This window comes from Nissabacter archeti (assembly GCF_018257325.1).
Lineage (GTDB): Bacteria > Pseudomonadota > Gammaproteobacteria > Enterobacterales > Enterobacteriaceae > Chimaeribacter > Chimaeribacter arupi.
This window is the reverse complement of record NZ_JAERKB010000003.1, coordinates 114,326-171,996: the sequence shown is the minus strand read 5'-3', so window position 1 is coordinate 171,996 and position 57,671 is coordinate 114,326. Positions and strand designations below refer to the sequence as shown.

The following is a 57,671-nucleotide window of genomic DNA, read 5'->3' as shown; positions in this document are numbered from 1 at the left end:
CTGAGTGCCTTTACCGTTATTGATGACTTCCTGAATGGAGTCGGTCATAAACATCATCTGACCATTGCTTTGGGTGATGGCTGCGCTCAGGAGCATACGCGCATCGGGTTTAATATCCCGCGGATTAAAGGGCAGCACGAAGGGGAAAGGTGACTGTTTACCCTCGGTGCGAGCCACGCTCTGGGCAACCACCCTCGACGGCGCATCCGGGATCGAGGCATCGGAAAGCGTAACCGTCAGTATCGAGTCTGGCGGCAGCGCGATGCGCTGACTGATATTAATTGTCCCGTTGACGGAAGGCTGCTGAATAGCCGCGGTCGATGGCGCACCATTACCCGGCGGCGGTGACGGAGGAGGTGCCGATTGAGACGCACATCCAGCCAGGGTCAAAGACAGCGCGGTTCCACCTACAATCTGCCAAAGTTTCATCAATTGCACTCCTTGTTATGATTACCTCTTTACCGGCATCTAACACCAGCGTCGGGATAGTGGCTTTAACCACTTCACGTGATAATTGTGGCACATAACCCTGAAAAATTCCTGCCGCCCCCTCCCCGCCGCCCTTCTTCCCCCCTGCCAAATCCACTACTATCTAAAGAAGGACTGTGGCTGCTTGGGCTATGTCTGTAAAAGGGCACGCGTGCAGGCTGAAACCGGCCCGCCTGTTTGCCCACGTTATTCCCCCTGAATGAGATCCCCCCATGAGTCAGGCATTAAAAAATTTACTGGATCTGCTCGATCTGGAAAAAATTGAAGAGGGGCTGTTCCGCGGCCAGAGTGAAGATCTTGGCCTGCGTCAGGTTTTTGGCGGCCAGGTGGTCGGTCAGGCACTGTATGCCGCCAAACAGACGGTACCGGCGGAGCGCGGCATTCACTCCTTCCACAGCTACTTTTTGCGCCCTGGTGACAGCAGCAAGCCGATTATTTATGACGTTGAAATCCTGCGTGACGGTAACAGTTTCAGCGCCCGTCGGGTGAAAGCGGTACAGAACGGCAAACCTATTTTCTACATGACCGCCTCTTTCCAGTGCCTGGAGAGCGGGTTTGAGCACCAGAACACCATGCCGGAGGTGCCGCCGCCGGAAGCGCTGATGTCGGAATCGGAGATTGCCCAGAAGTTTGCGCATCTGATCCCGGAAAAAGTGCGGGATAAATTCCTGAGCCAGCGGCCGATTGAAATGCGCCCGGTGGCGTTCCATAACCCGTTGCAGGGCGCAGTGGCGGAACCGCAACGCCATGTCTGGTTCCGCGCCAATGGTGAGATGCCGGACGACCTGCGCACCCACCAATATCTGCTGGGTTACGCGTCTGACTTCAACTTCCTGCCCACTGCGTTGCAACCCCACGGTGTAGGGTTCCTTGAACCGGGTATGCAGGTTGCGACCATCGACCATTCCATGTGGTTCCATCGCCCGTTCCGCCTGGATGACTGGTTGCTGTATGCGGTGGAAAGCACCTCCGCCTCCGGCGCGCGTGGCTTTGTGCGCGGGCAGTTCTATACCCGGGACGGCGTGCTGGTCGCGTCTACGGTACAAGAAGGCGTGATCCGCCGCCACAGCTAATCCCCGGCCGGGCGCGGCCTTCTGGCCGTGATAAAAAAAGGGCGGTGGATTACGCCACCGCCCTTCTATCATCATTATATGTTTTACGTTCTGTGTTGTTTTTGCATGTTATCCGGCGGATTATCCGGCACAGGGTGGGAATCTCACCCGATGCCGGTCACACCTGTTTTTCTTATTTTTTAGCGCACTGCTCTCTTTATTACGCCCACCATCACTGGTTATACGCATTCTCGCCGTGGCTGTTTACATCCAGGCCTTCACGCTCCTGATCTTCCGGAACGCGCAGCCCCACCACCATATCAGCAATTTTATAGCCGATAAAGGCCACAACCCCTGACCAGACCAGCGTCAGGCCCACGCTGAACAACTGAACCCAGACCTGATGCCCCATCGTGACGCCTTCGGCATAGCCTACGCCGCCCAGGGACGAGGAGGTAAACACGCCGGTCAGGATGCAGCCTGTGATACCACACACGCCATGCACGCCGAATACGTCGCAGGTATCATCCGCATGGAGCCAGCGTTTAAGCATCACCACGCCCCACAGGCCTGCCACACCGCCCACCAGCCCGATAATCAGCGCGCCGCCGACGCCCACATACCCGGCCGCCGGGGTAATGGCCACCAGCCCGGCGATGCAGCCGGAGCAGGCACCCAGCAGGGAAGGCTTACCGCGTACCATCCACTCCACCAGAATCCAGGAGAGAATCGCCCCCGCCGTTGCCATCACGGTATTAACGAATGCCAGCGCGGCAATGCCGTTGGCGGCACTGGCGGAACCGGCGTTGAAGCCAAACCAGCCGACATAAAGGATGCTGGCGCCGGTGAATACCATCGGCAGGTTGTGAGGTTTGAACGCTTCTTTACCGAAACCGGCACGTTTGCCCAGCAGGTAAGCCCCGACCAGGCCGGCAATCGCGGCGTTGATGTGCACCACGGTGCCGCCGGCGAAGTCCAGCGCGCCATCCGCCGCCAGGAAACCACCGCCCCACACCATATGCGCGATGGGCAGGTAGGAGAAAGTCAGCCAAATCACGGTGAAAATCAGTACCGCTGAGAACCGCACGCGTTCAGCAAAGCCGCCCACAATCAGCGCCACGGTGATACAGGCGAAGGAGCACTGGAAAGCCACATGGATAAACTGAGCAAAGGTGCCGCTCAGGCTGTCAACGGTGATGCCTTTCAGCAGGGCTGTCTGGAAGCCGCCAAAGAAGGCGTTCCCCTCGCTGAATGCCAGGCTGTAGCCGTACAGCATCCAGAGTACGCACACCAGCGCAAACGTCACCATGACCTGCGTCAGCATCGACAGCACGTTTTTAGAGCGCAGCAGGCCGCCGTAAAACAGCGCCACGCCCGGCACCGTCATGAACAGCACCAACGCGGTGCAAATCATCATAAAGGCGTTGTCCGCTTTATCTGCGACGACCGGCGCGGCCGCCATCGCCAGTGACGGCATCATGGCTGCCGCGCCAAGGCCCATCATGGATAAAAGTTTTTTCATTATCAATCCACCCCTAAGTCACACACCTGAGCCTGAAATTACAATGCTGCTTCGTCAGTTTCGCCGGTACGAATACGAATCACACGCTGCAACTCCGCAACGAAAATTTTGCCGTCACCAATCTTGCCGGTGTAAGCCGCTTTACTAATCACATCAATCACTTCATCCAGCTGGTCATCGGCGATAGCGATATCAATTTTGACTTTCGGCAGGAAGTTAACGCTGTACTCCGCACCGCGATAAAGCTCCGCATGTCCTTTCTGGCGACCAAAGCCTTTGACTTCCGTTACGGTCAGCCCCTGAATGCCTACAGAAGAGAGCGCTTCACGCACATCTTCCAGTTTGAATGGTTTGATCACCACGGTAACCAGCTTCATATTGCCACTCCTCGAAGTAAGAGCCCTGTCGCGTTAAACATGCGCCCGATACATCTGTTTAAAGCAAAGGGTGTGCCATAAATGATTTTGCGTGTGAATAGAGGGGATTAGGGCGTCACCAGCCATAGGCCGCAGAACCGGGCGGCGTAATTTGACTTAAGGCGTCCCAAGGAAAGAATAGACCCGCCTCCTTTTAGTGCAATGCGCCTTCAGAAAGTGCAACAGCAGCGTTTCAGGCGGAACGGTTGCCTGATCATGGTGCGAAAGCGGGCGGAACAGCAAACAGAAGAAAGCAGGGAGGGAATAACGAAGGAATAGCGAGGCCCACAAACGGGCCCCGCCAAAATACATCAGGAAGAAACCGGCACCTGCGGGGCGGTGGCGGCCGCGGGTTGCGCGGTCTCTGCGTCCAGTTGCTCCCCGACCAGTTGCATCTGGTACATCTGGGCGTAGCGGCCCTGTTGTGCCAGCAGCCGGGCATGGGTGCCCTTTTCAACCGCCTGCCCGCGGTGCAACACCAGAATGGTGTCGGCATCCACTACGGTAGAGAGCCGGTGGGCAATCACCACCAGCGTGGTGCGCTCACGGATTGCCCGCAACGCCCGCTGGATGGCCTGTTCAGTGCCGGAATCGATGTTGGCGGTCGCTTCATCCAGAATCAGGATCTGCGGGGCCTGCACCAGCACCCGCGCCATGGCCAGCAACTGTTTTTGCCCAACAGAGAGGTTATTCCCCTGCTCACCCAACCGCGTGTGGATGCCTTCCGGCATCTCACGGATCAGATCCGCCAGCTGAACGGTTTCCAGCGCCAGCCAGACTTCCTGTTCATCGATTTCACGCCCCAGCGTCACGTTGGCATAAACGGACTCAGCCAGCACCACCGGGTCTTGCTGCACCATCGCCACGCCCTGGCGCAGCGCCCGGTGGGATAATGACGAAAGCGGCCGCCCGTCCAGCCGGATCTGCCCCTCACTCAGCGGGTAATAGCCCATCAGCAAATTGGCCAGTGTGCTTTTGCCGCTGCCGGTATGGCCGACCAGCGCCACAAACCCGCGTGACGGCACCACCAGTGAGATATGTTCCAGCACCTTTTTATCATCACGGTAGGCGAAGCTGACATCATCAATCTCAATGCAACCGCTGGTCAGCGGGCGATCGTCGCCGCCATACTGCTGCTGAACCCGGTCCATCAACTCAAAGATGCGTTCACCGGCCACCACCGCCTGTTGCAGGATAGACTGCTGGGACGTGAGCTCAATCAGGGGTTCATTCAGCCGCCCCAGATAGTTGATAAAGGCATACAGCACCCCCACGCCCACACTGCCGACAGCGCTGAAGCCAAACAGCATCAGCAACCCGCACAACACCATGGTGGAGAACAGGCTCAGGAGCGGGCGCAGCAGAAAACCTTCAATACGCAGCGTCTGCATCCGGCCATGGTAATGCGCCCAGCTTGCGGCACTCAGGCGCTCGGCAAACCGCGCCTGTTGCCGGAATTGCTGGATCACGCTCATGCCGTTGATCACTTCATTAAAGCCGTCATTGATGTCCGCCAGATAACCGCGCACCCGGCGGGCAACCGGGGTGCTGTAACGCTGGTAGAGCATCATCACCACCAGCACCGCCGGGAAGATGCAGACCGCAACCGACGCCATGCGCCAGTCCAGGCTGTACATCGCCACCAGCATGGCGCTGATCAGGGCCACACTGCGCAGTACCGTGGAGACCACCGTGACATAGAGATCGCGGATCACTTCCGTGTCATTGGTGACCCGCGAGATAAGCTGGCCTACCGGCTGAATATCAAACTCACTCAGCGGCTGACGTAATGCCGCATCCATCACATCGATCCTGAGCGTCTGCACCACCCCGACCGCCGCCCGGTTAAACAGGATGGACTGGAAATAGTGCAGGGCCGCCGCCAACAGGTTGAGCAGGATATACCCGGCGGCCAGCCCGGCCACCAGCCCGAGCGGCAGGCTGCCGCGGGCGACCACATGGTCGATGAAATAGCTGATCAGCAACGGCCCGCCGACTTCAGCCGCCGCCGCCACCCACAGCATCAGGACTGCCAGCCCCAGCGGCTTGCGGTAAGGGGAGCCGTACGCCAGCAGGCGTTTCAGGGTCGGCCACATTGACTGGAATTTAGGCATCACCGGCCTCCTTCTGCTCTGCCGGCAGCGCCGGTTCATCCAGGGCTGCTTCAAGTTGTTGATAGCGGTACATATCACGGTACCAGCCCGGCTGGGCAGCCAGCGTGTCATGATCACCGCGCTGCATCACCGTGCCCTGGTTAAGCACCAGAATCTCATTGGCCTCTGTCAGGGCCGAAAGACGGTGCGCGCTGATGATCACCGTGCGGTTGCTGCCCCACTGCCGCAGGTTATTGAGGATGTCATGTTCAGTGCGGCCATCCACGGCGGAAAGCGCGTCATCCAGAATCAGGATCTCCGCCTCCAGCAGCAGTGCGCGGGCGATGGCAATACGCTGTTTCTGCCCGCCGGAGAGCATTACCCCCCGTTCGCCCACTTCCGTTTCATAGCCTTGCGGCAGACGCAGGATGTCATCATGGACGCTGGCCAGCCGCGCCGCCTGCTCAATTTGTGCCGGGGTGGCTTCCGGGCGGCCCAGCGCGATATTTTGCGCCACGCTGTCAGAGAACAGGAACGGTGTCTGGCTGACGACCGCCAGCCGCCCGCGCCAGTCGTCCAGTTTGATCGTCTGGAGCGTCAGGCCGTGATAACGGATCTCCCCTTCGCTGACGTCAAACTGGCGCTGCACCAGCCCCAACAAGGTGCTTTTTCCGGCACCGGTCGGGCCGCACAAACCAAGCATCTGCCCCGGTTGCAGGCGGAAGCTGACATCATGCAGCGCTGCATGGCTGTTTTCCGGATAGTGGAACTGCACAATGCGCACCTGCAACTCACCGCGCCCGGCCGGCAGCGGCTGGTCACCGTCCGTGACTGAAGGCGCTTCTTTCAGCAGGCTGCGGATGCGGCTGTAAGCGGCACTGCCGCGTTCAACGATGTTAAACATCCAGGCCAGCGCCAGCATCGGCCAGATCATCAGCCCCAGATACATCACAAAACTGGTCAGTTGCCCCAGCGTTAACGTGCCGTGCACCACCAGCCAGCTGCCGCCGCCGATTGCCAGCAGGTTAGCCATACCGATGGCGACATAAATCGTCGGGTCAAACCGCGCATCTACCCGCGCTACCCGCAGGTTTTTGGCCCCGGCATCGGCGGCAACGCGCGCAAACTGCCCGGACTGATGGTCCTCCAGCCCAAACGCCTTGATCATCCGGATGCTGGTCAGGCTCTCCTGCGTCTGGTCATTCAGCGAGGAAAATGCCGCCTGAGCGGATTTGAAGCGGTGATGCAGTTGATCACCATAGCGTTTAATCACCATCGCCATGATGGGCATCGGCACCAGCGACAGCAACGTCAGTTGCCAGCTGATCTGCGTACTCATCACCACCAGCACCGCACAGCCCATCACCAGCGAATCCACCAGGGTCAGCACCCCTTCCCCGGCAGCAAATACCACGCGATCCACATCGTTGGTGGCGCGCGCAATCAAATCACCGGTGCGGTGACGCAGATAAAAGGCCGGGTGCTGGCGGCTGAGCTGGCGGTAAAAACGCTCACGCAGCTCGACCGCCAGTTGGTAAGAGGCACCAAACAGCAGCACGCGCCACACATAACGCAGCAGGTACACTGCAACGGAGGTCGCCAGGATCACGCCAATCCACCCGAACACCGCCGCCGTGGAGAGGCGCTTCTGGGTGATGCCGTCCACAATCACGCCGACCAGTTTTGGCGGCAGCAGTTGCAGAATGGCGATGATAACCAGCAAGGCAATGGCGCCCAGATAGCGACGCCATTCCCGGCGAAAATACCAGCCTAGTTGTGCAAACAATCTCACAAGATTTTATTCCCAAAAAATGAAGCATCCCTGCATCGGACTCTTTCCGCTCAAGCAGCATAGAAGAAGCCGGAGAAAAAGCGATGAGGTGCCGGTTATTCCGGCAGCGGCAGGGCCGTGGTGTATTTAATCCTTTCCATCGCAAAACTGGAGGTCACCTCGATCAGGCCGGGCACCCCATTTACCAGTTTTTTATAGAAAATGTCGTAGCTTTTCATGTCAGCCACCTGAATTTGCAGCAGATAATCGTACTCCCCCGCCATCCGGTAGAAGGCCAGCACCTCGGGCATCTGCTCTGTCTGGCTGACAAAATGCTGGTACCATTCGCGGTTATGCTGCTGGGTTTTAACCAGCATAAATGCGGTGAGGCCCAGGCCCAGTTTGTCCCCGTCGAGCAGGGCCACCCGGCCGCGGATATAGCCGCTATCCTCCAGCCTTTTCAGCCGTTTCCAGCAGGGTGTCGAGGTCAGGTTGACCGACTCAGCCAGCGCCTGAAGCGATAACGTGCAGTCCTGTTGCAACAGGCGCAACAGCGTACGATCGATTTTATCCAACATACGGGCCTTCCTGAGAAAAATTTTCTCCTATGTCGCCATTTCACAGGCAAGATAGCAACCCTTTTTTCCGGCTAACCGCGTACCCTTAGCTACCCTGACTTTACTGCCCTTGCCGAGAGATGTTATGACTGCCTCCTGGGTCAGACGCGCCATCCACGAAATCGACGCTGATTTCCAGCGCTCTGCCGACACACACCTGATCCGCCTGCCGCTGCCGGAGTTTCCGGGGATCGCCCTCTACCTGAAAGATGAGAGCACCCACCCCAGCGGCAGCCTGAAACACCGTCTGGCGCGTTCACTGTTTCTCTATGCGCTGTGCAATGGCTGGCTGCGCGAAAATACCCCGGTGATTGAGGCGTCTTCCGGCAGCACTGCCATCTCGGAAGCGTACTTTTCCCGCCTGCTGGGCCTGCCGTTTATTGCCGTGATGCCGGCCAGCACCGCCCGCCGCAAAATTGAGCAGATCGAATTTTATGGCGGCCGCTGCCACTTTGTGGAACAGACCGGGCAGATCTATGCGGCGTCAGAACATCTGGCCCACGACCTGGGCGGCCACTACATGGATCAGTTTACCTACGCTGAACGGGCCACCGACTGGCGCGGAAATAACAATATTGCCGACAGCATTTATCGCCAGATGTCGCGGGAGCCGTTTCCCATCCCGCGTTATGTGGTGATGGGTGCCGGCACCGGCGGCACCTCCGCCACGCTGGGGCGTTATATCCGTTACCAGGGCCATGCGACGCAACTGGTGGTGGTTGACCCGGAGCACTCCGTGTTTTACGACTACTACCACCAGCGTAACCCGCTGCTGACCTCCGCCTGCGGCAGCCGGATCGAAGGTATCGGCCGGCCGCGCGTGGAGCCCTCATTTATTCCCGATGTCATTGACCGGATGATTCAGGTACCGGATGCCGCCAGCCTGGCCGCGTTGACCTGGCTGACGCGGGTGCTGGGGCGGCGCGCCGGTGCCTCCACCGGCACCAATATTTATGGCGCGCTGCTGCTGGCGGCCGAGATGCGCGCGCGGGGTGAACAAGGGTCGATTGTGACACTGCTGTGTGACAGCGGTGAGCGTTACCCGGACACCTACTATAACGAGAGCTGGATAAACCAGCATATTGGCGACACCTCACCCTATCTGGAGCGGCTTATGTCCGGCTTTTCCGGCAACTGAGCCGCGCCTGCCGCCGCGCAGCTGTTCAAACTGCGCCGGGGAAAGTACCCTATAGTGATTGATGCCCGGCCGGACACCGGCCGGGTTTGCACGATAACAAGGTAAGCATGACATGAAACGAGCAGTAGTGGTGTTCAGTGGCGGCCAGGATTCAACCACCTGCCTGATCCAGGCCCTGGCGCAATATGATGAAGTACACTGCATCACCTTTGATTATGGACAACGGCACCGGGCAGAGATCGAGGTGGCGCAAAAGCTCTCAGCCGGGTTGGGCGCACGGGCGCATAAAGTCCTGGACGTCGGCCTGTTGAACGAACTGGCCATCAGCAGCCTGACGCGCGATAACATCCCGGTTCCCAGCTACGGCAGTGAAGCGGCCGGTCAATTGCCGAGTACCTTCGTGCCGGGGCGCAATATCCTGTTCCTGACGCTGGCCTCGATTTACGCCTACCAGATTGAGGCGGAAGCCGTAATCACCGGCGTCTGTGAAACTGACTTCTCCGGCTACCCTGATTGCCGGGACGAATTCGTTAAGGCGCTGAACCAGGCAGTTTCCCTGGGGCTGGCGCGCGATGTCCGGTTTGAAACGCCGCTGATGTGGCTGAACAAAGCGGAAACCTGGGCGCTGGCGGACTATTACGGGCAACTGGATCGGGTACGCCGCGACACCCTGACCTGTTACAACGGCATTCAGGGGGACGGTTGCGGTGAATGTGCAGCCTGTCACCTGCGGGCAAACGGCCTGGCGGTCTATCAACAGGATCGTGCCGGGGTAATGGCAAGCCTGAAGCAAAAAAGCGGCCTGCAATAAGCAGCCGGTGTTTTCCCCTGTCATCTGATGATCATGCCCCTGCTGGGGCATGATGCGCCCGGCATCTGCCGGGTAACTGCCACGATCCCTTTACAGGCAAAACGATCGCTCCGCGGATAACCCGATCCCCCGACTCAGGAAGGCAACGCGTTATCCTGCTGTTCAAGCTGACGTAATTTTTCCAACAACTCCCCTTCCAGCGGCAGCGCTTTCTGGCTTTTTAAATCAATACAGACGAACGTCAGCGCGGCATCCGCCACGGTTTCCCCGTCCCGGTCCCGCGTGACGACCTGGCTGACCACGCCGCTGCGTCCGTTAAGGCGCTCCAGCCGGCTGTCAATCCGCAGTCTGTCGCCCAGCACTGCCGGCGTGCGGTAGTTGATATTAATGTTCACCACAATAAAGGCGATATGGCGCTCTTTCATCCAGTGGAAACCCTCTAAGGCGGACAGCCATTCCCAGCGGGCCTCTTCAAGAAACTCCAGATAACGGGCGTTATTGACGTGCTGGTAGACATCGATATGAAATCCCCGGACGTTTATAAAAGTCTGCATAGCGGTGCTTTCTCTCTTTTAGCAACAAGTGGATAGGGTTCCGGCCGATAGCTGAAGTGCGCCCGCAGGCGCACTGGTCGGATCACTTTCTGAGCGTAGCAGAATCCCTGAGGCGCTGAGAAAAAGCGTGAGGCAACGCGAAGCGGCTCACAAAACCATCCGGTCACGGTTGCGTTCAATCAGTGACGGGCCGATGCCGGGCACCTCCTGTAACTGCTCCACATCCGTAAACAGGCCTGACTCTTCGCGGTAACGGACAATCGCTTCCGCTTTCTTAAGCCCTACCCCGTTCAACCCGTCAGACAGTGCCTGCGCGTCCGCGGTGTTGATATTCACCTTCTCCACCGGTGACGTGACGTTGGCGTTAGCGTTCGGCGTCACGGGCGCTTTCTCCGCTTTTTTTGCCGGCACCGTGCTGGATGACGCCGCGTCTCCGTTTGGCGCGGCATGCAGCATTACCGGCAAGGTAGAAAGGCCTAATGCCAGAGCGAGGGAAAGTGAGGTAATACCTAATTTTTTCATGCTGTATCTCCTTATGTTGTTCAGCACGCACACAATGCCGAAAATCAAAAAGAGACACAAAGACCAGATGTTAAATGTGGAAAAGGCCGCGAAAGCGGCCTTTGTGTGTTGCAACGTATTACATTTTACTGGAAGCGTTATTCCACCTGGGCCGCGCTGCCCAGTTCAATGTCACCGGACTTGCGCAGGCTGGCAATCAGCGCATCGAAGGTGATATTGGTTGCGCCTTCTTTAATCTGGCCGGAGAAGTTCGCCACTTCATCGGCCGGCAGTTTGCCTGGGGTCACCGCATCCAGCGCGACGATCACCACATTGCCTTTCTCATCACGGGTCACGCCGTAGCTCGGTTTGCCGGATTGGGGTTGCGGCAGGGCATACACGCTCTGCTCAAAAGCAGAAGGCTGTTGAGAGCGCTGGAGTTTCTGCGTATCACCAAAGCTCAGGCCGGCGGTTTTCAGCGCCTCATCCCCTTTCCCTTCTTTCAGGGCAGTCAGGATTTTTTGCGCGTCAGCCTGCGCCTGCGCCTGGGCTTTCTGGCGTTTAACCTGGGCCAGCACCGCGTCACGCACCTCAGCAAATGGCTTCACACCCTGCGGTTTATGCGCATCCACACGGACGACGAAAGCACGGTCGCCATCTGCCGTAATGACGTTGGAGTTGCTGCCCGGCGCACCGCCCTCACCCAACAGCGAGCCATCAAACAGGGCATCGGCAACGGGTTTGGCACTCAGTGCCTGTGGGAGGGTCTGCTGGGTGAACCAGTCAGTGTGCACGGCTTTGATACCGGACACCTCTTCTGCTGACGCCAGAGATTCGTTGTCATTGGTGGCCGCTTCACTGACTTTCTGTTGCAGCGCATAGTAGGCGTCCAGCGCTTTTTCCTGCTTCAGCTTGGCCAGCACGTCATTGCGCACCTCTTCCAATGGCTTCAGCTTGGCCGGCTCCACATCGTTCAGGCGCAGCACCAGATAACCGGAAGAGGATTTGATCACGCCGGACACCTGCCCTTTTTCAGTCAGGTTGGCGCTTTTGAAATCGTCCAGGGTCGTTTCCGGCTCCATCCACTCCAGCTCACCGCCGCGTTTGCCGGTGAAGGTATCGGTGGATTTGGTTTTAGCCAGTTCAGCAAAATCCGCGCCTTTTTTCAGTTCCGCCAGCACTGCATCAGCGTCTGCCTGCGTCTTCAGCACGATGACCGCGAACTTCTTACGCTCCGGCTGACCAAAGGTATTTTTGTGTTGGTCGTAGTATGCAGCCACCTCGGCATCACTGACGGTGACTTTATCCTGCAGGGCGGCGGCATCCATCTCCAGGTAGCTGACTTTCAGCTGCTGGGGCGCAATAAACTCGTTCTGATGCTGGTCGAAATAGCCTTTCAGCTCCTCATCGGCAGCCGTCTGTTTGGCGGCCAGCGCCTCGGTATCAAAGGCGGCCACGCGCACATCACGCGCCTGCAACACCAGAGCTGCCAGGCTGTCTGCTTCAGATGGCAAGACAAATTCACTGCCGCCAAAGACCTGGTTCAGCTGTTGTGCCTGCAACTGGCGGCGAACCACCTGCGCATAGCCGTCCGGCGTGTAGCCGCTGCCGCGCACCATCGCCAGGTATTTATCATTATCGAATTGATTATTCGTCTGGAAAGCCGGCGTCTTCAGGATGCTCTGCTTAACCTGCTCGTCGCTGATGGCGATACCCAGTTTTTTGGCGTACTGGTCAATGAGGGTGACATCAATCAGCTGGTTCAGCACCTGCTGGCGCAACTGCTGCATATACTGTTCATTACCGGCCAGGACGGAAAACTGCTCGCCCAATTGCTGCTGCATACGGGCGCGTTCATTCTGGAAGGCCTGTTCAAACTGGGCGCGGTTAATCTCCTGGCCGTTCACCTTAGCGGCATAATTGCCGGAACCACCGATCAGGTAGTTGCCCACCCCGGTCAAAACGAACGAAAGAATAATGAGAGCCAGGATGATCTTGAGCACGACATGGTTAGACGCCGCGCGTAAATTGTCCATCATAGTGTGACAACACTCCGCTGTAGTAGAGATTAACAACCCTGCGCAGGCATTGGTGCCCGGCGCGTCCTGCGCCGCTGCGCGGTAGCGCGAAAGGTCAGGAAAACCGGGCGTCGGCCCGCATCCTGCCTGTGCTGTAAATAAAAAAAGCGCATCGTTTTTGATGCGCCTTGTATCTTACCTTACCAGGCAAGTGACGTCAGGTGATAGTTTGAGACAAAGGGTGCTTGTCACACAAACTGCCCAACAGTAATTAGTTTACTGAATCTTTCAATGCCTTACCTGCACGGAAACCGGGTACTTTGGCTGCCGGAATGGCAATCTCTTCACCGGTTTGCGGGTTACGGCCGGTACGGGCAGCGCGTTCACGGACGGTAAACGTCCCAAACCCGACCAATGCCACTTCCTCACCCTGTTTCAGTGTGTCAGTGACTGACTCAATAATGGCGTCCAGCACACGTCCGGCTGCGGCTTTTGAAATGTCAGCCCCTGCGGCAATGTTGTCGATCAGTTGTGATTTATTCACTTTGTCATCCCCTCTTGAAATCTTTGGCCGCGCGGCAAAAGTCCTTGGTGCGCGGCTGCGCTGCTTTTATATCAAGCCTGCCGGGCCTATGCAAGCCACCGCCGCACGCCCTGCCTGCGCGCCGGCGCTGCGATTCCGGCAAAAAAAAACCGGCAAGTCATCATTGACTTGCCGGTTTCAGCGTCCATCACCTAAGGTTCAGCGGTTATTTTGCAGCAACCGGCTGAGCACCAAAGGCCGGGTTTTGCAGCGCAAAGTTCAGCACTTCGTCGATGCGTTTAACCGGGTGGATTTCCAGATCGGCAATCACGTTGTCTGGGATCTCTTCCAGATCGCGGCGGTTCTCGTCCGGAATCAGCACCACTTTGATGCCGCCGCGATGCGCAGCCAGCAGTTTCTCTTTCAGGCCGCCGATCGGCAGCACCTGGCCACGCAGCGTGATTTCGCCGGTCATCGCCACATCAGCGCGTACCGGGTTGCCGGTCAGGCAGGACACCAGCGCTGTGCACATGGCGATACCCGCACTTGGGCCATCTTTCGGTGTCGCCCCTTCCGGCACATGCACATGGATGTCGCGTTTTTCGTAGAAGTCCGGGTTGATACCCAGCTTGTCCGCACGCGCACGTACCACTGTCAGTGCCGCCTGAATCGACTCCTGCATCACTTCACCCAGCGAACCGGTGTAGGTCAGCTTGCCTTTGCCCGGCACACAGGCGGTTTCGATGGTCAGCAGATCGCCGCCCACTTCCGTCCAGGCCAGCCCGGTCACCTGACCGATGCGGTTTTCGGTATCGGCCCGGCCATAATCGACCCGCTGCACACCGAGGTAATCTTTCAGGTTGTCACCGGAGATGGTGATGTGCTTGACGGTCTTATCCATCAGCAGCTGTTTCACCGCCTTGCGGCACAGTTTGGAGATTTCACGCTCCAGGCTGCGCACACCGGCTTCACGGGTGTAGTAACGGATAATGCCGACGATGGCACTGTCCTCTACCGTGAGTTCACCTTTTTTCAGCGCGTTACGTTCAATTTGCTTCGGCAGCAGGTGCTGTTTGGCAATATTGAGCTTCTCGTCTTCGGTATACCCGGACAGGCGGATCACTTCCATACGGTCCAGCAACGGTGCCGGAATGTTCATGGAGTTTGAGGTCGCCACGAACATCACATCGGAGAGATCGTAATCCACTTCCAGGTAGTGGTCGTTAAACGCCACGTTCTGTTCCGGGTCCAGCACTTCCAACAGGGCAGACGCCGGGTCACCGCGCATGTCAGATGACATCTTGTCGATCTCATCGAGCAGGAACAGCGGGTTACGCACCCCGACCTTGGCCATTTTCTGGATCAGTTTGCCCGGCATAGAACCGATGTAAGTACGGCGGTGACCGCGGATTTCCGCTTCATCACGCACGCCGCCCAGCGCCATACGCACATACTGGCGACCGGTCGCCCGCGCAATGGACTGCCCCAGGGAGGTTTTACCTACCCCCGGCGGCCCCACCAGGCAGAGGATCGGGCCTTTGATTTTGCTGACGCGGCTCTGTACGGCGAGGTACTCAAGAATACGATCCTTGACCCGCTCCAGGCCGTAATGATCGGTATCGAGCACTTCCTGTGCCTTCACCAGATCTTTTTTCACCTTGCTGCGGTTATTCCACGGCACCTGCAACATCCAGTCGATGTAGCTGCGCACCACGGTCGCCTCGGCAGACATCGGTGACATCATCTTCAGCTTTTGCAGTTCGGCTTCGGTTTTTTCCTTGGCCTCTTTCGGCATTTTTGCCGCGTCGATTTTACGCTTCAGCGCTTCATTTTCATCCGGCGCGTCATCCATCTCGCCAAGCTCTTTCTGAATGGCCTTCATCTGCTCATTCAGGTAGTACTCGCGCTGGCTTTTTTCCATCTGTTTTTTAACGCGGTTACGGATGCGTTTCTCAACCTGCAACAGGTCGATTTCAGATTCCATCATCGCCATCAGGTACTCCAGACGTTCGGTAATGTCGAACATCTCCAGTACGGATTGCTTATCAGCCAGCTTCAGCGGCATGTGGGCGGCGATGGTATCTGCCAGGCGCGCGGCGTCGTCAATGCTGTTCAGGGAAGTCAGCACTTCCGGTGGGATCTTTTTATTAAGCTTGATGTAGCCTTCAAACTGGTTGATGGCCGTGCGGACCAGCACTTCCTGCTCGCGCTCATCAATGGCCGGCGAGTCCAGGTATTCCGCTTCAGCGGCAAAGTGCTCACCGTTGTCGGACAGCGTGGTAATACGCGCACGCTGTAACCCTTCAACCAGCACTTTTACTGTGCCGTCCGGCAGCTTCAGCATCTGCAGAATAGACGCTACCGTACCGACAGAAAACAGATCGTTGACGCCCGGTTCATCCGTTGAGGCCTCTTTTTGCGCCACCAGCATGATCTTTTTATCGTGATCCATTGCGGCTTCAAGGCACCGTATTGATTTTTCCCGGCCAACAAACAACGGGATCACCATGTGCGGATAAACCACCACATCGCGCAGAGGCAATACGGGGATTTCTATGCGTTCGGAACGCTCAGGATTCATAGAGCTCTCTCTTAGTTTAGCTTCCGCCAGGTTAAAGAAATCTCGTGAAACACCAGATTTCCGGGTTTCAGCAAGTAGGATACTGAGTATATGGGGATGAATATCTTACATTCAACGACAAGAATGCGAGGAAAAAAAAATGGGGGATGATTTCCCCCATTTGATGTTTAACGTACTGGAATGTTTGGCTAATTATTCGCCGGATGCTTGCTGGGCTTCATGTTTGCCATAAATCAGCATCGGCTCAGACTGGCCGGCAATCACCGACTCGTCAATCACCACTTTATCCACGCTGTCCATTGACGGCAGGTCATACATGGTGTCCAGCAGCGCACCTTCCACGATAGAGCGCAGGCCGCGGGCACCGGTTTTACGGGCCATCGCTTTCTTGGCAATCGCGTTCAGGGCTTCGTCGCGGAATTCCAGCTCAACGCCTTCCAGGTTGAACAACGCCTGATACTGTTTGGTCAGGGCGTTTTTCGGCTCTTTCAGGATCTGAATCAGCGCGTCTTCGCTCAGTTCGCTCAGGGTCGCGACCACCGGCAGACGGCCAATGAACTCAGGGATCAGACCAAACTTAATCAAATCTTCTGGTTCAGCCTGCGCCAGCAACTCGCCTTCAGTGGCTTTTTCAGATTTACCCTTCACTTCCGCACCGAAGCCAATGCCGGTCCCGGTATTGATACGCTGACCGATCACCTTGTCCAGGCCAGCAAATGCGCCGCCACAGATAAACAGGATTTTCGAGGTATCAACCTGCAGGAATTCCTGCTGCGGATGTTTACGGCCGCCCTGCGGCGGAACCGCAGCCACGGTGCCTTCGATCAGTTTCAGCAGCGCCTGCTGCACACCTTCACCGGAGACGTCGCGGGTAATTGACGGGTTGTCTGACTTACGGGAGATCTTGTCAATCTCATCGATGTAGACAATGCCGCGCTGTGCTTTCTGCACGTCATAGTCGCATTTCTGCAACAGTTTTTGGATGATGTTTTCCACATCCTCACCCACATAACCGGCTTCGGTCAGTGTGGTGGCGTCCGCCATGGTGAACGGCACATCCAGGAAACGCGCCAGGGTTTCGGCCAGCAGGGTTTTACCGCTGCCGGTCGGGCCGATCAGCAGAATGTTACTTTTACCCAGCTCGATCCCATTGCTGGAATCGCCGTTGCGCAGGCGTTTGTAGTGGTTGTACACCGCCACCGCCAACACTTTCTTCGCCTGTTCCTGGCCAATGACGTAGTCATCCAGGTGGTTGCGGATTTCGTGCGGGGTCGGGAGTGCGCTGCGCTCACGGTGGGGCGCAACTTCTTTAATCTCTTCGCGAATAATGTCGTTACACAGATCAACACATTCATCGCAGATATACACTGACGGCCCGGCAATCAGCTTACGCACTTCATGCTGGCTTTTGCCGCAAAAAGAGCAGTACAGCAGCTTTCCTGAACCGTCTTTGCGCTTATCTGTCATCAGTAAACCTCTTCTCTAGTATCTGTCCTGCCGCAACACACGGCAGAAGCATGACCAGTTAACGAACCTTTCCGCTGCTGGCCGCCGATGCGTTAACTGTGAAAAACACAGTAGCTTCACCCAGTATAGCGCATCGGTCCGTACTCATTAGTGTCAGGCGCGGTGGGTCAGAACTGAATCGACCAGACCATACTCTACAGATTGTTCTGCAGACATGAAACGGTCACGCTCAGTGTCACGCTCTATCACTTCAAGAGACTGTCCCGTATGTTTCGCCATCAGCTCATTCATGCGGGCTTTGACTTTCAGGATCTCTTTCGCATGGATTTCGATGTCTGACGCCTGGCCCTGGAAACCGCCCAGTGGCTGGTGAATCATCACGCGTGAGTTCGGCAGGCAGAAACGTTTGCCCTTGGCACCGGCGGCCAGCAGGAATGAACCCATAGAGCACGCCTGGCCCATACAGATGGTGCTGACGTCGGGTTTGATAAACTGCATGGTGTCATAAATTGACATGCCGGCAGTGATCACCCCGCCTGGGGAGTTAATGTACAGGAAGATGTCTTTTTCCGGGTTTTCCGCTTCCAGGAACAGCATCTGCGCCACGATCAGGTTGGCCATGTGATCTTCCACCTGGCCGGTCAGGAAGATGACGCGCTCCTTCAACAGGCGGGAGTAGATATCGTATGAACGCTCACCGCGGGAAGTCTGCTCTACCACCATTGGTACCAGAGCCATGTTAGGTGCTAATTGATCTCGTTCGCCACTGTATGACATCACCGTCTCCTAGAATTAATTCACTTTGGCGCCATTAAAACCGATTCTACTTGAGTTGGCCGCTGAAGACCATGCTCAAGCGCCCGGCCGCCCCTGCCGAAAACGGTGGTCGTCCCCTCATGCAGATCGATGGAAACCGTACCCCTAAGCAGTGGGGGCGCCTGCTGCGCTTTTCAAGCGCGCCCGGATAATTTGCCCGCTGCCTGCCCCGCTGCCTGTTGGTGATAATCTGTACACCCACCGGGCGACTGTCTCACATACCGCACCGGCCACCAGGGTAAGCAGCGATACCAACATATTGAATATAGTGTAAATCAGGGCAAAAGAAATGGGAATTTTAGCGGCAGCCGCGAGGGCAATAAAGAAAGCCCACGGGATCCCGTGGGCCTGGCAGAGAGAACCGGGCAGAACCCGGTTCAGCAATCAACTCAGGCAGAAGCCTGGTTCATCAGGTCAGTGAAAGAGGTTTCTTTTTCAGTGACTTTCGCTTTGGCCAGCAGGGTTTCAACCGCCTGCTCTTCCAGTGCGACGTTACGCATGTTGTTCATCAGTTCTTTGTTCTTGCTGTAGAACTCAATCACTTCCTGCGGATCTTCGTACGCGGAGGCCATCTCTTCGATCAGGGCTTTCACACGATCTTCGTCAGCTTTCAGCTCGTTTTTGCTGATCACTTCGCCCAGCAGCAGGCCAACCACAACACGGCGTTTGGCTTGCTCTTCGAACAGCTCACGCGGCAGTTCCAGCGCTTGCTTCTCGTTGCCGCCGAAACGCTGAGCCGCCTGACGGCGCAGAACGTCGATTTCGCCGTCAACCAGGGCAGCCGGCACGTCGATTGGGTTGGCGTTAACCAGACCGTCGATTGCCTGGGTTTTCACACGGTTACGCACTGCGCCTTTCAGCTCGCGCTCCATGTTTTTACGGACTTCAGCACGCAGGCCTTCCAGAGAACCCTCTGCCACGCCGAAACGTTTGATGAAATCTTCGGTCAGCTCCGGCAGTTCACGCTGTTCAACTTTCTTCAGCACGATAGCGAACTGCGCGGCTTTCCCTTTCAGGTTTTCAGCGTGGTAATCTTCCGGGAAGTTCACGTCGATGGTGAATTCTTCACCCGCTTTATGACCTACCAGACCTTCTTCGAAGCCTGGGATCATGCGGCCCTGGCCCATTGCCAGCACGAAGTCAGAGGCTTTGCCGCCATCAAACTCTTCGCCGTCGATAGAGCCGTTGAAGTCAACCGTCACGCGGTCTTCTGCCTGGGCAGCGGCGTCAGTCTCTTTCCACTCAGCCTGTTGCTTGCGCAGGGTTTCCAGCATCGCATCAACGTCGCTTTCGTTTACGGAAACAACCGGCTTCTCAACTTCGATGCCTTCCAGATCTTTCAGTTCCACTTCCGGGTAGACTTCAAACTCTACCGCGAAGGTGAAATCTTCACCTTCTTTGTACTCGCCCGGCACGTAGTTCGGTGCGCCGGCCGGGTTAATTTTTTCTTTGATGATCGCGTCAACAAAATTGCGCTGCATCAGATCGCCCAGCACGTCCTGACGGACGGAGGCGCCATAGCGCTGTTCCACGATATTCATCGGCACTTTGCCTTTGCGGAAGCCGTCGATACGGACGTTTTTCGCTGCGTTGATCAGCTCTTTTTTTACTGCCTGATTGATAACATCAGCCGGTACAGTAATAGAGAGACGGCGCCCAAGGCCTTGAGTGGTTTCTACTGAAACTTGCATCTTGTTACCTCAAAAAAATCAAAGTGCTCGGTCAACTCCAGAAGCCGTTCTCAAAATGAGAGCCCAGGGACTGCTTACTTTGAAAACGGCTTCTAAGAACCAGGACGGCCGCTTTACCAGAACCCATTCCCTGTTTTCAGAAGCGTCCCGAAACCATTCCGGAAAATAAGACGCAGCATTATAGCGGCGCAAGCCGTGCGAGTCGAGGAGGTGACGGCGCCCATGAGGCGCTAAATCTCACACTTCCGGTGTTTTACTCGCCAAACTGCCTGTTACCCTGCTGCTGACCTGTTATCCATGCAAAAGTAAAGGAAACAAAAACGGCCCGCGGGCCGTTTTATCGATTCGTCTTTATTAATACCCTATTTGCGGTGAAAAGTTCCACTCACCGCGCATCAGGGAGACCGCATCCGGCTGTACCGGCTAAGCCAGCGTGCCGGCCCCGCGGCAGGGAGGTGAGGCAGGCACCGTGTCCTGCAACCCTTCCCACTCTTTCAGCGTATAGGTATGGAGCGCCAGAGCATGTACGCCATCAGAAAGTTCCTCTGACAATACGCCGTAAATCGCGCGGTGCCGGGTCAGGAAGCGTTCGCCCACAAACCGGTCCGAAACCATGATCACTTTGAAATGACTCTCTGAACCGGCCGGCACGTTATGGCGATAACTTTCATCCGCCACTTCCAGATGCACAGGTTCAAACGCCGCCCTTAATTTTGCTTCGATTTGCTCGCGAATCATAAAGATCTCCTTATTACACCAGCAGAGAGCTGCGCCCCATCTGTTTCAATATTAGTCGGTTTTAAATTTGTTAGCGTTCCGCTTGTGCAAATTTGTCGGCGAAAGCGCTGAAAAAGTCAATGTCCTTCCCCGGCGGCAGGGGGGCCGGGGCACAGCATAAATCGTTATCCGGTTGAAAAGGCATAAATTGGCCGGTGGCGCTGCCGGAATGTGTAAAAAAAACGCTGAGAGGTGCAAATCTGCGCACCGGGATCTTCCCCCACCGGACGGCGGTGTTATGATGTCGGCCATTGCGCATTGCCCATTCACAATAATGAAAGAGATGTGACCATGTTAAAAAAAATGATCTTCCCTTTGCTGGCCGCCCTGATGCTGGCCGGTTGCGCCACCAGCAGCAATACCCTGAATGTCACCCCGAAAATGGTGTTGCCGACCCAGGATCCGACCCTGATGGGCGTGACCGTCAGCATCAACGGTTCTGACCAGCGTCAGGATCAGGCACTGGCCAAAGTGAACCGTGAAGGCCAGCTGGTGACGCTGACCCCGTCCCGCGATCTGCGTTTCCTGCTCCAGGAAGTGCTGGAGAAACAGATGGGCGCCCGGGGTTATATGATCGGCGCTGACGGCGCGGTTGACCTGCAAATCGTGGTCAACAACCTGTTTGCCGATGTCCAGGAAGGTAACCTGCGCTACAACATCACCACCAAAGCGGACATCTCCATCATCGCCACGGCGAAGAACGGCAGCAAGCAGGTGAAAAACTACCGCTCAACCTATAACGTCCAGGGGGCCTTCACCGCCACCAACGACAAAATCACCAATGCGGTCAACACCGTGCTGGGTGATGTCATTGCCGATATGGCGCAGGACACCAGCGTCAGCGAGTTCATCAAACAGAACGCCCGCTGATCCCCGCCTGACCGGTGGCCCGGCAGCGGGCCACCGGGTTGCTGTGTGAGATGAGGCCGGGGCGCGCACCCTGCCTTTCTTCCTGCAACACCCTCACCCTTTTCCTCTCTTTGCCAGCCTGCGGAACCCTGCCATGCTCAGCCGAACCCTCAGCCTTTTCACCCAACGCAACAGTGTGGTCATGCTGCTGCTCGGCTTTGCCTCCGGCCTGCCGCTGGCGCTGACCTCCGGCACGTTACAGGCGTGGATGACCGTTGAGAATGTAGACCTCAAAACCATCGGCTTCTTTTCGCTGGTCGGCCAGGCCTATGTGTTTAAGTTTTTCTGGTCACCTTTAATGGATCGCTACACGCCGCCCTTCCTGGGGCGGCGGCGCGGCTGGCTGCTGCTGACCCAGCTGTTGCTGATTGGGGCCATTTTCGCGATGGGCTTTATGCAACCGGCCAGGGACCTCTGGTGGCTGGCGGCGCTGGCGGTGACGGTGGCCTTCCTCTCGGCCTCCCAGGACATTGTGTTCGACGCCTATAAAACTGACCTGCTTAATGCAGAGCAGCGGGGCGCGGGCGCAGCCGTCTCGGTGCTAGGGTACCGGCTGGCGATGCTGATTTCCGGCGGGCTGGCGCTGTGGCTGGCGGACCGCTATCTCGGCTGGCAAGCCACCTACTGGCTGATGGCCGCCCTGATGCTGGTGGGCGTGGTCACGACCCTGCGCGCCCCGGAGCCGGACACCCATGCCGGTGTGCCGCGCACGCTGGAGCAGGCGATCATGGCACCGTTGCGTGATTTCTTTGGCCGCAACAACGCCTGGCTTATCCTCTGCCTGATTGTGCTCTACAAAATGGGGGATGCGTTCGCCGGCAGCCTGAGCACCACCTTTTTGATCCGGGGCGTCGGGTTTGAGGCGGGCGAGGTTGGGCTGGTCAACAAAACCCTGGGGCTGGCGGCCACCATCGTCGGCGCGCTGTATGGCGGCGCAGTGATGCAACGGCTGTCGCTGTTCCGTGCCCTGCTGATTTTCGGCCTGTTGCAGGCGGTATCGAATGCCGGTTACTGGCTGCTCGCCATTACCGATAAGCACCTGATCAGTATGGCCGTGGCGATCTTCTTTGAGAACCTGTGCGGCGGCATGGGCACCGCGGCCTTTGTCGCGCTGCTGATGGCGCTGTGTAATAAGTCATTTTCCGCCACCCAGTTTGCCCTGCTCTCGGCACTGTCGGCGGTAGGCCGCGTGTATGTCGGCCCGGTGGCGGGCTGGTTTGTGGAAGCACACGGCTGGCCGCTGTTTTATCTCTTCTCCATTGTGGCGGCGGTGCCGGGGCTGCTGCTGCTTGTCGCCTGCCGCCGTACGCTGGAGTATGCACAGCACCATGAGGACGCCATTCCGCGTACCCAATTTGCCCAGGCCTACCGCTGGGCATTCCGCCTGTTTGCCCTGGGGTGTGTGGTGCTGCTGGTCTGGCTGGGTGGGCTGGCGTTCTCTGCCCTGACCGGCGCGGCCCTGGGCGGCGTGCTGACGCCGCTGTTTGAAACCGGGATGGCGCTGGGGATTGGTGGGATTCTCTGGGGGGCCGGGCTGGACTATGCTGCACAACGGCATCCTGCCCCGGTTATTTAAGGCTGCCGGGCGGAGCTGGCTAAAAAATGAGCAAATTTGCCGCATAAGGAAAGGGCTTGCGGCTATTTCCAGCGCATCTTGCAGAAAATGCCCCCAGCCCTCACCCTTTTTAATTAACAGCGACTTTCCCAATGTTCTTTTTTTTCGGTAGCAGACTTATTTTATTTTTCACTTTAATTACACAAGTTGTTTACATAATTTAAACTTCGAATTTCTAAACATTTCTGGTTGGCGGAATAATCACGCCCTTTACCTGTTATTTTTTCAGCAAATAGATTAAAAATCCGCAGCTTAGTTGTCACAACGCGTTGTTGCCATTAGGAAATCATCACCTACTGTTACAGGTGTGACCATGTTAACATAAAGTGTCAACACCGCGTTGACGCACACTTAAGCGTGTTTACAGTACTGCAACCTTCCCGTAAAATGCCCGCACACATGAAACGACAATAGAGCCCTTGTAATTGAGGTCGTTAGATGAGACTTAAGAAATACAATAAAAGTATTGGGATGTTGTCTTTATTTGCAACTACGGTAATGCTCAGTGGTTGCGATACGGCATTAATGGATCCCAAGGGAGCAATTGGACACGAGCAACGAACACTGATTCTGACTGCTATCGGCTTAATGCTGATCGTGGTTATTCCAGTGATCATTATGGCTTTCGCCTTTGCCTGGAAGTATCGCGCTTCCAACACAGACGCTAAGTACAGTCCAAACTGGTCCCACTCCAACAAGATCGAAGCTGTGGTCTGGACCGTTCCAATCATTATCATTGCCATCCTGGCAACGATAACCTGGAAAACCACCCACTCTTTGGACCCCTTCAGACCTATCGCCAGCGACCAAAAACCGCTGACAATTGAAGTGGTCGCCCTGGACTGGAAATGGCTGTTTATCTATCCGGAACAAGGTATCGCCACCGTCAATGAGATCGCTATCCCGAAAAACGTGCCTGTGCAGTTTAAGGTCACGTCTGACACGGTAATGAACTCATTCTTTATTCCCCAACTGGGCGGACAAATCTATGCGATGGCCGGTATGCAGACTCAGCTGCATCTGATCGCGAATGAAGCAGGAACCTATAAAGGGATCTCCTCTAACTTCAGCGGTCGCGGCTTCTCCGGGATGAAGTTCAATGCTATCGCGACGCCAAACCAGCAAGAGTTTGATAACTGGGTGGCAAAAGTGAAGCAGGCGCCTAACACCCTGAACAGCACGGATGAGTTCAACAAACTGGCTGCGCCGAGCGAAGCACATCCGGTTGAGTACTTCTCCAGCGTGAAAGCGGGTCTGTTCAAGGAAGTCATTGGTAAATTTATGGGCGAGATGAAATCGCACAAAGATATCGATGCCATGCCGGACGGTATGGACATGAGCAAAGGCATGGACATGGGTGAGCACGCAAAAGCCGGAGCCGAGGAATAAAAGATGTTCGGAAAATTAACGCTTGATGCGGTTCCGTACCACGAACCCATCATTATGATTACCCTTGCAGTTGTTGCTGTTCTTGGAGCCGGCATTGTCGGTGCCTTGACGTACTTCGGCAAATGGAAGTATCTGTGGACGGAATGGCTGACCTCCGTTGACCACAAAAAACTCGGTATCATGTACATCATCGTGGCATTCGTTATGTTGCTGCGTGGTTTCGCCGATGCCATCATGATGCGTGGCCAACAGGCCCTCGCCTCTGCCGGGGAAGCAGGCTTCCTGCCGCCTCATCACTATGACCAAATCTTTACCGCGCATGGCGTAATCATGATCTTCTTCATGGCGATGCCGTTCGTTATTGGTCTGATGAACATCGTGGTGCCGTTGCAAATCGGTGCGCGCGACGTGGCCTTCCCGTTCCTGAACAACCTGAGCTTCTGGTTCACCGCGGTTGCTGTGGTACTGATCAACATCTCTCTGGGTGTGGGTGAGTTCGCGCAGACCGGCTGGCTGGCCTATCCGCCGTTGTCAGGCAAGGAGTTCAGCCCGGGCGTGGGGGTGGATTACTGGATCTGGAGCCTTCAGATTTCCGGTATCGGTACCCTGTTGACCGGTGTTAACTTCTTCGCGACCATCCTGCGTATGCGTGCGCCGGGTATGCCGCTGATGAAGATGCCGGTCTTTACCTGGGCCGCACTCTGCACCAACATCCTGATCATCGTTTCCTTCCCGATCCTGACTGTGACCATCGCGCTGTTGACGATGGACCGTTATCTGGGCACCCATTTCTTCACCAGTGATATGGGCGGCAACATGATGATGTATGTCAACCTGATCTGGGCATGGGGCCACCCGGAAGTGTACATCCTGGTACTGCCGGTGTTCGGTGTGTTCTCGGAAGTGACCGCGACCTTCTCCAAGAAGCGTCTGTTCGGTTACACCTCCCTGGTATGGGCAACCATCGCGATTACCGTTCTGTCGTTCATCGTCTGGCTGCACCACTTCTTCACCATGGGGTCCGGCGCGAACGTTAACGCCTTCTTCGGTATCGCCACCATGATCATTTCCATCCCGACCGGGGTGAAAATCTTCAACTGGCTGTTCACCATGTATCAGGGCCGTATTCAGTTCAACTCCGCGATGCTGTGGACCGTTGGCTTCATCATCACCTTCTCCATCGGTGGGATGACCGGCGTACTGCTGGCCGTACCGGGCGCGGACTTCGTGCTGCACAACAGCCTGTTCCTGATCGCCCACTTCCACAACGTTATCATCGGTGGTGTGGTGTTCGGTTGCTTCGCCGGCCTGACTTACTGGTTCCCGAAATCCTTCGGCTTCATGCTGAATGAGAAATGGGCGGTCCGTTCCTTCTGGTTCTGGATCATCGGTTTCTTCGTGGCCTTTATGCCGCTGTACGTGCTGGGCTTCATGGGGATGACCCGTCGTCTGAGCCAGAACATCGACCCGGAATTCCACCCGATGCTGATCGTAGCAGCGGTGGGTGCGGCGCTGATTGCCTGCGGTATCCTGTGCCAGCTGATCATGATCTTCGTCTCTGTGCGTGACCGTGACCAGAACCGCGACCTGACCGGTGACCCGTGGGGCGCGCGTACCCTGGAGTGGGCAACCTCTTCTCCGCCGCCGTTCTATAACTTCGCTGTGGTACCGGAAGTGCACGACCGTGACGCATTCTGGGACATGAAAGAAAAAGGCGAAGCGTATAAGAAGCCGGCGAAGTATGAAGAGATCCACATGCCGAAAAACTCCGGTATGGGTATCGTGATTGCCTTCGGCAGCCTGATCTTCGGTTTCGCAGCAATCTGGGACATCTGGTGGTTGGCGATTGTTGGCTTCCTGGTGATGATTGTGGCCTGGATCGCGAAGAGCTTCGACGAGGATGTTGACTACTATGTGCCGGTTGCCGAAATCGAGCGTATTGAGAACCAACATTTTGAACAAATCAGCAAAGCAGGCGTGAAACATGTCAACTGATACTCTGACTAACCACAACGTAGCCCATGCGGAGCATGGGCACCACGATGCAGGTGAGACCAAAGTCTTTGGCTTCTGGATCTACCTGATGAGCGACTGCGTGCTGTTTGCGAGCTTGTTCGCCACTTACGCAGTACTGGTAAATGGGACCGCGGGCGGTCCCTCCGGTAAAGACATCTTTGAGCTGCCGTTCGTTCTGGTAGAAACCTTCTGCCTGCTGTTCAGTAGTATTACCTACGGCATGGCCATGCTGGCGATGAACAAGGGTAACAAAAGCGGTGTTAATGCCTGGTTGTTCCTGACCTTCCTGTTCGGCCTCGGCTTCATCTGCATGGAAATCTATGAATTCCATCACCTGATTGCTGAAGGCTTCGGGCCGGGCCGCAGTGCCTTCCTCTCTGCGTTCTTTACGCTGGTAGGTACCCACGGTCTGCACGTGACCACCGGTCTTATCTGGATCATCGTCATGATGATTCAGGTGAAAAACCGTGGCCTGACGTCCGTGAACAGAACCCGCCTGATGTGCCTGAGCCTGTTCTGGCACTTCCTGGACGTGGTCTGGATCTGTGTATTCACCGTAGTTTATCTGATGGGGGCCATGTAATGAGTCATTCTTCTACAGGGCATGGCGGCGCCAGCCACGGCAGCGTAAAAAGCTACCTGATTGGGTTCGTCCTCTCTGTCATCCTGACGATCATTCCGTTCTGGATGGTGATGAACGGCACTGCCTCTCACGCCACCATCATCGGCACCGTTGTCGCGATGGCTGTGATTCAGATTGTGGTGCACCTGGTGTACTTCCTGCACATGAATACGTCGTCGGAAGAGCGCTGGAACCTGGTGGCGTTCCTGTTCACCGTTATGATCATTCTTATCGTCGTTGTGGGCTCACTCTGGATTTTGTACAACCTCAACCTCAATATGATGGTCAGTTAAAGAGCCGAGCTGCACGATGATTAAGCAATACCTGCAAGTAACAAAACCAGGAATTATTTTCGGTAATTTAATTTCTGTCGTCGGGGGGTTCCTCCTTGCTTCCAAAGGGAACATTGATTACCCCCTCTTCCTCGCTACGCTGGTGGGCGTCTCGTTGGTTGTCGCTTCGGGCTGTGTATTTAACAACTACATTGACCGCGACATCGACAAGAAAATGGAGAGAACGAAGAACCGGGTCCTGGTGAAGGGCCTTATTCAGCCGAAAATCAGCCTGGTGTATGCGACCTTGTTGGGTATTGCCGGCGGCGCGTTGCTCTATTTCGCAGCCAATGCGCTGTCCATGTGGCTGGCTCTGGCAGGGTTCATCATTTATGTCGGGGTGTACAGCCTCTACATGAAGCGTAACTCTGTTTACGGCACGCTGATTGGCAGCCTCTCCGGCGCAGCGCCGCCGGTGATTGGTTACTGCGCGGTAAGCAACGAGTTTGATGCCGGGGCGCTGATTTTGCTGTTGATTTTCAGCCTCTGGCAGATGCCTCACTCTTACGCGATCGCGATTTTCCGGTTCAAGGATTATCAGGCGGCCAACATCCCGGTTCTGCCGGTGGTGAAAGGCATCTCGGTCGCGAAGAACCATATTACGCTCTATATCCTGGCGTTTATGGTGGCAACCGTGATGCTCTCGCTGGGTGGCTATGCCGGGTATAAATACCTGGTGGTCGCGGCAGCGGTCAGCGTCTGGTGGCTGGGCATGGCCCTGCGTGGGTATAAAACCTCCAACGATAAAGTCTGGGCGCGCAAACTGTTCGTCTTCTCTATCGTGGCGATTACCTCGCTGAGCGTCATGATGTCCGTTGACTTCAATGTCCCGGCATCCGGCACCCTGCTGACTTACGTCTGGTAACCCGCGCCGTCGCGCAACGTATCAAGTGAAGTGCTCCGGCACTTCACTTTTTTTTGCCCCCTCCCCTGCCCTTCCCGCACCTGTTCATCTGTTTTTTTGCCTGCCCGCTCCGGCGGCCGCAGCCGCAGCCTGACGGTAATATCTGCTAAACATCCGGCGATTTACCGCAATGCCTTAACAACACTACAATGGCGCAGTTTGTCATTTTGAGGTGGTAATGAAAGATAACCAAATGACCCCGCAGGAAAGCCGGGCGACATGGGGATTAGGGACAGTATTCTCTTTACGGATGCTCGGCATGTTTATGGTGCTGCCGGTGCTGACGACTTACGGCATGGCGCTCTCCGGTGCCAGCGAAGCGCTGATCGGCATCGCGATCGGCATTTACGGGCTGGCCCAGGCGATTTTCCAGATCCCGTTCGGCCTGCTCTCAGATCGCATCGGCCGTAAACCGCTGATCGTCTTTGGCCTGGCCATTTTTGCTTTCGGCAGCGTGATTGCCGCCGTGACGGACTCCATCTGGGGCGTGATCCTCGGCCGTGCCCTGCAGGGCTCCGGGGCGATTGCCGCCGCCGTCATGGCGCTGCTTTCTGACCTGACGCGTGAGCAGAACCGCACCAAGGCGATGGCGTTTATCGGCATCAGTTTCGGCATTACCTTTGCGATTGCCATGGTGCTGGGCCCGATCATTACCCATGCGCTCGGCCTCCATGCCCTGTTCTGGATGATTGCCCTGCTGGCGCTGTGCGGCATTGTGATTACGCTGGCGGTGGTGCCGAACGCCTCCCGCCATGTGCTTAACCGTGAATCCAGCATGGTCAAAGGCAGCTTCACTAAGGTGCTGGGCAACAGCAAGTTACTGAAGCTTAACTTCGGCATCATGTGCCTGCATATCCTGCTGATGTCCAGCTTTGTGGTGCTGCCGCGAGTGATGGAACAGGCTGGTTTCCCGCCCAGCGACCACTGGAAAGTTTACCTGGTCACCATGCTGACCTCCTTTGTCGCGGTGATCCCTTTCATTATTTATGCCGAGAAAAAGCGCCGCATGAAGCAGGTCTTTATGAGCTGTGTGGCGGTGCTGCTGCTGGCAGAACTGGTACTCTGGTCAGCCGGCGGCCGCCACCTGTGGGTGATTATCGCCGGTATCCAGCTGTTCTTCCTGGCGTTTAACCTGATGGAAGCGATTCTGCCGTCATTGATCAGCAAAGAATCCCCGGCGGGCTACAAAGGCACGGCAATGGGCGTGTATTCCACCAGCCAGTTCATCGGCGTGGCGATCGGCGGCAGCCTGGGCGGCTGGGTCTTCGGCCTGGCCGGGGCCGGCGCGGTGTTTATCGCCTGTGCGGCCATTGCCCTGGTGTGGTTCCTGGTCAGCGCCACCATGCAGGAGCCGCCGTATGTCAGCAGCCTGCGCATCACCCTGTCAGAGCAGGCGGTGCAGGATGCCGCGCTGGCGTCACGGCTGCGCAGCCAGCCGGGTGTGGCTGATGTGGTGGTGGTGCCGGAGGAGCGCAGCGCCTACATTAAAATCGACAGCAAAATTACCAACCGGCAGACGCTGGAACAGCTGGTCGGGGTGGCCTGACCCACCGCGTGCCCATAAAAAAGAGCCGCAACTGCGGCTCTTTTTATGGCTGACGTATCACGGTCAGTCGCGGAAATTCTTAAACTGGAACGGCTGGCCTAAATCGGAGCCGCGCACCAGTTGCATCACACTCTGCAAATCATCACGCGCCTTGCCGGTGACCCGCACTTCTTCACCCTGCACCTGCACCTGGACTTTCAGCTTGCTGTCTTTGATCAGTTTCACGATCTTTTTCGCCAGCGCCGCTTCAATCCCGGAGTGCAATTTGGCCTCCACGCTGTAGGTTTTGCCGCTGTGATCCATCTGCTCGGGGATCTCCAGCGCGCCGCCCTCAATCCCGCGTTTGCTCAGTTTTTCACGCAGAATATCAATCAGCTGGTTGACCTGGAAGTCAGACTCGCTGGCGACTTTGATGGACTCGTTTTTTTCGTTCAGCTCGAAGCTGGCCGGCACATTACGGAAATCCCAGCGGTTGGTCAGCTCACGGCTGGCATTCTCCACCGCGTTGCGGACTTCCTGCATATCAATTTCAGACACAATATCGAAAGATGGCATTGTCATTTCTCCCTTAACCCGACATGGCGAGCATGATAACCGCTTCCCCGCCGGATGCAAAATCGTGCCTGCCCTCTGGCATGGCGGCGCGGCAGGCGGCATACTGCCCGCGCCGGGGGCAGGAAAGTCTATACTCTGCGGATATGCGCATCCGTGACAGGCGGCCCTGCCGGAAAGAGGGGCACGGTTTGCCGCTCACGGCCAAGGGAGGAAACATGAAAATTACAGTGCTGGGTTGCGGCGCGCTTGGGCAGGTCTGGCTTTCTGCGCTTCACCGGCAGGGGCATGATGTCCAGGGCTGGCTGCGGGTACCCCAGCCTTTCTGCTCGGTCAATGTCATTGATGAACACGGCACCGCTTACAACCATACCTTACCCACCAATGACCCGGAGCATCTGGCGCAGAGCGGGCTGTTGCTGGTGACGCTGAAGGCGTGGCAGGTTTCCGGTGCGCTGATCCCGCTGCTGCCGAGGCTTCACCCGGACTGCACCCTGTTGCTGCTGCATAACGGCATGGGCACGCAGGACGAGCTGCCCGCCAACAACCAGCCGATTTTGCAGGGGGTCACCACCCATGCCGCCCGGCGGGATGGCCGCGCCATTCTGCATGTGGCCGGCGGTATCACCCACATCGGCCCCTCCTCCCCCCGCGGGCGGGAAATGAGCCACCTGGCGGAAATGCTGCATCACGCGCTGCCGGACGTTGCCTGGCACGATGTTATCGCAGCGGCCAACTGGAAAAAGCTGGCGGTCAACTGTGTGATCAACCCGCTCACCGCCCTTTATGGCTGCACCAATGGCGAACTCACTGCCTACCCGGAGCAGATCGAACGCCTCTGCCGGGAAGCGGCGCAGGTGATGGAGATTGAGGGGTTCCACACCTCCCCCGACTCCCTGCTGGCGTATGTCTATGATGTGATTGAGCGCACCGCCGCCAACCACTCTTCCATGTTGCAGGACGTACGCGCCCAGCGCCACACCGAGATCGACTACATTACCGGTTACCTGCTGCGGCGCGCCCGCAGCCACGGGCTGCAGTTGCCGGAGAATGCCCGGTTATTTGAACAGATTAAACAGAAGGAAAATGAGTATGAGCGTAACCGTTCTGGTCTGCCTGGCACCTGGTAGCGAAGAGACTGAAGCCGTCACGGTGATCGATCTGCTGGTGCGGGCCGGTGCCACGGTGACCACCGCCAGCGTCGCCGGGGACGGCGCGCGCGACATCACCTGTTCCCGCGGGGTGCGCCTGCTGGCCGACACCACGCTGGTGGCCGTCGCGGATGACCCGCATGACGCCATTGTGCTGCCCGGCGGCGGCCCCGGCGCAGAGTGTTTCCGCGACAGCCCGCTGCTGGTGGAAAAAGTCCGGCAGATGCACACCAGCGGCAAACTGGTGGCAGCGATTTGTGCCGCCCCGGCGCTGGTGCTGGAGCACCACCAGCTTTTCCCGATCGCCAACATGACCGGCTTCCCGGCGCTGAAAGACAAAATCAGCCCGGAGAAGTGGATGGACAAACGCGTGGTGTACGATCCGCGCGTCAATCTGCTGACCAGCCAGGGGCCGGGCACCTCGATGGACTTTGCGCTGAAGCTGATTGACCTGCTGCTGGGCAAAGCCAAAGCAGCGGAAGTGGCGGCGCAACTGGTGCTGGCGCCGGGCATTTATGATTATCAGGATCACCTGCCCGCACAGAACAACGCCTGACCAACAGAATACAACGCCATAAAAAAACCGGGTGCCTTGCGGACACCCGGTTTTTTTCAGCCCTGAAGGTTACGGGCGGTAGACTTTCACGTTACCAAAGCCCTGTTCACGCAGGTAGAGCGCCTGCAGGCGGCTCATTACCCCGCGCTCACAGTAGAGCAGATAGGTTTTGCTCTGGTCGAGGTCGCCGAATTGGGTGCTGAGCTTGTAGAACGGCAGCGGTTTCACCTCGACGTCACGCACCGCCAGCGGGCGGTCATCCTGCTCATCCGGTGAACGGATGTCCAGCAGCACGTCGGTTGCCGCGAAGGCCGCCACGGTTTCCACCTCAACCACCTGCTCCTGGGTCTGTTCAGCGATTTCGCGGATATCCACGTTTTTCGCCTCACTCACCACCCGGTCGAGGATCTCGAAGTTAAACAGCGCCTCTTCCGCCTCGATTTTGCCTTTCACCGCTTTCACCGTCGGGCTTTTGGAGATCACGCCGCAATACTCCGGCATGGTCTTGGCAAAATCTTCAGTGCCGATTTCACGCGCAATCTTGATGATGTGCTCTTTATCATGGGCAATCAGCGGGCGCAGGATCAGGGTATCAGTGGCGTTGTCGATCAACCGCAGGTTGGTCAGCGTCTGGCTGGAGACCTGGCCCAATGCCTCGCCGGTGACCAGCGCCTGCACGCCATAGCGCTCCGCCACCTGGGAGGCCGCGCGCACCATCATGCGTTTCAGCACCACGCCCATCTGGCCGTCATCCACTTTCTCCAGGATCTCACCCACCACCGGCTCGAAGTCGATCGCCACAAAGCGCACGCGGTGCGAGCTGCCGAAGCGGCTCCACAGGTAGTGCGCCACCTGCTTCACGCCAATCTCATGGGCTGCGCCGCCGAGGTTGAAGAAACAGTAGTGGACGCGGCAGCCGCGGCGCATCAGCATATAACTGGAGACGCCGGAGTCAAACCCGCCGGAAATCAGTGACATCACATCTTCCTGCGTGCCGATCGGGTAACCGGCCAGGCCGGTGTGGCGCGCTTTGATCAGCACCAGCTTGTCATCATTGACTTCCAGCTTCACGGTAACGTCCGGCTGCGTCAGGTTCACGCGCGCGGAGTCGATATGCTGGTTCAGGCCGCCGCCGACATAACGCTCCACGTCGCCGGAGGTAAACTCGTGCTTGCCGCGGCGCTTCACGCGCACACAAAAGGTTTTCCCTTCCAGCTCAGCCCGGTAGGCCTCCAGCGTCTGCTCAAAGATGTTATGCAGATCGGTATACTCACGCTCCTCCACCTCCAGCACGTGGTGGATCCCCGGAATACGGGTCAGGGCGTCACAGAGGAGTTCACGCTTGCTTTCATCTTTGCTGCGGACTTCGATATTATCCCAGTGGCGCACCACCGCCAGTGTCTCATCCAGGTCCTTCAGCACGTTGCGGATGTTGCTGGCAAGAATCTTAATAAAGCGCAAACGCACTGATTGACTCTTGATGGTGATTTCCGGGAACAATTTAATGATAAACTTCATGGCGGTCTTTCATTTAAGGTGTGAATGAGTAGGTCGTCAATGTGTGAATAACGATCTAAAATCAGAAAGTGAGTCATGGCGGGCGATCCCGCAGCCGTACCCCTACTGTTCAAGCCGCGCAGTATATCATCATTACGGGATACGCTGCGCGCAAAAAAACCATGCACTTTATGCGACGAATACCGCCCATGCCTGCGCCCTGCGCTGAGCGCGGTGTGATGCCACCGGCCGCGCCGCCCAACTGATGACAGTAAAAGAGAACTATGCCAAAAAAAGCCGTACCACCCGCCAATTTTGAAGCCGCCCTCGGTGAGCTGGAGCAGATTGTTACCCGTCTTGAGTCTGGTGATTTGCCGCTGGAAGAGGCGCTGAATGAATTTGAACGCGGCGTGCAACTGGCACGTCAGGGGCAGCAAACCCTGCAACAGGCTGAACAGCGGGTACAGATCCTGCTGGAGAACGACAACGATCCTGACGCCCCGCTGGCCCCTTTTACCCCGGACGCTGAGTAATTTTTATGGCCCATGACGAATCACAGGCGGCTGTGACCGATTTTCCTGCGCGCCTTCAGGCGTGTCAGCAACGCATTGATCAGGCGCTGAACGGCTACATTGCCGCGCGCCACAGCCCCGACCCGCAACTGGTGGACGCGATGCGCCACGGCGCGCTGCTGGGCGGCAAACGCCTGCGCCCCTACCTGGTGTACGCGACCGGCGAAATGTTTGGCCTGACGGCTGACGCCCTGGACGCCCCCGCCGCCGCGGTGGAGTCTATCCACGCCTATTCCCTGATCCATGATGACCTGCCGGCGATGGATGATGATGACCTGCGCCGCGGCCAGCCCACCTGCCATATTAAATTTGGTGAGGCCTGCGCCATTCTGGCCGGTGATGCGCTGCAAACCCTGGCATTTTCCATTCTGGCCGATGCGCCGATGCCGGGCGTGGCTATCCATGATAGATTAAGTATGCTCTCTGAACTGGCGACCGCCAGCGGGGCGGCCGGCATGGCCGGCGGGCAGGCGCTGGATCTGGCCGCCGAAGGCCGGCAGGTTGACCTCGCCGCCCTGGAGCAGATCCACCGCCACAAAACCGGCGCCCTGATCCGGGCTGCCGTGCGGCTGGGTGCGTATGCCGCCGGTGAACCCGGCCGCCGTGCACTGCCGCTGCTTGACCGCTATGCCCAGTCTATCGGCCTCGCCTTCCAGGTGCAGGACGATATTCTGGATGTGATTGGCGACACCGATAAAATCGGCAAACGCCAGGGCGCCGATCAGCAACTGGGCAAAAGTACCTACCCTGCCCTGCTGGGGCTGGAACAGGCCCAGACCAAAGCCTGGGACCTGTATCAGGATGCCCTGGCCGCCCTGGCCCCGCTGGCGGCCGAATCGTATAACACCGCCCCGCTGCAGGCGCTGGCCAGTTTTATTATTGAACGCGATAACTGATGAGTATCGTAAACCCTCTGATACGAGTATCTGATGAGTCTTAATCTCGCTAATTACCCGACATTGGCTATGGTGCACACTCCTGAAGAGTTGCGCCTGCTGCCCAAAGAAAGTTTACCCAAGCTGTGCGATGAGCTTCGTCAGTACCTTTTAGACAGCGTCAGCCAGTCCAGCGGCCATTTCGCCTCGGGGCTCGGTACCGTAGAACTGACGGTGGCGCTGCACTACGTCTATAACACGCCGTTTGACCACCTGGTGTGGGACGTCGGCCACCAGGCTTATCCCCATAAGATCCTGACCGGCCGCCGTGACCGCATCAACACCATCCGCCAGAAAGGCGGCCTGCACCCCTTCCCGTGGCGGGATGAGAGCGAGTATGACGTATTGTGCGTCGGCCACTCGTCGACCTCCATCAGCGCCGGGCTGGGCATGGCCGTGGCGGCGGAGCGTGAAGGCAAAGGCCGCCGCACCGTCTGCGTGATTGGTGACGGGGCGATCACCGCCGGTATGGCGTTTGAGGCGATGAACCATGCGGGCGACATCAACTCCGACATGCTGGTTATCCTGAACGACAATGAGATGTCGATCTCCGAAAACGTCGGCGCGCTGAACAACCACCTGGCCCAGTTGCTCTCCGGCAAGCTCTACTCGCGCCTGCGCGAAGGCAGCAAAAAAGTGCTCTCCGGCCTGCCGCCGATCAAAGAGCTGATGCGCCGCACCGAGGAGCACCTGAAAGGCATGGTGGTGCCGGGCACGCTGTTCGAGGAGCTGGGCTTCAACTACATCGGCCCGGTGGATGGGCATGACGTGCAGGCGCTGGCGCAGACGCTGAAAAATATGCGCGGCCTGAAAGGCCCGCAGTTGCTGCACATCATGACCAAAAAGGGCAAAGGCTATGCCCCGGCGGAAAATGACCCGATCAGCTGGCACGCGGTGCCGAAATTTGACCCGGCCACCGGTACCCTGCCGAAAAGCGCGGGCGGCCAGCCGACCTACTCCAAAATCTTTGGGGACTGGCTGTGCGAAACGGCAGCGCAGGACAGCAAACTGATGGCGATCACCCCGGCGATGCGTGAAGGCTCCGGCATGGTGGCCTTCTCCCGCGAATATCCGGCGCAATACTTTGACGTGGCGATTGCGGAGCAACATGCCGTGACCTTCGCGGCCGGGCTGGCAATCGGCGGCTACAAGCCGGTGGTGGCGATCTACTCCACCTTCCTGCAACGCGCCTACGATCAGGTTATCCACGATGTGGCGATCCAGAAACTGCCGGTGCTGTTCGCCATTGACCGCGGCGGCATTGTCGGCGCTGACGGCCAGACCCACCAGGGCGCGTTTGATCTCTCCTTCCTGCGCTGCATCCCGAACATGGTGATCATGACGCCGAGCGATGAGAACGAATGCCGCCAGATGCTGCATACCGGTTACCACTATGCTGACGGGCCGGTGGCGGTGCGTTACCCTCGCGGCAACGGCACCGGGGCGACCTGTGAACCGCTGGCGATGTTGCCGATTGGCAAAGGCGTGGTGCGCCGTGAAGGCGAAAAAGTGGCGATCCTCAACTTCGGTACCCTGTTGCCGGAAGCGCAGAAAGCCGCTGAGGCACTGAATGCCACGCTGGTGGACATGCGTTTCGTCAAGCCGCTGGATGAGGCGTTGGTGCTGGAGATGGCCGCCAGCCACGAAGTGCTGGTGACGCTGGAAGAAAACGCCATCATGGGCGGGGCCGGCAGCGGCGTGATTGAACTGCTGATGGCAAAACGTTGCCTGGTGCCGGTGCTGACGCTCGGCCTGCCGGATGAGTTTATCCCGCAGGGCACCCAGGAAGAGGTGCGGGCAGATTACGGCCTTGACGCAGCCGGGATTGAGCGCAGCATCACTGACTGGCTGGCCTGACCGGCCTGACCGGGGCGCGCCCTGCGCCCCGGCTTCTCCTCCCCTTCTTTTTCCTTCTGCCCTCGCCATCCCCATGATTCCCGGCTACCGTTAAGCATTCGCATTACGCGTTTATTCTCAGGGAGATCGCCATGAAATACACCACACTCGGCAACACCGGCTTGCAGGTGTCACGCCTGTGCCTCGGCTGCATGACCTACGGGGAGCCGTCGCGCGGCAACCACCCCTGGACGCTGCCGGAAGCGCAGAGCCGCCCGCTGCTGAAGCAGGCCATTGAGGCGGGCATCACCTTCTTTGATACCGCCAACAGCTACTCCGACGGCAGCAGTGAGGAGATTGTGGGCCGGGCGCTGCGTGATTTCGCCCGGCGCGATGAGGTTGTCCTGGCGACCAAAGTCTTTTTCCCGCTCAGTAACCTGAAGGGCGGCCTGTCGCGCGCGGCGATCCTGCAATCGGTGGATGACAGCCTGGCGCGCCTCGGCACCGACTACATTGACCTGTTGCAGATCCACCGCTGGGACTACGACACGCCGATTGAAGAGACGCTGGCGGCGCTGGATGAGGTGGTGAAGGCCGGCAAAGTGCGCTTTATCGGCGCGTCGTCGATGCACGCGGCCCAGTTCCGGCAGGCGCTGGACCTTTCCCGCCAGCAGGGCTGGGCACGGTTTGTCTCGATGCAGGACCAGTATAATTTGCTGCAACGCGAAGAGGAGAAGGAGATGCACCCGCTGTGCGCAGAGGAAGGCATCGCGGTGCTGCCCTGGAGCCCACTGGCGCGCGGCCGCCTGACCCGCCCGTGGGGCGAAACCACTGCCCGCTCCGAAACGGATGAGTATGGCAAAAGCCTTTACGCCGCCACCGAAGCAGCAGATGCGGAGATTGCCGCGCAGGTGGCGGCGATTGCGGAAACGCGCGGCGTGCCGCGCGCCCAGGTGGCGCTGGCCTGGCTGCTGGCGAAACCGGTGGTCACGGCACCGATTATCGGGGCGTCACGGCCGGGCCATCTGGAGGATGCCGTCGCCGCGCTGGATCTGACGCTGACGGCGGAAGAGATCGCTCAACTGGAGCGCGCCTACCAGCCGCACGCCGTGACCGGCTTTAAATAACGGCGGCGTCCTGTCCTGAAAGCACCATAAAAAAACGGGCACCTGGGCGCCCGTTTTCTCTTTTTTACCGGTCAGAACGGCCAGTGGTGGCCAATCAGGTAGATGACCAGCGCAGAAACCACCCCGGCGATCACATCATCTATCATGATGCCCATACCGCCGTGGATATTGCGGTCGAACCAGCGGATTGGCCAGGGTTTCCAGATGTCGAAAATCCGGAACACCACAAAACCGGCCAGCACCCACTGCCAGCTCCGCACCGGGATTGCCATCAGGGTGATCCACATGCCGACAAACTCATCCCAGACAATGCTGCCGTGATCGTGCACGCCCATGTCTTTCGCCGTCTGGTGGCAGAGATAGACACCGATGCAGATGCTGAACATCACCACCATCGAATAGACCTGCCACGGCAAATAGGTCAGCAGCATCCAGCACGGGATGGCCGCCACCGACCCGGCCGTCCCCGGCCCCCAGGGGAACAGGCCGCTGCCGAACCCGGTCGCCAGCAGGTGCCACGGGTTGCGCATCCGCAGCCGTTTTTTCGCCGCGTTCATCTGGTCAATGGCGTTATCCAACGCCTGCTCCGTCGCCTGTAACGACGGTTTCCTTGGTTTTGCCATGACTATTGGTCCATAAAATGATCGAAACCCTGCCAGCCCAGTTCAACCGGCTGGTTGCCGCGCAGGTACTGGATGCCTTCGGACTGCGGTGCCAGCTGACCAATACAGGTAAAGGGGGCACCGGCATGGTGAAGCGCCACATCCAGCGCGCCGCGGTTGATTTCCGGCACGGTGAAGCAGAGCTCGTAATCCTCGCCGCCGGTCAGCGCCCACTTCAGCGCCTGCTCCGGGTCAACCTGGCGGCGCATGGCATCCGAATAAGGGATGGCGTCCAGGTCAATGCGTGCGCCGCAGGCGCTGGCCTTGAGGATATGCCCGAGGTCTGATATCAACCCGTCGGAAATATCGATGGCCGCATTGGCGAGATCGCGCAGCGCCTGCCCATGCAGCACCCGCGGCTGAGGCCGCAGATGGCGCGCCAGCAGCGCCCGGCGATCGGCGTCGTCGGTGACCGTGAGGCGGTTTTGCAGCAGTGCCAGCCCGGCGGCGCTGTCGCCCAAAGTGCCGCTGACATAGATCCAGTCGCCGACGCGCGCGCCGCTGCGCGTCAGGGCGCGTCCGGCCGGCACCAGGCCGTGCACTGTCAGGGTCAGGCTCAGGCTGCCGCGGGTGGTATCGCCGCCGATCAGCTGCATCCCGTAGTAGTTGAGCTGGTCGAACAGGCTGTCGCTGAACGCGGCGAGCCACGGCTCATCCACGCCCGGCAGCGTCAGCGCCAGTGACAGCCAGGCCGGGTCTGCCCCCATGGCCGCCAGATCGCTGACGTTCACCGCCAGCGCTTTGTACGCCAGGTCAGCCGGGTCAATGCTGGGCAGGAAGTGCGTGCCTTCGACCAGCGTATCGGTACTGATCGCCAGTACCTGTTTCTCCGCTACCGTCAGCAAGGCACAATCGTCGCCAATGCCAAGCTGCACATCCCGGCGACTGTGTTTATACCGGTCAAAATAACGGGCAATCACGTCAAATTCACCGCAAGCCATAGTCAATTCCAACGCGTGAGATAAATAAGAAAGGCCGGATAACCGGCCTTCATGGCGTTCAGCTTACAACGCAGGAAACCTGCGGGCCGCAATCAGCGTTTTTTACGCACTGTCGGGGCGACTTTGTCCAGCACGCCGTTGACGAATTTGTGGCTGTCTTCTGCACCGAAGGTTTTCGCCAGTTCGATGGCTTCGTTGATGGCCACTTTGTAGGGGACGTCTTCACGCTTGCTCAGCTCGAACAGCGCAATACGCAGTACCGCGCGCTCCACCTGGCCCAGCTCTTCGAGCTGGCGGGACAACACAGGTGCCATCAGGGCATCCAGGCTGGCCGCATTGACTGCCACGCCGGACAACAGCTCGCGGAAATAGGCAATGTCGACATCTTTGACATCTTGCTCAGCCAGGAACTGTAATTCAACGTCGGCAATGTCATTTTTAGACACTTGCCAGGAGTAAAGCGCCTGGACGGCACATTCACGGGCGCGGCGGCGGGCTGCAGGTTTCACGGAAATCCCCTTAACTAAATTCAGGCCTTAATGGCCTTGATGACATTGATCATTTCAAGTGCGGTCAGGGCGGCTTCTGCCCCTTTGTTACCCGCTTTGGTTCCAGCGCGTTCGATGGCTTGTTCGATGCTTTCGGTGGTCAGCACGCCAAAGGTCACTGGAATTTCGCTGGTCATGGCAACGCTTGCCAGACCGGAACTGCATTCACCGGCAACATATTCGAAATGGGCGGTGCCCCCGCGGATCACGGTGCCGAGCGCGATAATGGCGTCATAGCGCTGGGTATTGGCCAGGGTACGGGCAGCCAGCGGCAGCTCATAGGCGCCCGGAACCCAAACGATGGTGATATTGTCTTCAGAAACCTGACCGATGCGCTTCAGGGCATCAATGGCGCCTTCCAGCAGACTGTCATTGATGAAATTATTAAAACGAGCAATTGCAATCGCCACACGTGCGTCAGGAGTCGCAACAACACCTTCGATAACGTTCATACGCTTTCCTTAATTTGGGTTCAATACCCCGCAGGGGGGCGGATTCTATCACACTCTTTCCTTGCCTGCGCATGCGGTTTTTACTTCACATGCCGGGCAAACGATTTCTTCCCGGTGGTTTGGCGCAGCTACGGCCAGGATGTCACACCGGTTTCAGCCGCAGCCGCAGGTCCGGGCCGACCTGCCGCACCTCGCTGAAGGCGAACTGTGGGGCCTCTGCCAGTGCGGACAGCCCCGGCAGCGCACACAGGCCGCGCGCGCTGTCACCCAGCAGTTTAGGGGCGAGATACACAATCAGCTCATCCACCAGACCAGCCTGTAACAGCGCCCCGGCCAGCCCGGCCCCGGCCTCGACCCACACTGAATTCACCTGGCGTTTCGCCAGCAACATCATCATCACCACCAAATCAACACGCCCGTCGCGTTCCGGCACTGCCCACTGTTCCACATTGTCGGGCCAGGCGTGCGCGTCAGCCTGCAAACGGGCCAGCAGGGTCTGCCCCGGCTGGGCGATCAGGCGGTGCTGGGGCGTCACACGGTTCTGGCTGTCGAGAATCACCCGCAACGGCTGGCGCAATGAGGCGGCATCCGCCGGATGGGCAGCTGACAACTGCGCGGCCTGCGGCGAGGGGTAACGCTCACGGAGCGCGCTGTCGAGTTCATCCCAGCGCACAGTCAGCGATGGGTCATCGGCCAGCACAGTGGCGCTGCTGCTGAGAATGGCGGAACTCTCTGCGCGGAAACGTTGCACATCACGCCGGGCTTCCGGGGAGGTGATCCACTGGCTCTCCCCTGACGCCATCGCGGTGCGGCCATCCAGCGAGGCACCCATTTTCAGTTGCAGATAGGGGAAGCCGGTACGCATCCGTTTCAGGAAGCCGCGGTTCACCGCTTCGGCCTCCTCCAGCATGACATTATGGCGCACCTCAATGCCGGCCTGTTTCAGTCGGTAGAGGCCGCGCCCGGCCACCTCGGGGTTTGGGTCCTGCATCGCGGCCACGACCCGGCTGACACCCGCGGCGATCAGCGCGTCGCAACAGGGCGGCGTACGGCCATGATGGCTGCACGGCTCCAGCGTCACATAGGCGGTGGCCCCGCGCGCCTTGTCACCGGCCATGCGCAGGGCGTGTACTTCCGCGTGCGGCTCCCCGGCGCGCAGATGGTAGCCTTCGCCGACGATCTCGCCGTTGCGCACGAGAACACAGCCTACATTAGGGTTCGGGGTGGTGGTAAAACGCCCCAGACGTGCCAGCTCAAACGCCCGCGCCATGTAAAATTCATCGTGCTGCATAGGCTTCCTTAATCTTGCAGGCGGGCGATCTCTTCGCCAAATTCGCGGACATCTTCAAAACTGCGGTAGACCGAGGCAAAACGGATATAGGCCACTTTATCCAGCCGCTTTAACGCATCCATCACCAGGCCACCGACCATTTTAGCCGGGACTTCGCGCTCGCCGGTGGCGCGCAGCTGGGATTTCAGGTGGCTGATGGCCATCTCTACGTCATCGGAACTGACCGGGCGCTTCTCCAGCGCCTTCAGCATACCGCTGCGCAGTTTGTCCTCATTGAAGGGTTCACGCACATCGTTACTTTTAATCACCCGCGGCATCACCAGTTCAGCCACTTCAAAGGTGGTAAACCGTTCGCTGCAAACCAGACACTGGCGACGGCGGCGCACCTGGGAGCCATCACCCACCAGACGTGAATCGATCACTTTCGTATCAACGGCGGCACAAAATGGACAGTGCATGGAACTTCCTGATTATCATTTCTGACTGGCGACCAGTTTACCGCGAACTCTGCGGACTACAAAGGCTGATGCCCATTTGTTATAGGAAGGATGAATGTTTACGGCGGCAAACGGCTGCGGCGTCAGGGATTCGCATGACTTTCCACGCCGGGAAGGCTACGCTTTAGAGAGTGAATCTGGAAAAGGAAATTACCATGATGACAACCAGTTACCCTGTGCGCGCCCGCCCGCTATGCCGCATCGCCCTGCTGGCCTCCGCGGTGCTGCTGACCGCATGTGCCCAAAACCCACAGGTGCCGAAACTCAAATCCGAGGTGGTTCAGCTTAACCAGAAGCTCCAGGCGCTGACTGACGAAGCCACCGCGCTGGAACAGCAGAGCCAGCTGAACCACAACTCCACTAACGGGGTCTATGTGCTGCCGGCAGCCAACAACCCGGCGGCGCTGAAAAGCGCCGTGGGTGAGCTCAGTGTCTCCCTGAGCCATGTGGCCCCGGAGGCCAGCGGCACGCAGGCGTTATTGCATATCCGCGCGCTCTCCGGCACCTCTCTGCCGGCGTTTACGGCCACGGTGGACTGGGGCCAGCTTGACCCCACGACCGGCAAACCGCTGCTGGTGGATATGCTCTCCCAGCCGGTGACGGTAAGCCCTTCCCTGCTGCCGAAAACGGAACAGACCCTTGAGCTGCGTTTCAGCGGCCAGGCACCGGAGCAGCTGGGCTTTATCCGCCTGCGGGATGTCACGCCGACGGCCTCTTCCCCCACGGCCACGCCTGAGGCTGCGGCCCCTGAGGCTACGCCGCCCGCCCCCTAACGTTGCCGTTTGCCCATAAAAAAACCCCGCAATGCGGGGTTTTTACTGTGTGCCGGGAGAGGATCAGCGCAGGATAGTCGGCTGATCGGCCCCTTCTTTCTCAACTTTCTGTTGCAGCATGTGCTCACGCTTCATGCCAAGCTTCAGCGCCAGCGCCGAGGCCACATAGATTGAGGAGACCGTACCGATCGACACCCCGATCAACATGGTCAGGGAGAAGCCCTCCAGCAGCGCGCCGCCGAAGATGTAGAGCATCAGTACCACCACCAGCGTGGTGGCGGAGGTCATGATGGTACGGCTCAGGGTCTGGGTCAGTGACACGTTGGTAATTTCGTAAGCATTGCCGCGGCGGATCTTGCGGAAATTCTCACGGATACGGTCAGAGACCACGATGCTGTCGTTCAGTGAGTAACCGATAACCGACATCAGCGAGGCGATGATGGTCAGGTCGATCTCAATGTGGAACAGGGACAGGATCCCCATCGTGATAATCACGTCGTGCGCCAGCGCCAACACGGCACCCAGCGCCAGCCGCCACTCAAAGCGGAAGCCGACATAAATCAGGATGGAGATCAGCGCCACCAGCAGCGCCATGCCGCCGGCCTGCGCCAGGTCGTTGCCCACGCTCGGGCCGACGAACTCGATGCGCTTGACCGACGCACTCTTGTCGATCTGGCTGTTTACCAGCGAGATCACCTTGTTGCCCAGTTCCTGCCCGGCATTGCCGCTGACCGGCGGCATACGCACGATCACGTCACGGCTGCTGCCGAAGTTCTGTACCACCGGTTCAGCAAAGCCTGCTTTCTCCAGGGTTTCACGCATCGTGTCCAGGTTGGCCGGCTGGCTGAGACTGATCTCAATCACGGTGCCGCCGGTGAAGTCCAGGCCCCAGTTGAACCCGCGCACGCCCATAATAATCACCGACGCAAGCAGCAGCAGGCCGGAGATACAGAACGCCACGTTGTCCCAGCGCATAAAGTCATAGACTTTGCGGCCGTAATTCAGTTGTTCAACAGTATATTGTTGTGCCACAACGCACTCCTCAGATAGACAGCTTGTTAATGCGTTTGCCGCCGTAAAGCAGGTTGACGATGGCACGGGTTCCGACGATCGATGTAAACATCGAGGTCGCCACACCGATAGCGGTGGTAATGGCAAACCCTTTAATCGACCCGGTGCCGACCGCATAAAGAATGATGGCGGTGATAAGCGTCGTCACGTTGGCATCAATAATACTGGAGAACGCGCCTTTGTAGCCCTCATGGATCGCCTGCTGAACGGAACGCCCGTTCTTCAGCTCTTCCTTGATACGCTCATTGATCAGCACGTTCGCATCGACGGCAACCGCCAGCGTCAGCACGATACCGGCAATCCCCGGCATGGTCAGGGTCGCCCCCGGCAGCAGGGACATAATGCCGACAATCAGGATCAGGTTGGCAATCAGCGCGGTGGTCGCAATCACACCAAATTTACGGTAGTAGACCACCATAAACACGATGGATGCCACCAGGCCCCACAGACAGGCCTCCAGCCCCTGCTGGATGTTTTGCATCCCCAGGGTCGGGCCGATGGTGCGTTCTTCAACGATCTGGATCGGCGCAATCAGCGCCCCGGCGCGCAGCAGCAGCGAGAGCTGACGGGCTTCGTTCGGATCGTTGATGCCGGTGATCTGGAAGCGATTACCCAGACGTGACTGGATGGTCGCCACGTTGATCACCTCTTCCTGTTTCACCAGGATGCCGCGGCCATTGGCGTCTTTCTTGCCGCTGTCTTTGTACTCCACAAACAGGGTCGCCATCGGCTTGCCGATGTTGTCCTTGGTGAAGTTAGACATGGCAGAACCGCCTGCGCTGTCCAGCGAGATGTCGACCTGCGGCTGGTTGTACTCGCCCATGCTGGAGGTGGAATCGGTGATGTGGTCACCGGTCAGCACCACACGCTTGTAGAGCACAATTGGCTGGCCTTCACGGGTGTTTTTCACTTCGCTGTCGCCCGGTACGCGGCCGGAGGCGGCAGCGCTGGCGTCAACATTGGTGTTCACCAGACGGAACTCCAGGGAAGCGGTCGCCCCCAGGATCTCCTTGGCACGCGCGGTGTCCTGGATGCCCGGCAGTTCCACCACGATGCGGTCAGCACCCTGGCGCTGGACCAGCGGCTCGGCCACACCCAGTTGGTTCACACGGTTACGCAGGATGTTGATGTTCTGCTGCACGGCGTCTTCACGCGACTGGCGCAGGCGCTCATCGGTCATCACCACACGCAGTGCGTTGTCGCCGGAGGCATTCAGCACCAGGTCACGGTGGCGCGGCGTCAGGTAGCTTATCGCGTTGTCACGGGTAGCGGCATCACGGAAGCGCACTTCCACGGCGTTACCGGCCAGTTTGCGGACGGTGGCGTAAGGGATGCTTTTATCACGCAGGTCGCTGCGCAGGGAGTCCATCGTCTGTTCCTGCAGCTTGCCCAGCGCCGTCTCCATATCCACTTCCATCAGGAAGTGAACGCCGCCGCGCAGGTCGAGGCCGAGTTTCATCGGTTCGGCTGCAAGGGCGGAGAGCCAGGTCGGGGTGGCCGGGGCCAGGTTGAGCGCGATGACATATTTGTCGCCCAGCACGTTGGTCAGCACTTCACGTGCGCGCAGCTGAACGTCGGTATCTTTGAAGCGGGCAAGGATGGCGCCATTTTCCAGGGCGATCGATTTGCTCGCGATCTGGTCTTTTTCTAATGCACTTTTGACTTGGTCCAGCGTGGCCATACTGGCGTCGGAGCCCCGAGCGCCAGTAATCTGCACAGCCGGATCCTCACCATAAAGGTTGGGAAGCGCATAAAGCAAACCGATGAGGATCACGACGATCAACATCAGATACTTCCACAAAGGATATCGGTTTAACACGGCAGTTCCCTTAGGGAAAATTCAATTACAGAGCCTTCATCGTACCTTTCGGCAGAACGGCGGTTACGTAGTCACGCTTAATCGTCACTTCTGTGGTTTCATTCAGCGCAATCACGATGTAGCCGGTCTCAGACACTTTGGCCACGCGGCCGATCAGCCCGCCATTGGTCAGCACTTCATCACCTTTGCCGATAGACTCCATCAGCTTCTTGTGTTCCTTGCCGCGTTTTTGCTGCGGACGCAGGATCATGAAGTAGAAAATCAGGCCAAATACCACCAGCATAATCACCAGTGAGTACGGGCTTGACTGGCCGGCCGGCGCACCCGCTGCGGCTACAGCATCAGAAATGAACAGACTCATTAAAATTCCCTCATTGTTATCGAAATCAATGTTATCGAAAGCAGTTGTTGAAATCAGGCATCCAGCGGCGGAACGGGCTTGCCGATGCGCTGATAAAAATCAGTGACAAACTGCGCTAACTTCCCTTCATCAATCGCCTGGCGTAAACCGGCCATGACGCGCTGGTAATAACGCAGGTTATGGATGGTATTCAGACGCGCACCGAGTATTTCGTTGCAACGGTCCAGATGATGCAAGTAGGCGCGGCTGTAATTGCGACACGTGTAGCAATCACATTCCGGATCCAGCGGCGAGGTGTCCTCTTTATGCTTGGCATTGCGGATTTTCACCACCCCGTTGGTGACAAACAGGTGGCCGTTACGCGCATTGCGCGTCGGCATCACGCAGTCGAACATATCAATGCCGCGGCGTACGCCTTCCACCAGATCTTCCGGCTTGCCGACCCCCATCAGGTAGCGCGGTTTGTCCTCAGGGATCTGCGGGCAAACGTGCTCCAGGATGCGGTGCATATCCTCTTTCGGCTCACCGACCGCCAGGCCGCCCACAGCGTAACCATCAAAGCCGATCTCTACCAGCCCTTTTACGGAGACATCTCGTAAATCTTCGTAAACACTGCCCTGGATAATCCCGAACAACGCATTGTTATTGTTCAGTTCGTCGAAACGCTTGCGGCTGCGGGCCGCCCAGCGCAGCGACATTTCCATCGAGCGTTTGGCGTAGTCCCAGTCGGCCGGGTACGGGGTGCACTCATCGAAGATCATCACGATGTCAGAGCCGAGGTCGTACTGAATCTCCATCGACTTCTCCGGGCTTAAGAACACCGGGTCACCGTTGATGGGGTTGCGGAAGTAAACGCCCTCTTCCTTGATTTTGCGCATCGCGCCCAGGCTGAAGACCTGGAAGCCGCCGGAGTCGGTGAGGATCGGCCCGTGCCACTGCATGAAATCATGCAGGTCGCCGTGTAGTTTCATGATCTCCTGCCCCGGGCGCAGCCAGAGGTGGAAGGTATTACCGAGCAGGATCTGCGCGCCGGATTCTTTCACTTCTTCCGGCGTCATGCCTTTTACGGTGCCGTAGGTGCCGACCGGCATAAAGGCCGGGGTTTCGACCACGCCGCGATCAAACACCAAACGGCCGCGACGGGCGCGACCCTCTTTCTTGATTAATTCGTACTTCACAGTGCCTCCGGCATCAGAGAAACAGTCTGATGAGGTTGACTCCGGGGCCATTGGCCCCGGAAAGAGTAAGCCCGGCGCACGACGCGCCGGGCCGGGTATTACCGGCCTGCCGCCTGTTGCGGGGCCAGCGGGTTACGGGTAATGAACATCGCATCGCCGTAACTGAAGAAACGGTACTGCTCGGCCACCGCGGTGTGGTAGGCATTCATCGTCTGGGTATACCCGGCGAAGGCCGACACCAGCATAATCAGCGTGGATTCCGGCAGGTGGAAATTGGTGATCAGGGCGTCGATCACCTGATACTCATAACCGGGGTAGATAAAGATTTTGGTGTCGCCGAAGAACGGCGCGATCAGGCCATCCTGCGTGGCCTGCGCCGCGCTCTCCAGCGAGCGCACGGATGTGGTGCCGACGGCGACCACACGCTTGCCGCGCGCTTTACAGGCCAGCACCGCGTCCACGACCTCTTGCGGCACTTCTGCATACTCGGCGTGCATAATGTGGTCTTCAATGCTCTCCACCCGCACCGGCTGGAACGTCCCGGCGCCGACGTGCAGGGTCACGAAGGCCATCTCCACGCCCTTCTCTTTCAGCGCGGCCAGCAGCGGCTCGTCAAAGTGCAGCCCGGCGGTCGGGGCTGCCACCGCGCCCGGTTTGGCGCTGTAGACGGTCTGGTAAAGCTCGCGGTCCGCGTCCTCATCCGGGCGGTCAATATAGGGCGGCAGCGGCATATGCCCGACGGCGTTCAGCACGCTGAACACGTCGCGCTCATCATTGAAGCGCAGTTCAAACAGGGCGTCGTGGCGGGCCACCATGGTCGCGGAGATGCTTTCATCATCCCCCAGCAGCAGCTCAGCGCCCTCTTTCGGGGCTTTGGAGGCGCGCACATGCGCCAGCACGCGGTGGTCATCCAGCACGCGCTCCACCAGCACCTCAATTTTACCGCCGCTGACTTTACGCCCGAACATCCGCGCCGGGATCACGCGGGTATTGTTGAATACCAGCAGGTCACCCGGCTCCAGCGTCTCCAGCAGGTCAGTGAAGACGCCGTGCGTCAGGTCACCGCTGGGGCCGTCCAGGGAGAGCAGGCGGCAGCCGCTGCGCTGGGCTTGCGGATAGTGGGCAATCAGGGATTCAGGGAGTTCAAACGAAAAATCAGCGACGCGCATAACACTCTACTTCACGTGAAAAACAGGCGGCTTAGTCTAGAGCCAGCACCGCCCGGCTGCAACAATTAAGGGCGTCTGCCGCCTGAAATGGTTATACTGCCGGAATGAATTTTCTTGCCCATCTGCATCTGGCCCATCTGGCCAACAGCTCACTGACCGGTAACCTGGCCGCTGACTTCGTCCGCGGCGATCCCACACATCTTTATGATCAGGCGGTGGTTGACGGCATCCGTATGCACCGGCGGGTCGATTCGCTGACCGACAGCCTGCCGGCGGTTAAAGAGGCGCGCCGCCTGTTCAGTGAAACCTACCGCCGGGTTGCCCCCATCACGATGGACGTCATGTGGGACCACTTCCTGGCGCTGCACTGGCAAAAACTGGTGGCGGATTATACCCTGCCGGCCTTTGTGAACTATGCGCAAGGTCAAATTTTACCCAGCTTAAGCACCATGCCGGCAGGGTTTCAGCATCTTAATGCCTATCTCTGGCCGGAACGCTGGCTGGAGCGCTATGCGGAGCTGCCGTTTATCGCCAATGTGCTGGCCGGGATGGCCGCGCGCCGCCCGCGCCTGCATCTGCTGAAAGGCTCTTTTGTTGACATTGAGCGCAATTACCCGCAGTTTGAGGCGATATTCTTTGATTTTTACCCGCAGATGATGGAAAAAGCGCGCTGCCGCCAGCTATGACGGCGCGCCGTTAAGGCAGGATAAAATAAGGGTTATTGTTAAAACAGGATAGTTTTTACAACTTGCATCAATAGCCGGAAGCTATCTGAATGATTGGTCTTTCACCCTTTATTCACCCTGCCTAAATCCCTATACTGCCCTCGTCTTATTCATAAACTGTCCTTTAACTTGATATTACAGGAGTAATTATGGTCCTGGTAACTCGCCCAGCCCCAGACTTTACCGCTGCTGCCGTTCTGGGCAGTGGTGAAATCGTTGAAAACTTCAACTTCAAAAAGCACACTGCTGGCAAACCTACCGTTGTCTTCTTCTGGCCAATGGACTTCACCTTTGTTTGCCCGTCTGAGCTGATCGCTTTCGACAACCGTTACGCTGAATTCCAGAGCCGTGGCGTGGAAGTTGTAGGTATCTCCTTCGACTCCGAGTTCGTTCACAACGCATGGCGTAAAACCCCGGTTGATAAAGGCGGCATCGGCGAAGTGAAATACGCGATGGTGGCTGACGTTAAACGTGAAATCCAGAAAGCGTACGGTATCGAGCACCCGGACGCAGGCGTTGCGCTGCGTGGCTCCTTCCTGATCGACAAAGACGGCATCGTGCGTCACCAGGTTGTTAACGACCTGCCGCTGGGCCGTAACATCGACGAAATGCTGCGTATGGTTGACGCGCTGCAATTCCACGAAGAGCACGGCGAAGTGTGCCCGGCTCAGTGGGAAAAAGGCAAAGTTGGCATGGGCGCGTCTCCGGACGGCGTTGCCAAGTACCTGTCTGAAAACGCCATTAACCTGTAATCTGCTCACCGGCCGGGTGATTGCCCGGCGGTTGCGCGTTCAGGATAAAAACCGGCCGGCTTTGCCCGCCGGTTTTTTTACGTCTGCCCTTTTTCAGGTCAGCGTTGCCCCGCCATAATGCCGTCCCACCCGGCAAAATGAATATTTCTCCTCTGTTTTCTATGACTTCCATTTTGGTTTGCCGCTACGCTGGTAAAGCACCCTGCCGTCCGCCCGGCTGGCGCGGCATTTGCAGGGTGTTATTCAGGGAGGGTGCCTGCGGGTACCGGCCTGCAACCAATAACGATAAAAGTCAGTACAGACAGGAGGGAATATGGGGTTAACAAAATGGACTGCGCCACTGAGCGCGCTGGCGCTGCTGGTCAGCGCCAGCCTGCACGCCGCCTCAATGCCGGCGGTTGAGGCGCAACACGGGATGGTGGTCTCCTCGCAATATCTGGCCTCGCAGATTGGGGTGGATATCCTGAAAATGGGCGGCAACGCCGTGGATGCTGCCGTGGCAGTCGGCTACGCGCAGGCGGTGGTCAACCCCTGCTGCGGCAACATCGGCGGCGGCGGCTTTATGACGATTCACCTGGCGGACGGCAAAGACACCTTTATCAATTTCCGTGAAACCGCCCCGGCTGCCGCCAGCGCCGACATGTACCTGGATGAACAGGGCAAGGTGCGCAAAGAGGCGTCGCTGTATGGCTATCTTTCTGCCGGGGTGCCGGGTACGGTGCTGGGGCTGGACACCGCGCAGCGCGAATATGGCAAGCTGACGCGCCGTCAGGTGATGGAGCCGGCCATCAGGCTGGCGCGCCAGGGCTTTGTGCTGACCCGTGCAGACACCGACGTGCTGGACACCACCGTCAAACGCTTCCATGACGACCCGGAAGCGGCGCGGATTTTCCTGCGCCCGGACGGCAGCGCACTGCAACCGGGCGACCGGCTGGTGCAGAAAGATCTGGCCAACACGCTGGAGGCGATCGCCCAACGCGGGCCGGACGCCTTCTATAAAGGGAAAATCCCGGCGGCGGTGGAAGCCGCGGCGAAAAAAGGGGGTGGGTTACTGACTGCCAAAGACTTTGCCGACTACCGGATCAGTGAAGCCGCCCCGCTCACCTGCAGCTACCGCGGCTATAAGTTTGTCTCCTCCCCGCCGCCCAGCTCCGGCGGCACCACGTTGTGTGAAACGCTCAATATCCTCGAAGGCTACAACCTGAAAGAGATGGGCTTCAACTCTGCCGCCTCGGTTCATGTGCTGACGGAAGCGATGCGCCACGCCTATATGGACCGCAACACCTACCTCGGCGATCCGGCGTTTGTCACCAACCCCATCGGCCGCCTGACCAGCAAAAGTTACGCCGGTGAAATCCGCAAACAGATCGACCCGGAACGCGCCACGCCATCAAAACAGGTGCAGCCGGGCATGATGCCGCATGAGAAACCGGAAACCACCCACTACTCGATTGTTGACCAGCAAGGCAACGCGGTCTCCACCACGTACACGGTCAACGGCCGCTTCGGCGCAGTGGTGATCGCACCGGGCACCGGTTTCTTCCTCAATGACGAAATGGATGATTTCACCACCAAAGTGGGCGAACAGAACCTGTATGGCCTGGTGCAGGGCAGCCGCAATGCCATTGCCCCTGGTAAGCGCCCACTCTCCTCGATGAGCCCGTCACTGGTGACCAAAGACGGGAAAATCTTCCTGGTGCTCGGCTCACCGGGCGGGTCACGCATCATCAGCATTACCTTGCAGGCGGCGATCAACATCATCGATTACGGCATGGCCCCGCAGGAAGCGGTGGACGCCCCGCGCATCCATCACCAGTGGCTGCCGGATGAAGTCTATTATGAGCAGCGCGGCCTCTCTGCGGACACCCTGGCGCTGCTGGCGCAACGGGGCTACAAGATGGTGGAGCAGACCCCGTGGGGCGCGGCGGAGCTGATTATGGTCGGCCTGCCGGGCGCGGCAGGCGTCATCCCGGCCAACTCCGGCAATGACTCGGCTGTCTCCGGCAAAGTGCGTGAAGGCTATCTGTACGGGGCCAATGATGTGCGCCGCCCGGCCGGTGCTGCCATCGGTTATTGATACCTGGGCATCAACGACAAAAAGCGGGCTGAGGCAGGCCCGCTTTGTTCAGGGAGAGGTTGTCGCGCGCGCACCCTGCTTAATGCCGCGATCAGGGTTTACTGCGGCTGCGCCACAACGTCACGCTCTCTTCCGGCAGCGTCAGGTTAAGCTGCTCCCGCTCCGAAGTAAGCACTCCCTCACCTTCCAGCCGTTTCCACTCGCCTGCCTGCAACAAGGGCGTCAGGGGTAATACCCCACTGGCCGCCGGGCCGCGTTGCAGGGCCACCAGCACCTGCTCACGCTGGTACACCCGCAGGAATACCAGCGTATTCCCCTCGGCGTACAACACCTGGCAACCGCCGCGGCACAAGGCTTTGCTGCGCTGGCGCAGTTTCGCCATCCGGGTGTACAGCGCCAGCAGGTCGGTATTCCACTGCTCTTTATTCCAGGGGAAGGTTTTACGGCAATAGGGATCGTTGCCGCCATCCAGCCCGACCTCATCGCCATAGTAGATGCACGGCACGCCAATCCAGCTGAATTGCCATACCACGGCCATCGCCATCCGCGCCGTATCGCCCTTCAGCAGGGTGAGGAAACGGGCGGTGTCATGGCTGTCGAGCTGGTTAAACTGCCGCAGCTGCACCTGGTGCGGCAGCCCGGCGCGGTAGCCCTCCATCCACGCCGCGCAGGTCTGTGCCGTCAGCGAAACCGGGTGCCCGGCGTTGTCGATGCCGGCCAGGAAAGCGCGCACCGGCACGGCAAAGCCCCGGTAGTTCATTGCGCCATCCTCCACCCCGGCGTGCAGCCAGTCGCGCGCATCATCAAAATGCTCGCCGAGGATATAGGCCTCCGGGTTCTCCTCGCGGATCGCCCGCCTGATACCGGCCAGATGGTGCAGGTTGTTTTTTGCACCGCCCTCTTCGCCCAGCATGTGGATCACATCCAGCCGCCAGCCGTCGATACTGAAGGGCGGCCGCAGCCAGTAACGCGCCACGCTCTGCGGCCCCTGGTAAATCTGCTCCACCACGCCGGGGCTGGCATAATTGAGCTTGGGCAGGCTGCTGAAGCCTTTCCAGTCACGGGTGCTGCCGTCCGGCCAGAAGCTGTACCAGTCGCGGTAAGGGGAATCAGTATGGTGGCAGGCGCCGTTGGGGTGCTGCTGGTGGCGGTCAAACCAGGCGCAGGAGTCGCCGGTATGGTTGAACACGCCATCTAAAATCAGCCGCATGCCAACTTCCCGCGTCTGTTCACGCAGCCGCACCAGCGCCGCGTCGCCGCCAAACCAGGGGTCAACCTGATAGTAGTTTTCCGTGTCATATTTATGCACGCTGGGCGCGGTAAACACCGGGTTCAGGTAGAGCGCCGTGACGCCCAGCTTTTGCAGGTAGGGTAATTTACTGATGATGCCGTCCAGATCGCCGCCATAAAACGCCGAGGGCGAGCCTTCCGCCACAATCGGGTCATCCCAGGCATGGCGCGTCACCTCGCGTTTTTCCGCATGGTGGTAGTAGCTGCCGCTCTGGATCTGGTGGTCGCCGTTGCTGGCGGCGAAACGGTCGGGGAAAATCTGGTAGAAGACCTGATCGCTCACCCAGTCCGGGCCGGGATCGGGCACAGAGAGGGAGAACTGCCCCAGTGCACCGGGTTGCAGCTCGCTCACGCCCAGCGGGCCGACCCAGCGCTGATGGTCAGGCCAAATCAGTTTGAAGCAGTAACGGCGCGCGGGTTGCCCCTCATTCAGCGCCAGCACAGCATGGTAACGGTAATATTTCCCCATCCGGCGGGAGGTCATGGCCTGGAGCCACTCCTCGTTATCCGGTTCGGCACGCAGCAGCACCTGTTCAGGTGCGGTGTCGCATTCCAGCCAGAGTGTCAGGTAGAGAAAATCGCCGCGCAGGGTAATAAAGGGAGGGACCGGCAGGTGCCAGGCAGTGAGCATAGTGTCTCCAGAAGCCGCAATAACAATGCGCTCACCATGCCATGCCGGGCAAACCCCGCCCTCATCTGGCCGGTATAAAATCCGGGGAGGAGGACGGGGGCGGAGAACCTTACCGCCGGTTAATGGCTCTGTTTCTGTGCCGCCACGCGGCGCTGGAATTTCACTTTCCAGGCGTAGCCCAGCAGCAGCAGCGCCACCCAGACCAGGCCCGCATAGAGGGAAACGCGGGTATCCGGGAAGTAACCAATCAGGCCGATGATGAACACCAGGAAAATAATTGCCGCCACCGATGTCACGATGCCGCCGCGCAGCGGGAAGGCCAGGTTGGCCACCTGATCTTTGGTCAGGCTGCGGCGGAAGGCGATCTGTGAGAACAGAATCATGATCCAGACCCACACCGTGGCAAAGGTCGCCAGCGACGCGATCACCAGGAAGACGTTCTCCGGCATGATGTAGTTGAGGTAGACCGCTACCAGCATCGCCAGCATCATCACCACCACCGTCACCCACGGAATGCCGCGTTTTGAGACTTTGGTGAACATTTTCGGCGCGTGGCCCTGCTCTGCCATGCCGTGCAGCATCCGCCCGACGCCGAACACGTCACTGTTAATCGCCGACAGCGACGCGGTGATCACCACGAAGTTCAGGATACCGGCCGCAATGGTGATGCCCATGTGCTGGAAGGTCAGCACAAACGGGCTGCCCTGCGTCCCCACCTGGTTCCACGGGTAAATCGACATAATCACAAACAGCGTACCGACGTAGAACACCAGGATGCGCCACGGCACGGAGTTGATCGCTTTCGGGATAGAGACTTTCGGGTCATTGGCCTCACCGGCGGTGATGCCGATAATTTCAATGCCGCCATAGGCAAACATTACCAGTTGCAGCGAGAGCACCATCCCTATCAGGCCGTTACTGAAGAAGCCGCCGTTGGTCCACAGATTATGGATGCCGGTCGGCTGGCCGCCGTTGCCGATGCCCCAGATGATGATGCCGATGCCCGCCACAATCATGATGATGATGGTCAGCACCTTGAAGAACGAGAACCAGAACTCCAGCTCACCGAACACCTTCACGCTCATCAGGTTGATGCCGCCGATGATCAGCACCACGCTCAGCACCCAGATCCAGTGCGGCACGTCCGGGAACCAGACGCCCATATAAATGCCGAACGCCGTGACGTCGGCGATCGCCACAATCAGGATCTCAAAACAGTAGGTCCAGCCGGTGATGTAACCGGAGAGGGGGCCGAGGTAATCCTGGGCATAACGGGAGAAGGAGCTGGCCTGCGGGTTGTTGACGGACATCTCACCCAGCGCACGCATGATGATAAAGGCGATGACCCCACCAATCAGGTAAGCCAGCAGCACGCTCGGCCCGGCCATTTTGATGGCATCAGCCGACCCATAAAACAGCCCGGTGCCGATGGCAGATCCCAGGGCCATAAAACGAATATGCCGGGTGCTCAGGCCTCGTTTGAGCTTGTTGGCTGGTTGTTCCATGTACTTTTAAACCTGTAAGTAAACCAAAAACAAAAAGGTGAAAACGGCCCGGTTGCCGTAACAGTGCCGGATCGTTAACGCAAAAATGCCACGGGAGGGCCCGTGGCATCGGAAGGGTTACGCAGACATCATCACATCATTGATGGGCAGTGACATTGCGCTCGCCGGCAGCACGATCATAAACCCCGGCCAGGACCAGCATCAGCAGTGATGGCGGCAACCAGGCCAGCCCCTGGGATGCCAGCGGCAGGTGTTCTGTCCAGGCCGGCAGCGCCACAGTCAGGGCGGAAGCTTTGATGGCGTCGATAATACCAAAGATCAGGCTGACCAGCATCACCGGCGCCACAATGCGTGGCGTGCGGTTCCACATACGCAGGGTAAAGCTCAGCACAATCAGCACGATACATGGCGGGTAGATGGCCGTCAGCACCGGGATGGAGATCTGGATCAACTGGCTCAGGCCGAGGTTGGAGACCACCATGGAGAACAGCCCCAGTGCGAACACCAGCGTCCGGTAGGAGAACGGCAGGTGCTGGGCAAAGAACTCCGCACAGGCACAGGTCAGGCCTACTGCCGTCACCATACAGGCCAGGAAGATCAGCGCCGCGAGGAAGGTGCTGCCGATACCGCCGAAGGTGTTCTGTACATACGCGTGCAGGATCACCGCGCCGTTCTGCGCATCCGGCACCAGCACGCCGCTGCCCGCACCCAGTTTGAACAGGCAGAGGTAGACCAGCGTCAGGCCGACACCGGCAATCAGGCCGGCCAGAATGGTGTAACGGGTCAACAGGCGCGCATCACTCACGCCGCGCGATTTCGCCGCGTTCACAATCACAATGCCGAAGACCAGTGCGCCCAGCGTGTCCATGGTGAGGTAGCCATTGACGAAGCCGGTAGAGAACGGCACCTGCTGGTAGATTTCGGTCGCCGGGATCGGCTGGCCTGCCGGCCACAGCACCGCAGCGATACCCAGGATAGCCAGCGCTACCATCTTCAGCGGGGCCAGCACATGGCCGACGGTGTCCAGCAGTTTGCCCGGATACAGGGAAACGGCGATCACCAGCGCAAAGTAGATCAGGCTGTACACCAGCAGCGGCATCGCGCCGTCACCGGTCAGCGGGGCGATCCCCACTTCAAAGGAAACGGTCGCGGTACGCGGGGTGGCGAACAGCGGGCCGACGGCCAGGTAACAGACGGTAGCCAGCAGCAGGCCGGCCTTGCGGCCAATCGGCGTGCTCAGTGCGTCAATGCCGCCGCCGACACGGGCCAGCGCCACCACCGTCACCACCGGCAAGCCCACCGCAGTGATCAGAAAGCCAAGGGCCGCCCACCAGACGTGCTCGCCGGACTGCAACCCTACCATCGGCGGAAAAATGATATTTCCTGCGCCGACAAACAGCGCGAAGGTCATGAACCCCAGCGCCAGAATATCTTTACTTGCTAAACGATGATTCATGTTGTGTCGTGTTGCCTGTTCAAAGGAAAAAGGATTTATCTGTTATCGCGGGCTGGTCGCAGGCAAACACCTGTTCT

The 57,671-nt window shown here is 58.3% G+C and carries 53 protein-coding genes (1 of these 53 cut by a window edge); 21 read left to right on the top strand and 32 right to left on the bottom strand.

Annotated features, from left to right (window positions below):
• Positions 1-429, bottom strand: partial view of a YbaY family lipoprotein gene (locus JK232_RS05185; protein ID WP_072926476.1) — the 5' portion only. The gene continues 132 nt to the left of window position 1, outside the view; the window shows 429 of its 561 coding nt (coding positions 1-429); it begins with the start codon at positions 427-429; its stop codon lies off the left edge, out of view.
• 272 nt (positions 430-701) lie between these two features.
• Between JK232_RS05185 and tesB the strand changes: the two genes are divergently transcribed.
• Entirely contained in the window at positions 702-1,562 is an 861-nt protein-coding gene (gene tesB / locus JK232_RS05180; protein WP_101854769.1) for an acyl-CoA thioesterase II, read from the top strand.
• Between the two features lie 211 nt (positions 1,563-1,773).
• Here the strand turns inward: tesB and amtB are convergent, their stop codons facing one another.
• The 5 genes from amtB to JK232_RS05155 all read right to left on the bottom strand — a co-directional run bounded on the left by amtB (position 1,774) and on the right by JK232_RS05155 (position 7,921).
• Positions 1,774-3,063: an ammonium transporter AmtB gene (gene amtB, locus JK232_RS05175; protein WP_072926480.1), complete on the bottom strand. Its 1,290-nt coding sequence runs from the start codon at positions 3,061-3,063 to the stop codon at positions 1,774-1,776.
• 38 nt (positions 3,064-3,101) lie between these two features.
• Positions 3,102-3,440: a P-II family nitrogen regulator gene (glnK, locus tag JK232_RS05170; RefSeq protein ID WP_002208627.1), complete on the bottom strand. Its 339-nt coding sequence runs from the start codon at positions 3,438-3,440 to the stop codon at positions 3,102-3,104.
• A 350-nt stretch (positions 3,441-3,790) separates the two neighbouring features.
• Complete coding sequence (locus JK232_RS05165) at positions 3,791-5,593, bottom strand: SmdB family multidrug efflux ABC transporter permease/ATP-binding protein (RefSeq protein ID WP_072926482.1); 1,803 nt, start codon at positions 5,591-5,593, stop codon at positions 3,791-3,793.
• The gene (locus JK232_RS05160; RefSeq protein WP_212588904.1) at positions 5,586-7,364 is read right to left on the bottom strand and encodes a SmdA family multidrug ABC transporter permease/ATP-binding protein; all 1,779 of its coding nucleotides are present in this window, start codon (positions 7,362-7,364) and stop codon (positions 5,586-5,588) included. The genes JK232_RS05165 and JK232_RS05160 overlap by 8 nt, the downstream gene beginning before the upstream one ends.
• Positions 7,365-7,459: 95 nt before the next feature.
• Positions 7,460-7,921 carry an Lrp/AsnC family transcriptional regulator gene (locus tag JK232_RS05155; protein WP_072926485.1) on the bottom strand — a complete coding sequence of 154 codons (462 nt, stop codon included), beginning with the start codon at positions 7,919-7,921 and terminating at the stop codon, positions 7,460-7,462.
• Between the two features lie 124 nt (positions 7,922-8,045).
• On the opposite strand from JK232_RS05155, the gene JK232_RS05150 reads away from it, so the two are divergent.
• Positions 8,046-9,098: a PLP-dependent cysteine synthase family protein gene (locus tag JK232_RS05150; RefSeq protein WP_101827892.1), complete on the top strand. Its 1,053-nt coding sequence runs from the start codon at positions 8,046-8,048 to the stop codon at positions 9,096-9,098.
• 112 nt (positions 9,099-9,210) lie between these two features.
• Positions 9,211-9,909, top strand: a complete 699-nt coding sequence (gene queC, locus JK232_RS05145; protein WP_072926488.1) for a 7-cyano-7-deazaguanine synthase QueC — start codon at positions 9,211-9,213, stop codon at positions 9,907-9,909.
• A gap of 134 nt (positions 9,910-10,043) precedes the next feature.
• On the opposite strand, the gene JK232_RS05140 is transcribed toward queC, so the two are convergent.
• The 9 genes from JK232_RS05140 to bolA all read right to left on the bottom strand — a co-directional run bounded on the left by JK232_RS05140 (position 10,044) and on the right by bolA (position 20,798).
• Positions 10,044-10,463, bottom strand: coding sequence for an acyl-CoA thioesterase (locus JK232_RS05140; protein WP_072926490.1), 420 nt, complete (start codon positions 10,461-10,463; stop codon positions 10,044-10,046).
• A 147-nt stretch (positions 10,464-10,610) separates the two neighbouring features.
• A complete protein-coding gene (locus JK232_RS05135) occupies positions 10,611-10,985 on the bottom strand; it encodes a ComEA family DNA-binding protein (protein WP_072926492.1) in 375 nt (124 codons plus the stop codon).
• Positions 10,986-11,122: 137 nt separating this feature from the next.
• The gene (gene ppiD, locus JK232_RS05130; RefSeq protein WP_212588903.1) at positions 11,123-13,003 is read right to left on the bottom strand and encodes a peptidylprolyl isomerase; all 1,881 of its coding nucleotides are present in this window, start codon (positions 13,001-13,003) and stop codon (positions 11,123-11,125) included.
• 250 nt (positions 13,004-13,253) lie between these two features.
• Positions 13,254-13,526 carry a nucleoid-associated protein HU-beta gene (gene hupB / locus JK232_RS05125; RefSeq protein ID WP_072926496.1) on the bottom strand — a complete coding sequence of 91 codons (273 nt, stop codon included), beginning with the start codon at positions 13,524-13,526 and terminating at the stop codon, positions 13,254-13,256.
• 205 nt (positions 13,527-13,731) lie between these two features.
• On the bottom strand, positions 13,732-16,086 hold the full coding sequence (gene lon, locus JK232_RS05120) for an endopeptidase La (RefSeq protein WP_072926499.1): 2,355 nt from the start codon (positions 16,084-16,086) through the stop codon (positions 13,732-13,734).
• A 192-nt stretch (positions 16,087-16,278) separates the two neighbouring features.
• The gene (gene clpX, locus JK232_RS05115; protein WP_072926501.1) at positions 16,279-17,553 is read right to left on the bottom strand and encodes an ATP-dependent protease ATP-binding subunit ClpX; all 1,275 of its coding nucleotides are present in this window, start codon (positions 17,551-17,553) and stop codon (positions 16,279-16,281) included.
• Positions 17,554-17,706: 153 nt separating this feature from the next.
• A complete protein-coding gene (gene clpP / locus JK232_RS05110; protein ID WP_072926503.1) occupies positions 17,707-18,330 on the bottom strand; it encodes an ATP-dependent Clp endopeptidase proteolytic subunit ClpP in 624 nt (207 codons plus the stop codon).
• 428 nt (positions 18,331-18,758) lie between these two features.
• Positions 18,759-20,060 carry a trigger factor gene (gene tig, locus JK232_RS05105; protein WP_072926505.1) on the bottom strand — a complete coding sequence of 434 codons (1,302 nt, stop codon included), beginning with the start codon at positions 20,058-20,060 and terminating at the stop codon, positions 18,759-18,761.
• 423 nt (positions 20,061-20,483) lie between these two features.
• On the bottom strand, positions 20,484-20,798 hold the full coding sequence (gene bolA / locus JK232_RS05100) for a transcriptional regulator BolA (protein ID WP_072926507.1): 315 nt from the start codon (positions 20,796-20,798) through the stop codon (positions 20,484-20,486).
• A gap of 330 nt (positions 20,799-21,128) precedes the next feature.
• Between bolA and JK232_RS05095 the strand changes: the two genes are divergently transcribed.
• The 8 genes from JK232_RS05095 to JK232_RS05060 all read left to right on the top strand — a co-directional run bounded on the left by JK232_RS05095 (position 21,129) and on the right by JK232_RS05060 (position 30,170).
• Positions 21,129-21,707: a lipoprotein gene (locus tag JK232_RS05095; RefSeq protein WP_072926903.1), complete on the top strand. Its 579-nt coding sequence runs from the start codon at positions 21,129-21,131 to the stop codon at positions 21,705-21,707.
• A gap of 133 nt (positions 21,708-21,840) precedes the next feature.
• Entirely contained in the window at positions 21,841-23,322 is a 1,482-nt protein-coding gene (gene ampG / locus JK232_RS05090) for a muropeptide MFS transporter AmpG (protein WP_212588902.1), read from the top strand.
• A 477-nt stretch (positions 23,323-23,799) separates the two neighbouring features.
• Entirely contained in the window at positions 23,800-24,750 is a 951-nt protein-coding gene (gene cyoA / locus JK232_RS05085) for a cytochrome o ubiquinol oxidase subunit II (RefSeq protein WP_072926512.1), read from the top strand.
• A 3-nt stretch (positions 24,751-24,753) separates the two neighbouring features.
• Positions 24,754-26,745 carry a cytochrome o ubiquinol oxidase subunit I gene (gene cyoB, locus JK232_RS05080; protein WP_072926514.1) on the top strand — a complete coding sequence of 664 codons (1,992 nt, stop codon included), beginning with the start codon at positions 24,754-24,756 and terminating at the stop codon, positions 26,743-26,745.
• Entirely contained in the window at positions 26,735-27,349 is a 615-nt protein-coding gene (locus JK232_RS05075) for a cytochrome o ubiquinol oxidase subunit III (protein WP_072926516.1), read from the top strand. The genes cyoB and JK232_RS05075 overlap by 11 nt, the downstream gene beginning before the upstream one ends.
• Entirely contained in the window at positions 27,349-27,681 is a 333-nt protein-coding gene (locus JK232_RS05070) for a cytochrome o ubiquinol oxidase subunit IV (RefSeq protein ID WP_072926518.1), read from the top strand. Before JK232_RS05075 ends, JK232_RS05070 begins: the two co-directional genes overlap by 1 nt.
• Positions 27,682-27,697: 16 nt before the next feature.
• The gene (cyoE, locus tag JK232_RS05065) at positions 27,698-28,585 is read left to right on the top strand and encodes a heme o synthase (protein WP_072926520.1); all 888 of its coding nucleotides are present in this window, start codon (positions 27,698-27,700) and stop codon (positions 28,583-28,585) included.
• A 217-nt stretch (positions 28,586-28,802) separates the two neighbouring features.
• Positions 28,803-30,170, top strand: coding sequence for an MFS transporter (locus tag JK232_RS05060; protein WP_072926522.1), 1,368 nt, complete (start codon positions 28,803-28,805; stop codon positions 30,168-30,170).
• Between the two features lie 63 nt (positions 30,171-30,233).
• Here JK232_RS05060 and JK232_RS05055 read toward each other — a convergent pair whose 3' ends face one another.
• Complete coding sequence (locus tag JK232_RS05055; protein ID WP_101815624.1) at positions 30,234-30,725, bottom strand: YajQ family cyclic di-GMP-binding protein; 492 nt, start codon at positions 30,723-30,725, stop codon at positions 30,234-30,236.
• A 215-nt stretch (positions 30,726-30,940) separates the two neighbouring features.
• Here JK232_RS05055 and panE point away from each other — a divergent pair, with 215 nt between their 5' ends.
• Positions 30,941-31,852: a 2-dehydropantoate 2-reductase gene (panE, locus tag JK232_RS05050; protein ID WP_072926527.1), complete on the top strand. Its 912-nt coding sequence runs from the start codon at positions 30,941-30,943 to the stop codon at positions 31,850-31,852.
• Positions 31,815-32,429: a protein deglycase YajL gene (gene yajL, locus JK232_RS05045; RefSeq protein ID WP_072926529.1), complete on the top strand. Its 615-nt coding sequence runs from the start codon at positions 31,815-31,817 to the stop codon at positions 32,427-32,429. The genes panE and yajL overlap by 38 nt, the downstream gene beginning before the upstream one ends.
• Positions 32,430-32,498: 69 nt before the next feature.
• Here the strand turns inward: yajL and thiI are convergent, their stop codons facing one another.
• Positions 32,499-33,947: a tRNA uracil 4-sulfurtransferase ThiI gene (thiI, locus tag JK232_RS05040; RefSeq protein ID WP_072926531.1), complete on the bottom strand. Its 1,449-nt coding sequence runs from the start codon at positions 33,945-33,947 to the stop codon at positions 32,499-32,501.
• A gap of 263 nt (positions 33,948-34,210) precedes the next feature.
• Between thiI and xseB the strand changes: the two genes are divergently transcribed.
• The 4 genes from xseB to JK232_RS05020 all read left to right on the top strand — a co-directional run bounded on the left by xseB (position 34,211) and on the right by JK232_RS05020 (position 38,396).
• Positions 34,211-34,459, top strand: a complete 249-nt coding sequence (gene xseB, locus JK232_RS05035) for an exodeoxyribonuclease VII small subunit (protein ID WP_072926533.1) — start codon at positions 34,211-34,213, stop codon at positions 34,457-34,459.
• A gap of 5 nt (positions 34,460-34,464) precedes the next feature.
• Positions 34,465-35,394, top strand: coding sequence for a (2E,6E)-farnesyl diphosphate synthase (gene ispA, locus JK232_RS05030; RefSeq protein WP_101829200.1), 930 nt, complete (start codon positions 34,465-34,467; stop codon positions 35,392-35,394).
• A gap of 33 nt (positions 35,395-35,427) precedes the next feature.
• Positions 35,428-37,290 carry a 1-deoxy-D-xylulose-5-phosphate synthase gene (gene dxs / locus JK232_RS05025; protein WP_101854772.1) on the top strand — a complete coding sequence of 621 codons (1,863 nt, stop codon included), beginning with the start codon at positions 35,428-35,430 and terminating at the stop codon, positions 37,288-37,290.
• A 131-nt stretch (positions 37,291-37,421) separates the two neighbouring features.
• On the top strand, positions 37,422-38,396 hold the full coding sequence (locus tag JK232_RS05020) for an aldo/keto reductase (protein ID WP_072926539.1): 975 nt from the start codon (positions 37,422-37,424) through the stop codon (positions 38,394-38,396).
• A 71-nt stretch (positions 38,397-38,467) separates the two neighbouring features.
• Here JK232_RS05020 and pgpA read toward each other — a convergent pair whose 3' ends face one another.
• The 6 genes from pgpA to nrdR all read right to left on the bottom strand — a co-directional run bounded on the left by pgpA (position 38,468) and on the right by nrdR (position 42,748).
• Positions 38,468-38,953 (bottom strand): phosphatidylglycerophosphatase A, encoded by a 486-nt coding sequence (gene pgpA / locus JK232_RS05015; protein WP_072926911.1) that lies wholly within the window; start codon positions 38,951-38,953, stop codon positions 38,468-38,470.
• Positions 38,954-39,021: 68 nt separating this feature from the next.
• Complete coding sequence (gene thiL, locus JK232_RS05010) at positions 39,022-39,999, bottom strand: thiamine-phosphate kinase (protein WP_101829202.1); 978 nt, start codon at positions 39,997-39,999, stop codon at positions 39,022-39,024.
• 92 nt (positions 40,000-40,091) lie between these two features.
• Positions 40,092-40,508 (bottom strand): transcription antitermination factor NusB, encoded by a 417-nt coding sequence (gene nusB / locus JK232_RS05005; RefSeq protein WP_072926543.1) that lies wholly within the window; start codon positions 40,506-40,508, stop codon positions 40,092-40,094.
• Positions 40,509-40,528: 20 nt separating this feature from the next.
• Complete coding sequence (gene ribH, locus JK232_RS05000) at positions 40,529-40,999, bottom strand: 6,7-dimethyl-8-ribityllumazine synthase (protein WP_072926545.1); 471 nt, start codon at positions 40,997-40,999, stop codon at positions 40,529-40,531.
• 142 nt (positions 41,000-41,141) lie between these two features.
• A complete protein-coding gene (ribD, locus tag JK232_RS04995; RefSeq protein WP_212588901.1) occupies positions 41,142-42,290 on the bottom strand; it encodes a bifunctional diaminohydroxyphosphoribosylaminopyrimidine deaminase/5-amino-6-(5-phosphoribosylamino)uracil reductase RibD in 1,149 nt (382 codons plus the stop codon).
• Positions 42,291-42,298: 8 nt separating this feature from the next.
• Complete coding sequence (nrdR, locus tag JK232_RS04990) at positions 42,299-42,748, bottom strand: transcriptional regulator NrdR (RefSeq protein WP_072926550.1); 450 nt, start codon at positions 42,746-42,748, stop codon at positions 42,299-42,301.
• 197 nt (positions 42,749-42,945) lie between these two features.
• On the opposite strand from nrdR, the gene JK232_RS04985 reads away from it, so the two are divergent.
• On the top strand, positions 42,946-43,560 hold the full coding sequence (locus JK232_RS04985) for a SadB/YajI family lipoprotein (RefSeq protein ID WP_212588935.1): 615 nt from the start codon (positions 42,946-42,948) through the stop codon (positions 43,558-43,560).
• 63 nt (positions 43,561-43,623) lie between these two features.
• Here JK232_RS04985 and secF read toward each other — a convergent pair whose 3' ends face one another.
• The 5 genes from secF to queA form a co-directional block, all read right to left on the bottom strand.
• A complete protein-coding gene (gene secF / locus JK232_RS04980) occupies positions 43,624-44,592 on the bottom strand; it encodes a protein translocase subunit SecF (RefSeq protein ID WP_072926552.1) in 969 nt (322 codons plus the stop codon).
• Between the two features lie 10 nt (positions 44,593-44,602).
• On the bottom strand, positions 44,603-46,450 hold the full coding sequence (secD, locus tag JK232_RS04975) for a protein translocase subunit SecD (protein WP_072926554.1): 1,848 nt from the start codon (positions 46,448-46,450) through the stop codon (positions 44,603-44,605).
• Between the two features lie 25 nt (positions 46,451-46,475).
• A complete protein-coding gene (yajC, locus tag JK232_RS04970; protein ID WP_072926556.1) occupies positions 46,476-46,811 on the bottom strand; it encodes a preprotein translocase subunit YajC in 336 nt (111 codons plus the stop codon).
• Positions 46,812-46,864: 53 nt separating this feature from the next.
• Positions 46,865-47,989: a tRNA guanosine(34) transglycosylase Tgt gene (gene tgt, locus JK232_RS04965; RefSeq protein WP_072926558.1), complete on the bottom strand. Its 1,125-nt coding sequence runs from the start codon at positions 47,987-47,989 to the stop codon at positions 46,865-46,867.
• A 98-nt stretch (positions 47,990-48,087) separates the two neighbouring features.
• Positions 48,088-49,158 (bottom strand): tRNA preQ1(34) S-adenosylmethionine ribosyltransferase-isomerase QueA, encoded by a 1,071-nt coding sequence (queA, locus tag JK232_RS04960; RefSeq protein WP_072926560.1) that lies wholly within the window; start codon positions 49,156-49,158, stop codon positions 48,088-48,090.
• A 104-nt stretch (positions 49,159-49,262) separates the two neighbouring features.
• On the opposite strand from queA, the gene JK232_RS04955 reads away from it, so the two are divergent.
• Together JK232_RS04955 and JK232_RS04950 are read left to right on the top strand one after the other, a co-directional pair.
• Positions 49,263-49,844 carry an acyl carrier protein phosphodiesterase gene (locus JK232_RS04955; RefSeq protein ID WP_072926561.1) on the top strand — a complete coding sequence of 194 codons (582 nt, stop codon included), beginning with the start codon at positions 49,263-49,265 and terminating at the stop codon, positions 49,842-49,844.
• A gap of 188 nt (positions 49,845-50,032) precedes the next feature.
• Entirely contained in the window at positions 50,033-50,635 is a 603-nt protein-coding gene (locus tag JK232_RS04950; RefSeq protein ID WP_072926562.1) for a peroxiredoxin C, read from the top strand.
• On the opposite strand, the gene JK232_RS04945 is transcribed toward JK232_RS04950, so the two are convergent.
• The gene (locus tag JK232_RS04945) at positions 50,625-50,807 is read right to left on the bottom strand and encodes a hypothetical protein (RefSeq protein WP_146000790.1); all 183 of its coding nucleotides are present in this window, start codon (positions 50,805-50,807) and stop codon (positions 50,625-50,627) included. The genes JK232_RS04950 and JK232_RS04945 overlap by 11 nt on opposite strands.
• 141 nt (positions 50,808-50,948) lie before the next feature.
• On the opposite strand from JK232_RS04945, the gene ggt reads away from it, so the two are divergent.
• Positions 50,949-52,712 carry a gamma-glutamyltransferase gene (gene ggt, locus JK232_RS04940; protein ID WP_101834281.1) on the top strand — a complete coding sequence of 588 codons (1,764 nt, stop codon included), beginning with the start codon at positions 50,949-50,951 and terminating at the stop codon, positions 52,710-52,712.
• Positions 52,713-52,803: 91 nt separating this feature from the next.
• Here the strand turns inward: ggt and malZ are convergent, their stop codons facing one another.
• The 3 genes from malZ to brnQ form a co-directional block, all read right to left on the bottom strand.
• A complete protein-coding gene (gene malZ / locus JK232_RS04935) occupies positions 52,804-54,633 on the bottom strand; it encodes a maltodextrin glucosidase (protein ID WP_072926565.1) in 1,830 nt (609 codons plus the stop codon).
• 119 nt (positions 54,634-54,752) lie between these two features.
• On the bottom strand, positions 54,753-56,138 hold the full coding sequence (gene proY, locus JK232_RS04930) for a proline-specific permease ProY (RefSeq protein WP_072926566.1): 1,386 nt from the start codon (positions 56,136-56,138) through the stop codon (positions 54,753-54,755).
• Between the two features lie 136 nt (positions 56,139-56,274).
• Entirely contained in the window at positions 56,275-57,594 is a 1,320-nt protein-coding gene (gene brnQ / locus JK232_RS04925) for a branched-chain amino acid transport system II carrier protein (RefSeq protein WP_072926567.1), read from the bottom strand.
• Positions 57,595-57,671: the final 77 nt, after the last annotated feature.

Excerpts from the sequence above, each read along its gene's own strand:
- tesB (WP_101854769.1), top strand. The coding sequence starts at position 702 with ATGAGTCAGGCATTAAAAAATTTACTGGATCTGCTCGATCTGGAAAAA.
- amtB (WP_072926480.1), bottom strand. The coding sequence starts at position 3,063 with ATGAAAAAACTTTTATCCATGATGGGCCTTGGCGCGGCAGCCATGATG.
- glnK (WP_002208627.1), bottom strand. The coding sequence starts at position 3,440 with ATGAAGCTGGTTACCGTGGTGATCAAACCATTCAAACTGGAAGATGTG.
- JK232_RS05165 (WP_072926482.1), bottom strand. The coding sequence starts at position 5,593 with ATGCCTAAATTCCAGTCAATGTGGCCGACCCTGAAACGCCTGCTGGCG.
- JK232_RS05155 (WP_072926485.1), bottom strand. The coding sequence starts at position 7,921 with ATGTTGGATAAAATCGATCGTACGCTGTTGCGCCTGTTGCAACAGGAC.
- JK232_RS05150 (WP_101827892.1), top strand. The coding sequence starts at position 8,046 with ATGACTGCCTCCTGGGTCAGACGCGCCATCCACGAAATCGACGCTGAT.
- queC (WP_072926488.1), top strand. The coding sequence starts at position 9,211 with ATGAAACGAGCAGTAGTGGTGTTCAGTGGCGGCCAGGATTCAACCACC.
- JK232_RS05140 (WP_072926490.1), bottom strand. The coding sequence starts at position 10,463 with ATGCAGACTTTTATAAACGTCCGGGGATTTCATATCGATGTCTACCAG.
- JK232_RS05135 (WP_072926492.1), bottom strand. The coding sequence starts at position 10,985 with ATGAAAAAATTAGGTATTACCTCACTTTCCCTCGCTCTGGCATTAGGC.
- ppiD (WP_212588903.1), bottom strand. The coding sequence starts at position 13,003 with ATGATGGACAATTTACGCGCGGCGTCTAACCATGTCGTGCTCAAGATC.
- lon (WP_072926499.1), bottom strand. The coding sequence starts at position 16,086 with ATGAATCCTGAGCGTTCCGAACGCATAGAAATCCCCGTATTGCCTCTG.
- clpX (WP_072926501.1), bottom strand. The coding sequence starts at position 17,553 with ATGACAGATAAGCGCAAAGACGGTTCAGGAAAGCTGCTGTACTGCTCT.
- clpP (WP_072926503.1), bottom strand. The coding sequence starts at position 18,330 with ATGTCATACAGTGGCGAACGAGATCAATTAGCACCTAACATGGCTCTG.
- tig (WP_072926505.1), bottom strand. The coding sequence starts at position 20,060 with ATGCAAGTTTCAGTAGAAACCACTCAAGGCCTTGGGCGCCGTCTCTCT.
- bolA (WP_072926507.1), bottom strand. The coding sequence starts at position 20,798 with ATGATTCGCGAGCAAATCGAAGCAAAATTAAGGGCGGCGTTTGAACCT.
- JK232_RS05095 (WP_072926903.1), top strand. The coding sequence starts at position 21,129 with ATGTTAAAAAAAATGATCTTCCCTTTGCTGGCCGCCCTGATGCTGGCC.
- ampG (WP_212588902.1), top strand. The coding sequence starts at position 21,841 with ATGCTCAGCCGAACCCTCAGCCTTTTCACCCAACGCAACAGTGTGGTC.
- cyoA (WP_072926512.1), top strand. The coding sequence starts at position 23,800 with ATGAGACTTAAGAAATACAATAAAAGTATTGGGATGTTGTCTTTATTT.
- cyoB (WP_072926514.1), top strand. The coding sequence starts at position 24,754 with ATGTTCGGAAAATTAACGCTTGATGCGGTTCCGTACCACGAACCCATC.
- JK232_RS05075 (WP_072926516.1), top strand. The coding sequence starts at position 26,735 with ATGTCAACTGATACTCTGACTAACCACAACGTAGCCCATGCGGAGCAT.
- JK232_RS05070 (WP_072926518.1), top strand. The coding sequence starts at position 27,349 with ATGAGTCATTCTTCTACAGGGCATGGCGGCGCCAGCCACGGCAGCGTA.
- cyoE (WP_072926520.1), top strand. The coding sequence starts at position 27,698 with ATGATTAAGCAATACCTGCAAGTAACAAAACCAGGAATTATTTTCGGT.
- JK232_RS05060 (WP_072926522.1), top strand. The coding sequence starts at position 28,803 with ATGAAAGATAACCAAATGACCCCGCAGGAAAGCCGGGCGACATGGGGA.
- JK232_RS05055 (WP_101815624.1), bottom strand. The coding sequence starts at position 30,725 with ATGCCATCTTTCGATATTGTGTCTGAAATTGATATGCAGGAAGTCCGC.
- panE (WP_072926527.1), top strand. The coding sequence starts at position 30,941 with ATGAAAATTACAGTGCTGGGTTGCGGCGCGCTTGGGCAGGTCTGGCTT.
- yajL (WP_072926529.1), top strand. The coding sequence starts at position 31,815 with ATGAGCGTAACCGTTCTGGTCTGCCTGGCACCTGGTAGCGAAGAGACT.
- thiI (WP_072926531.1), bottom strand. The coding sequence starts at position 33,947 with ATGAAGTTTATCATTAAATTGTTCCCGGAAATCACCATCAAGAGTCAA.
- xseB (WP_072926533.1), top strand. The coding sequence starts at position 34,211 with ATGCCAAAAAAAGCCGTACCACCCGCCAATTTTGAAGCCGCCCTCGGT.
- ispA (WP_101829200.1), top strand. The coding sequence starts at position 34,465 with ATGGCCCATGACGAATCACAGGCGGCTGTGACCGATTTTCCTGCGCGC.
- dxs (WP_101854772.1), top strand. The coding sequence starts at position 35,428 with ATGAGTCTTAATCTCGCTAATTACCCGACATTGGCTATGGTGCACACT.
- JK232_RS05020 (WP_072926539.1), top strand. The coding sequence starts at position 37,422 with ATGAAATACACCACACTCGGCAACACCGGCTTGCAGGTGTCACGCCTG.
- pgpA (WP_072926911.1), bottom strand. The coding sequence starts at position 38,953 with ATGAACGCGGCGAAAAAACGGCTGCGGATGCGCAACCCGTGGCACCTG.
- thiL (WP_101829202.1), bottom strand. The coding sequence starts at position 39,999 with ATGGCTTGCGGTGAATTTGACGTGATTGCCCGTTATTTTGACCGGTAT.
- ribH (WP_072926545.1), bottom strand. The coding sequence starts at position 40,999 with ATGAACGTTATCGAAGGTGTTGTTGCGACTCCTGACGCACGTGTGGCG.
- ribD (WP_212588901.1), bottom strand. The coding sequence starts at position 42,290 with ATGCAGCACGATGAATTTTACATGGCGCGGGCGTTTGAGCTGGCACGT.
- nrdR (WP_072926550.1), bottom strand. The coding sequence starts at position 42,748 with ATGCACTGTCCATTTTGTGCCGCCGTTGATACGAAAGTGATCGATTCA.
- JK232_RS04985 (WP_212588935.1), top strand. The coding sequence starts at position 42,946 with ATGACAACCAGTTACCCTGTGCGCGCCCGCCCGCTATGCCGCATCGCC.
- yajC (WP_072926556.1), bottom strand. The coding sequence starts at position 46,811 with ATGAGTCTGTTCATTTCTGATGCTGTAGCCGCAGCGGGTGCGCCGGCC.
- queA (WP_072926560.1), bottom strand. The coding sequence starts at position 49,158 with ATGCGCGTCGCTGATTTTTCGTTTGAACTCCCTGAATCCCTGATTGCC.
- JK232_RS04955 (WP_072926561.1), top strand. The coding sequence starts at position 49,263 with ATGAATTTTCTTGCCCATCTGCATCTGGCCCATCTGGCCAACAGCTCA.
- JK232_RS04950 (WP_072926562.1), top strand. The coding sequence starts at position 50,033 with ATGGTCCTGGTAACTCGCCCAGCCCCAGACTTTACCGCTGCTGCCGTT.
- JK232_RS04945 (WP_146000790.1), bottom strand. The coding sequence starts at position 50,807 with ATGGAAGTCATAGAAAACAGAGGAGAAATATTCATTTTGCCGGGTGGG.
- ggt (WP_101834281.1), top strand. The coding sequence starts at position 50,949 with ATGGGGTTAACAAAATGGACTGCGCCACTGAGCGCGCTGGCGCTGCTG.
- malZ (WP_072926565.1), bottom strand. The coding sequence starts at position 54,633 with ATGCTCACTGCCTGGCACCTGCCGGTCCCTCCCTTTATTACCCTGCGC.
- proY (WP_072926566.1), bottom strand. The coding sequence starts at position 56,138 with ATGGAACAACCAGCCAACAAGCTCAAACGAGGCCTGAGCACCCGGCAT.
- brnQ (WP_072926567.1), bottom strand. The coding sequence starts at position 57,594 with ATGAATCATCGTTTAGCAAGTAAAGATATTCTGGCGCTGGGGTTCATG.